This is a genomic window from Peribacillus sp. YIM B13481 (assembly GCF_042787985.1).
Lineage (GTDB): Bacteria > Bacillota > Bacilli > Bacillales > DSM-1321 > Peribacillus > Peribacillus simplex_A.
Genome location: NZ_JBHZPE010000018.1, coordinates 1 through 57,671, shown reverse-complemented (window position 1 = coordinate 57,671; position 57,671 = coordinate 1). Strand labels below are relative to the sequence as shown.

General features: G+C 40.6%; 59 protein-coding genes and 1 riboswitch (1 of these 60 running past the window's edge). Of the genes, 37 read left to right on the top strand and 22 right to left on the bottom strand.

The features are described from left to right. From ACFX4X_RS12635 to ACFX4X_RS12580, 12 genes are all read left to right on the top strand, one after another. A protein-coding gene (locus tag ACFX4X_RS12635) for a CamS family sex pheromone protein (protein ID WP_061461283.1) crosses the window boundary here: on the top strand, positions 1-78 show its 3' portion. Its footprint begins 1,092 nt before the window's first position; the window shows 78 of its 1,170 coding nt (coding positions 1,093-1,170); its start codon lies beyond the left edge, outside the window; its stop codon occupies positions 76-78. A 389-nt stretch (positions 79-467) separates the two neighbouring features. After that, a complete protein-coding gene (gene gatC / locus ACFX4X_RS12630) occupies positions 468-758 on the top strand; it encodes an Asp-tRNA(Asn)/Glu-tRNA(Gln) amidotransferase subunit GatC (protein WP_061461284.1) in 291 nt (96 codons plus the stop codon). Positions 759-770: 12 nt separating this feature from the next. Next, positions 771-2,231, top strand: coding sequence for an Asp-tRNA(Asn)/Glu-tRNA(Gln) amidotransferase subunit GatA (gene gatA, locus ACFX4X_RS12625; protein WP_061461285.1), 1,461 nt, complete (start codon positions 771-773; stop codon positions 2,229-2,231). A gap of 12 nt (positions 2,232-2,243) precedes the next feature. Further along, positions 2,244-3,671 (top strand): Asp-tRNA(Asn)/Glu-tRNA(Gln) amidotransferase subunit GatB, encoded by a 1,428-nt coding sequence (gene gatB, locus ACFX4X_RS12620; protein WP_061461286.1) that lies wholly within the window; start codon positions 2,244-2,246, stop codon positions 3,669-3,671. Positions 3,672-3,854: 183 nt separating this feature from the next. Beyond that, positions 3,855-4,397: a sigma-70 family RNA polymerase sigma factor gene (locus ACFX4X_RS12615; RefSeq protein ID WP_377383864.1), complete on the top strand. Its 543-nt coding sequence runs from the start codon at positions 3,855-3,857 to the stop codon at positions 4,395-4,397. Continuing rightward, complete coding sequence (locus ACFX4X_RS12610) at positions 4,394-4,861, top strand: hypothetical protein (protein ID WP_317778341.1); 468 nt, start codon at positions 4,394-4,396, stop codon at positions 4,859-4,861. Before ACFX4X_RS12615 ends, ACFX4X_RS12610 begins: the two co-directional genes overlap by 4 nt. Beyond that, positions 4,854-5,924, top strand: a complete 1,071-nt coding sequence (locus tag ACFX4X_RS12605) for a hypothetical protein (RefSeq protein ID WP_377383861.1) — start codon at positions 4,854-4,856, stop codon at positions 5,922-5,924. Before ACFX4X_RS12610 ends, ACFX4X_RS12605 begins: the two co-directional genes overlap by 8 nt. Continuing rightward, on the top strand, positions 5,921-6,850 hold the full coding sequence (locus ACFX4X_RS12600; RefSeq protein ID WP_284471953.1) for a LiaF transmembrane domain-containing protein: 930 nt from the start codon (positions 5,921-5,923) through the stop codon (positions 6,848-6,850). Before ACFX4X_RS12605 ends, ACFX4X_RS12600 begins: the two co-directional genes overlap by 4 nt. A 183-nt stretch (positions 6,851-7,033) precedes the next feature. Further along, complete coding sequence (locus ACFX4X_RS12595) at positions 7,034-7,945, top strand: diacylglycerol kinase (protein ID WP_061461288.1); 912 nt, start codon at positions 7,034-7,036, stop codon at positions 7,943-7,945. A gap of 64 nt (positions 7,946-8,009) precedes the next feature. Continuing rightward, positions 8,010-8,585: a GNAT family N-acetyltransferase gene (locus tag ACFX4X_RS12590; RefSeq protein ID WP_377383856.1), complete on the top strand. Its 576-nt coding sequence runs from the start codon at positions 8,010-8,012 to the stop codon at positions 8,583-8,585. Positions 8,586-9,038: 453 nt separating this feature from the next. After that, complete coding sequence (rlmD, locus tag ACFX4X_RS12585) at positions 9,039-10,409, top strand: 23S rRNA (uracil(1939)-C(5))-methyltransferase RlmD (protein ID WP_061465941.1); 1,371 nt, start codon at positions 9,039-9,041, stop codon at positions 10,407-10,409. 51 nt (positions 10,410-10,460) lie between these two features. Then, entirely contained in the window at positions 10,461-11,117 is a 657-nt protein-coding gene (locus ACFX4X_RS12580) for a YitT family protein (protein WP_377383853.1), read from the top strand. Here ACFX4X_RS12580 and ACFX4X_RS12575 read toward each other — a convergent pair whose 3' ends face one another. The 7 genes from ACFX4X_RS12575 to ACFX4X_RS12545 form a co-directional block, all read right to left on the bottom strand. Continuing rightward, positions 11,118-11,978, bottom strand: coding sequence for a DUF421 domain-containing protein (locus tag ACFX4X_RS12575; protein ID WP_061461291.1), 861 nt, complete (start codon positions 11,976-11,978; stop codon positions 11,118-11,120). A 30-nt stretch (positions 11,979-12,008) separates the two neighbouring features. Continuing rightward, entirely contained in the window at positions 12,009-12,215 is a 207-nt protein-coding gene (locus tag ACFX4X_RS12570) for a DUF1657 domain-containing protein (protein WP_061461292.1), read from the bottom strand. 12 nt (positions 12,216-12,227) lie between these two features. After that, positions 12,228-12,578 (bottom strand): stage V sporulation protein AE, encoded by a 351-nt coding sequence (gene spoVAE / locus ACFX4X_RS12565; protein ID WP_061461293.1) that lies wholly within the window; start codon positions 12,576-12,578, stop codon positions 12,228-12,230. Next, the gene (gene spoVAD / locus ACFX4X_RS12560) at positions 12,575-13,594 is read right to left on the bottom strand and encodes a stage V sporulation protein AD (protein WP_061461294.1); all 1,020 of its coding nucleotides are present in this window, start codon (positions 13,592-13,594) and stop codon (positions 12,575-12,577) included. Before spoVAD ends, spoVAE begins: the two co-directional genes overlap by 4 nt. After that, positions 13,594-14,073: a stage V sporulation protein AC gene (gene spoVAC, locus ACFX4X_RS12555; protein WP_317778335.1), complete on the bottom strand. Its 480-nt coding sequence runs from the start codon at positions 14,071-14,073 to the stop codon at positions 13,594-13,596. Before spoVAC ends, spoVAD begins: the two co-directional genes overlap by 1 nt. Positions 14,074-14,096: 23 nt before the next feature. Then, on the bottom strand, positions 14,097-14,570 hold the full coding sequence (locus ACFX4X_RS12550; RefSeq protein WP_377383848.1) for a YhcN/YlaJ family sporulation lipoprotein: 474 nt from the start codon (positions 14,568-14,570) through the stop codon (positions 14,097-14,099). A 75-nt stretch (positions 14,571-14,645) separates the two neighbouring features. Then, on the bottom strand, positions 14,646-14,849 hold the full coding sequence (locus ACFX4X_RS12545) for a DUF1657 domain-containing protein (protein WP_377383845.1): 204 nt from the start codon (positions 14,847-14,849) through the stop codon (positions 14,646-14,648). 441 nt (positions 14,850-15,290) lie between these two features. Between ACFX4X_RS12545 and ACFX4X_RS12540 the strand changes: the two genes are divergently transcribed. Next, the gene (locus ACFX4X_RS12540; protein ID WP_089362529.1) at positions 15,291-15,518 is read left to right on the top strand and encodes a group-specific protein; all 228 of its coding nucleotides are present in this window, start codon (positions 15,291-15,293) and stop codon (positions 15,516-15,518) included. Positions 15,519-16,409: 891 nt separating this feature from the next. Here the strand turns inward: ACFX4X_RS12540 and ACFX4X_RS12535 are convergent. Next, positions 16,410-16,847 (bottom strand): hypothetical protein, encoded by a 438-nt coding sequence (locus ACFX4X_RS12535; RefSeq protein WP_089362530.1) that lies wholly within the window; start codon positions 16,845-16,847, stop codon positions 16,410-16,412. A gap of 250 nt (positions 16,848-17,097) precedes the next feature. Here ACFX4X_RS12535 and ACFX4X_RS12530 point away from each other — a divergent pair, with 250 nt between their 5' ends. The 5 genes from ACFX4X_RS12530 to ACFX4X_RS12510 all read left to right on the top strand — a co-directional run bounded on the left by ACFX4X_RS12530 (position 17,098) and on the right by ACFX4X_RS12510 (position 21,548). Then, complete coding sequence (locus tag ACFX4X_RS12530; protein WP_061461298.1) at positions 17,098-17,754, top strand: 5-bromo-4-chloroindolyl phosphate hydrolysis family protein; 657 nt, start codon at positions 17,098-17,100, stop codon at positions 17,752-17,754. Further along, positions 17,751-18,923 (top strand): toxic anion resistance protein, encoded by a 1,173-nt coding sequence (locus ACFX4X_RS12525; protein ID WP_089362531.1) that lies wholly within the window; start codon positions 17,751-17,753, stop codon positions 18,921-18,923. Before ACFX4X_RS12530 ends, ACFX4X_RS12525 begins: the two co-directional genes overlap by 4 nt. 11 nt (positions 18,924-18,934) lie before the next feature. Continuing rightward, positions 18,935-19,504: a nitroreductase family protein gene (locus tag ACFX4X_RS12520; protein ID WP_284471944.1), complete on the top strand. Its 570-nt coding sequence runs from the start codon at positions 18,935-18,937 to the stop codon at positions 19,502-19,504. Between the two features lie 199 nt (positions 19,505-19,703). Beyond that, positions 19,704-20,210, top strand: coding sequence for an SEC-C metal-binding domain-containing protein (locus tag ACFX4X_RS12515; RefSeq protein WP_089362533.1), 507 nt, complete (start codon positions 19,704-19,706; stop codon positions 20,208-20,210). 339 nt (positions 20,211-20,549) lie between these two features. Then, positions 20,550-21,548 carry a S8 family peptidase gene (locus tag ACFX4X_RS12510; protein ID WP_061461302.1) on the top strand — a complete coding sequence of 333 codons (999 nt, stop codon included), beginning with the start codon at positions 20,550-20,552 and terminating at the stop codon, positions 21,546-21,548. Between the two features lie 47 nt (positions 21,549-21,595). Here the strand turns inward: ACFX4X_RS12510 and ACFX4X_RS12505 are convergent, their stop codons facing one another. From ACFX4X_RS12505 to ACFX4X_RS12485, 5 genes are all read right to left on the bottom strand, one after another. Next, entirely contained in the window at positions 21,596-22,258 is a 663-nt protein-coding gene (locus tag ACFX4X_RS12505; protein ID WP_284471941.1) for a YcnI family copper-binding membrane protein, read from the bottom strand. 18 nt (positions 22,259-22,276) lie between these two features. Continuing rightward, on the bottom strand, positions 22,277-23,905 hold the full coding sequence (locus tag ACFX4X_RS12500; protein ID WP_377383838.1) for a copper resistance CopC/CopD family protein: 1,629 nt from the start codon (positions 23,903-23,905) through the stop codon (positions 22,277-22,279). 612 nt (positions 23,906-24,517) lie between these two features. Then, a complete protein-coding gene (locus ACFX4X_RS12495) occupies positions 24,518-26,143 on the bottom strand; it encodes a PAS domain S-box protein (RefSeq protein ID WP_377383835.1) in 1,626 nt (541 codons plus the stop codon). A 115-nt stretch (positions 26,144-26,258) separates the two neighbouring features. Next, positions 26,259-26,915, bottom strand: coding sequence for a TVP38/TMEM64 family protein (locus tag ACFX4X_RS12490; RefSeq protein WP_377383832.1), 657 nt, complete (start codon positions 26,913-26,915; stop codon positions 26,259-26,261). A gap of 121 nt (positions 26,916-27,036) precedes the next feature. Further along, positions 27,037-27,522: a QueT transporter family protein gene (locus ACFX4X_RS12485; protein ID WP_377383829.1), complete on the bottom strand. Its 486-nt coding sequence runs from the start codon at positions 27,520-27,522 to the stop codon at positions 27,037-27,039. A 6-nt stretch (positions 27,523-27,528) separates the two neighbouring features. Further along, positions 27,529-27,573: riboswitch (PreQ1 riboswitch) on the bottom strand. A 159-nt stretch (positions 27,574-27,732) separates the two neighbouring features. Between ACFX4X_RS12485 and ACFX4X_RS12480 the strand changes: the two genes are divergently transcribed. Both ACFX4X_RS12480 and ACFX4X_RS12475 read left to right on the top strand, forming a co-directional pair. Beyond that, positions 27,733-28,254 (top strand): YbaK/EbsC family protein, encoded by a 522-nt coding sequence (locus ACFX4X_RS12480; protein ID WP_089362538.1) that lies wholly within the window; start codon positions 27,733-27,735, stop codon positions 28,252-28,254. Between the two features lie 213 nt (positions 28,255-28,467). Continuing rightward, entirely contained in the window at positions 28,468-29,280 is an 813-nt protein-coding gene (locus ACFX4X_RS12475) for a hypothetical protein (protein ID WP_377383826.1), read from the top strand. Positions 29,281-29,365: 85 nt separating this feature from the next. On the opposite strand, the gene ACFX4X_RS12470 is transcribed toward ACFX4X_RS12475, so the two are convergent. Further along, positions 29,366-29,662, bottom strand: a complete 297-nt coding sequence (locus ACFX4X_RS12470) for a DUF3892 domain-containing protein (RefSeq protein WP_061461310.1) — start codon at positions 29,660-29,662, stop codon at positions 29,366-29,368. A gap of 274 nt (positions 29,663-29,936) precedes the next feature. On the opposite strand from ACFX4X_RS12470, the gene adhP reads away from it, so the two are divergent. Further along, entirely contained in the window at positions 29,937-30,950 is a 1,014-nt protein-coding gene (adhP, locus tag ACFX4X_RS12465) for an alcohol dehydrogenase AdhP (RefSeq protein ID WP_377383892.1), read from the top strand. A 54-nt stretch (positions 30,951-31,004) separates the two neighbouring features. Here adhP and ACFX4X_RS12460 read toward each other — a convergent pair whose 3' ends face one another. From ACFX4X_RS12460 to ACFX4X_RS12450, 3 genes are read right to left on the bottom strand one after another with little or no spacing between them, the layout of a single operon-like run. Beyond that, the gene (locus tag ACFX4X_RS12460; RefSeq protein WP_284471936.1) at positions 31,005-32,435 is read right to left on the bottom strand and encodes a sigma-54-dependent transcriptional regulator; all 1,431 of its coding nucleotides are present in this window, start codon (positions 32,433-32,435) and stop codon (positions 31,005-31,007) included. 4 nt (positions 32,436-32,439) lie between these two features. Further along, positions 32,440-34,056, bottom strand: a complete 1,617-nt coding sequence (locus ACFX4X_RS12455; RefSeq protein ID WP_377383823.1) for a sensor histidine kinase — start codon at positions 34,054-34,056, stop codon at positions 32,440-32,442. A gap of 12 nt (positions 34,057-34,068) precedes the next feature. Further along, on the bottom strand, positions 34,069-35,217 hold the full coding sequence (locus tag ACFX4X_RS12450; protein WP_377383820.1) for an iron-containing alcohol dehydrogenase: 1,149 nt from the start codon (positions 35,215-35,217) through the stop codon (positions 34,069-34,071). A 275-nt stretch (positions 35,218-35,492) separates the two neighbouring features. Between ACFX4X_RS12450 and ACFX4X_RS12445 the strand changes: the two genes are divergently transcribed. Both ACFX4X_RS12445 and ACFX4X_RS12440 read left to right on the top strand, forming a co-directional pair. After that, positions 35,493-36,899: a M28 family peptidase gene (locus ACFX4X_RS12445; protein ID WP_377383817.1), complete on the top strand. Its 1,407-nt coding sequence runs from the start codon at positions 35,493-35,495 to the stop codon at positions 36,897-36,899. Positions 36,900-37,073: 174 nt separating this feature from the next. Next, entirely contained in the window at positions 37,074-37,247 is a 174-nt protein-coding gene (locus ACFX4X_RS12440) for a hypothetical protein (protein WP_377383814.1), read from the top strand. 134 nt (positions 37,248-37,381) lie between these two features. On the opposite strand, the gene ACFX4X_RS12435 is transcribed toward ACFX4X_RS12440, so the two are convergent. Both ACFX4X_RS12435 and ACFX4X_RS12430 read right to left on the bottom strand, forming a co-directional pair. Then, positions 37,382-38,638 (bottom strand): DUF445 domain-containing protein, encoded by a 1,257-nt coding sequence (locus tag ACFX4X_RS12435; protein WP_377383811.1) that lies wholly within the window; start codon positions 38,636-38,638, stop codon positions 37,382-37,384. Between the two features lie 301 nt (positions 38,639-38,939). Further along, on the bottom strand, positions 38,940-39,911 hold the full coding sequence (locus ACFX4X_RS12430) for a bile acid:sodium symporter family protein (RefSeq protein WP_377383808.1): 972 nt from the start codon (positions 39,909-39,911) through the stop codon (positions 38,940-38,942). 395 nt (positions 39,912-40,306) lie between these two features. On the opposite strand from ACFX4X_RS12430, the gene ACFX4X_RS12425 reads away from it, so the two are divergent. The 4 genes from ACFX4X_RS12425 (at position 40,307) to ACFX4X_RS12410 (ending at position 44,240) form a co-directional block, all read left to right on the top strand. Further along, positions 40,307-40,984, top strand: a complete 678-nt coding sequence (locus ACFX4X_RS12425) for a response regulator transcription factor (protein WP_377383805.1) — start codon at positions 40,307-40,309, stop codon at positions 40,982-40,984. Continuing rightward, positions 40,981-42,360 (top strand): sensor histidine kinase, encoded by a 1,380-nt coding sequence (locus ACFX4X_RS12420; RefSeq protein ID WP_377383802.1) that lies wholly within the window; start codon positions 40,981-40,983, stop codon positions 42,358-42,360. Before ACFX4X_RS12425 ends, ACFX4X_RS12420 begins: the two co-directional genes overlap by 4 nt. 99 nt (positions 42,361-42,459) lie before the next feature. Next, the gene (locus tag ACFX4X_RS12415; protein ID WP_377383799.1) at positions 42,460-43,566 is read left to right on the top strand and encodes an ABC transporter permease; all 1,107 of its coding nucleotides are present in this window, start codon (positions 42,460-42,462) and stop codon (positions 43,564-43,566) included. Beyond that, a complete protein-coding gene (locus ACFX4X_RS12410) occupies positions 43,563-44,240 on the top strand; it encodes an ABC transporter ATP-binding protein (protein WP_284471928.1) in 678 nt (225 codons plus the stop codon). Before ACFX4X_RS12415 ends, ACFX4X_RS12410 begins: the two co-directional genes overlap by 4 nt. Positions 44,241-44,473: 233 nt before the next feature. On the opposite strand, the gene bioC is transcribed toward ACFX4X_RS12410, so the two are convergent. Genes bioC through bioF form a run of 3 tightly spaced genes read right to left on the bottom strand, consistent with a single transcriptional unit; the run spans position 44,474 to position 47,228 of the window. Beyond that, positions 44,474-45,295, bottom strand: a complete 822-nt coding sequence (gene bioC / locus ACFX4X_RS12405) for a malonyl-ACP O-methyltransferase BioC (protein ID WP_284471927.1) — start codon at positions 45,293-45,295, stop codon at positions 44,474-44,476. Further along, complete coding sequence (locus tag ACFX4X_RS12400; RefSeq protein WP_377383795.1) at positions 45,292-46,035, bottom strand: alpha/beta fold hydrolase; 744 nt, start codon at positions 46,033-46,035, stop codon at positions 45,292-45,294. Before ACFX4X_RS12400 ends, bioC begins: the two co-directional genes overlap by 4 nt. Beyond that, entirely contained in the window at positions 46,032-47,228 is a 1,197-nt protein-coding gene (bioF, locus tag ACFX4X_RS12395; protein WP_377383792.1) for an 8-amino-7-oxononanoate synthase, read from the bottom strand. Before bioF ends, ACFX4X_RS12400 begins: the two co-directional genes overlap by 4 nt. A 493-nt stretch (positions 47,229-47,721) precedes the next feature. On the opposite strand from bioF, the gene ACFX4X_RS12390 reads away from it, so the two are divergent. From ACFX4X_RS12390 to ACFX4X_RS12345, 10 genes are all read left to right on the top strand, one after another. Next, on the top strand, positions 47,722-48,561 hold the full coding sequence (locus tag ACFX4X_RS12390; RefSeq protein WP_061461337.1) for a YitT family protein: 840 nt from the start codon (positions 47,722-47,724) through the stop codon (positions 48,559-48,561). A gap of 152 nt (positions 48,562-48,713) precedes the next feature. Further along, positions 48,714-48,899 carry a hypothetical protein gene (locus ACFX4X_RS12385; RefSeq protein WP_061461339.1) on the top strand — a complete coding sequence of 62 codons (186 nt, stop codon included), beginning with the start codon at positions 48,714-48,716 and terminating at the stop codon, positions 48,897-48,899. 368 nt (positions 48,900-49,267) lie between these two features. Beyond that, positions 49,268-50,557 carry an ABC transporter substrate-binding protein gene (locus ACFX4X_RS12380; RefSeq protein WP_377383788.1) on the top strand — a complete coding sequence of 430 codons (1,290 nt, stop codon included), beginning with the start codon at positions 49,268-49,270 and terminating at the stop codon, positions 50,555-50,557. Between the two features lie 188 nt (positions 50,558-50,745). Beyond that, positions 50,746-51,606, top strand: a complete 861-nt coding sequence (locus ACFX4X_RS12375) for a carbohydrate ABC transporter permease (protein ID WP_061461343.1) — start codon at positions 50,746-50,748, stop codon at positions 51,604-51,606. Beyond that, positions 51,606-52,424 (top strand): carbohydrate ABC transporter permease, encoded by an 819-nt coding sequence (locus ACFX4X_RS12370; protein WP_061461345.1) that lies wholly within the window; start codon positions 51,606-51,608, stop codon positions 52,422-52,424. Before ACFX4X_RS12375 ends, ACFX4X_RS12370 begins: the two co-directional genes overlap by 1 nt. A gap of 57 nt (positions 52,425-52,481) precedes the next feature. After that, the gene (locus ACFX4X_RS12365; protein WP_377383783.1) at positions 52,482-53,516 is read left to right on the top strand and encodes a LacI family DNA-binding transcriptional regulator; all 1,035 of its coding nucleotides are present in this window, start codon (positions 52,482-52,484) and stop codon (positions 53,514-53,516) included. Between the two features lie 223 nt (positions 53,517-53,739). Beyond that, on the top strand, positions 53,740-54,462 hold the full coding sequence (locus ACFX4X_RS12360) for a ThuA domain-containing protein (protein WP_284471923.1): 723 nt from the start codon (positions 53,740-53,742) through the stop codon (positions 54,460-54,462). 18 nt (positions 54,463-54,480) lie between these two features. Then, entirely contained in the window at positions 54,481-55,503 is a 1,023-nt protein-coding gene (locus ACFX4X_RS12355; protein ID WP_377383780.1) for a Gfo/Idh/MocA family protein, read from the top strand. 17 nt (positions 55,504-55,520) lie between these two features. Beyond that, the gene (locus ACFX4X_RS12350; protein WP_089362554.1) at positions 55,521-56,561 is read left to right on the top strand and encodes a Gfo/Idh/MocA family protein; all 1,041 of its coding nucleotides are present in this window, start codon (positions 55,521-55,523) and stop codon (positions 56,559-56,561) included. A 21-nt stretch (positions 56,562-56,582) separates the two neighbouring features. After that, the gene (locus tag ACFX4X_RS12345) at positions 56,583-57,551 is read left to right on the top strand and encodes a sugar phosphate isomerase/epimerase family protein (RefSeq protein ID WP_061461355.1); all 969 of its coding nucleotides are present in this window, start codon (positions 56,583-56,585) and stop codon (positions 57,549-57,551) included. Positions 57,552-57,671: the final 120 nt, after the last annotated feature.

Here is a 57,671-nt window from a genome sequence, read left to right as displayed (position 1 = left end):
ACCTCCGTAAATGGACCTGAAGCGCTCATTGTCCGTGAAGCAAATCAGGACGAACCAACCGTGCATATATATGAATGAAAAAAGATGAAGCTTAACGGCTTCATCTTTTTTTGCGGCAATCTCTGAAATCCACTCTTTCATTTAATTCCGGGAGGCGAATTTCAAAATAACCTTTAGCAAGGAACATAATAATAGTAAGTAAACCCTTCCATTTTAGGAAGCGAATACTTGAAAAAAGGAGAGCATTTGTCGAATTTTAAAGGTCTTCTTGTCATTTTCCCGGAAATTCCGGCAACTTCCCCATATTTCCCGGAAAATATCGCTTTTTCCTTGTGAAATAATTGAATTTCGACATTGTATCTCTTGTTGCTTTACTGTGTAATAGTTTGATATGATTTAAACGATGATTTTATGGAGAAAAGCGACGAATTTCAGTCGATTTGGATATTTTTTCGGAGGTGAAGAGAATGTCACGTATTTCTATGGAACAAGTTAAACACGTTGCCCATTTGGCTCGTTTGGCAATTACGGAAGAGGAAGCACAACAGTTTCAACATCAGCTTGACCAAATGATTTCATTTGCGGAGCAGTTGAATGAGCTTGATACGGATCAAGTAGACCCGACTTCTCACGTTTTGGATATGAAAAATGTAATGCGCGAAGATATTGCAAAACCAGGATTGCCAGTAGAAGAAGTAGTTAAAAATGCACCGGATAGCAAAGAAGGATATATCCGTGTACCATCTATAATTGAATAAGGAGGGACAATGATGTCGTTGTTCGAACAAAAGGTTTCTGAGCTTCATGAACGCTTACATAAGAAAGAGATCAGTGTCACTGATCTTGTTAACGAATCGTATGAGCGAATTGGACAGGTAGAGGACAAGGTAAAGGCATTTTTGACACTTGATGAAGAAAACGCCCGCAAGCAAGCAAGACGATTGGATGAACAATTGGTAAAAGGTGAGAACAAAGGCGCTTTGTTTGGTCTGCCAATCGGAGTGAAAGATAATATTGTCACTAAAAATTTACGGACGACTTGCGCGAGTAAAATCTTGGAGAACTTTGATCCGATTTATGATGCAACCGCCGTTCAAAAGTTGCAGCAGGCAGAAACGGTTACGATCGGGAAATTGAATATGGATGAATTTGCAATGGGTTCTTCTAATGAGAACTCCGCATTTCAGGCGACACGCAATCCCTGGAATACGGATTATGTACCAGGCGGTTCTTCGGGTGGTTCAGCTGCCTCTGTCGCTTCCGGTGAAGTCCTATTCTCTTTAGGTTCCGATACGGGTGGATCAATCCGCCAACCAGCGGCATATTGTGGAGTTGTCGGCTTAAAACCTACATATGGACGGGTTTCCCGATTCGGACTTGTGGCTTTTGCTTCTTCTCTTGACCAAATTGGACCGGTTACAAGAACGGTCGAAGATAACGCCTATTTGCTTGAAGCGATTTCAGGTGTAGATCCAATGGATTCGACCTCTGCTAATATTGACGTACCGAATTTTGTTAATTCATTAACAGGCGATGTAAGAGGATTGAAAATAGCGGTACCTAAAGAATATCTTGGTGAAGGCGTTGGCGAAGAAGCACGTAATTCCGTACTTGAAGCATTAAAGGTATTAGAAGGACTTGGGGCTGAATGGGAAGAGGTTTCCTTGCCACATTCCAAATATGCTTTAGCTGCATATTATCTGCTTTCTTCATCTGAAGCTTCAGCTAACCTTTCACGTTTTGATGGAGTGCGTTTCGGCCATCGTACAGATAATGCAGAAACTCTTATAGAAATGTATAAGCAAACTCGTGCAGAAGGATTCGGTGACGAAGTGAAACGCCGTATCATGCTTGGAACTTTCTCCTTAAGTTCCGGATATTATGATGCATATTATAAAAAGGCTCAAAAAGTACGTACTTTAATCAAAAAAGACTTTGAAGATGTCTTTGAAAAATATGATGTCATCGTTGGGCCGACGACACCTACGCCTGCATTTAAAATTGGTGAAAAAGTCGACGATCCATTAACGATGTATGCGAATGATATCCTAACGATTCCAGTCAATCTTGCTGGCGTACCGGGTATATCCGTGCCATGTGGATTCGCAGCGAATGGGCTTCCGCTTGGACTGCAAATGATTGGAAAGCATTTTGATGAAAGTACGATTTACCGCGCGGCTCACGCATTTGAGCAAGCAACAGATTTTCATAAACAATTTCCTAAGCTGTAAGGGGTGAAAAAAATGGACTTTGAAACGGTAATTGGTCTAGAAGTACACGTAGAATTAAAAACGGATTCTAAAATTTTCTCAGCGAGCCCGAATCATTTTGGTGCCGCTCCAAATAGTAACACGACTGTAATTGACCTAGGCTACCCAGGCGTATTGCCTGTCGTCAATAAAAAGGCTGTTGATTTTGCAATGAAGGCTGCAATTGCTCTGAATTGCGAAGTGGCGGAAATTACGAAATTCGACCGAAAAAACTATTTTTACCCGGACAATCCTAAAGCATACCAAATTTCACAGTTCGATCAACCGATCGGTGAGCATGGTTGGATTGAAATTGAAGTCGATGGCAAGAAAAAGAAAATCGGTATTACCCGCATTCATATGGAAGAGGATGCTGGAAAGCTGACACATAAAGGGAACTATTCACTTTGTGATTATAACCGCCAAGGTACCCCTCTTGTTGAAATCGTATCCGAACCGGATATCACTTCCCCTGAAGAAGCATATGCTTATTTGGAAAAGTTGAAATCCATCATTCAATACACAGGCGTTTCCGATTGTAAAATGGAAGAAGGCTCACTTCGCTGTGATGCTAATATTTCCTTGAAACCTGTCGGGCAAAAAGAATTCGGAACGAAAACTGAATTGAAAAACTTGAACTCATTCAACTTCGTCCGCAAAGGATTGGAGCATGAAGAGATCCGACAAGCGGAAATCTTGAATGAAGGCGGGATAATCGAACAGGAGACCCGCCGGTTTGACGATGCTACAGGCAGAACGGTACTAATGCGAATTAAGGAAGGTTCCGATGATTACCGTTACTTCCCGGAGCCAGACTTATTGACAATCCATATCGATGAAGAATGGAAAGCACGCATTGCTGCTGAGATTCCAGAACTTCCGGATGCCCGGAAAAAACGTTATGTCGAGGAATTTGGCTTACCGGAATATGATGCCGCCGTTTTAACGGTAACGAAAGAAAGTGCTGATTTCTTTGAAGCGACAGTAGCTTCAGGAGCGGATGCAAAACTAGCATCAAATTGGATCATGGGTGAGGTTTCTGCTTTCTTGAATGCAGAAGGAAAAGAGCTGCATGATGTCAAATTGACTGCTGAATCGTTGGCAGGAATGATTAAGCTGATTGAAGATGGTACAATTTCTTCTAAAATCGCTAAAAAAGTTTTCAAAGAATTGATTGAAAACGGTGGGGACGCTGAAACGATCGTCAAGGAGAAGGGACTAGTCCAAATTTCCGATGAAGGCGCGTTGCGTACGGCTGTTGAAGAAGCGTTGAATAATAACCCGCAATCAATTGAAGATTTTAAAGCCGGGAAACAAAAAGCAATCGGCTTCCTTGTCGGGCAAATTATGAAAGCGACAAAAGGACAGGCTAATCCACAGCTTGTTAATAAAATTTTGGTTGAAGAAATCAATAAACGTTAATATTGACCGTATCACTTTTTTAAGGTGGTACGGTTTTCTCATGATTAAGGAAAGCAAAAATGAGAAAAATAATCGGAATTTCAAGCGGGAAAAAAATTTTGATTTTTTCGGAGTTATCTGTAGGGGTAACTCCTTTTTGTGTCGTCTATTACATGGATGCTTAGCAGGAAAGGAGGAAGAGAAGTGACGGATGAGTTAGTTGAGAAGGTCAGGGCTGGGAATGATCATGCATTCCGGTTGTTGATTGAAACGTATAAACAGACGATTTATAGAACCGTCTATTCCGTCTTAAGAAATCAAAAGGATGCAGAAGATGTTACCCAGGAAGTCTTTATCAAAATCTATACTTCTCTTCCTCAATATAACAATCAAGGGTTCAAAACTTGGATTACCCGTATTGCGGTCAATCATGCAATAGATCTAAAGCGAAAAAGGGTACGTCAAAAGGAAGAACCGCATGAGGAACGTTCATCGGAAGCTAATTTGGGCTTAACTGATGATGTCGAGGCAGTATACTTTCGGAATGAAAGGCGAAAGCAAGTATTACGGAAGCTGAATGACCTTCCGGAGGGGTATCGGGACGTTGTATATGGCTATTACATAAAGGAAAAGACATTCAAGCAAATTGCGGAGGAACAGCAGATTCAAGTTAAATCCGTGGAGGTAAAGCTATATCGGGCAAGAAATTGGATGAGAAAACATTGGAAAGAGGAGGATTTTTCATGAATCATGTTCCTGAAACAGGATGGGTTGCATATTTGGCAGATGAAATACCAGAGTCTCTAAAAATAGAATATGAAAATCATCTATACTCCTGTGACAAGTGTTTGTCCGCCTATTTGGAGGCAATGGAAAAAGAAGAATCCAGTCTGGAAATTGAAGGATTTGATATTGCCGGTCCTGTCATGGACTCGATTAGCCGATTGAAAGGCGGGTATGTTGAAGAGGATAAGCAACTCCGAAAAGAGAATTCACTCCGGACGATCACAAGACATTACCTGATTGCGGCCGGGTTTACGATCCTATTAATGGCAGGTGGAGTATTTCAATCATTTACAGAATACGTGGATTCTATGGAATCCAGAAGTGTAAAGGAAACTCAGTCCTTAACCGATGGGATTATTGATAAAACATTTAATTGGATGGACTCTATTGAAAAGAAAAATAAGGAGGGGTTTAGGAATGAATAAAAGTCCAGTAATAGCTTTTTTATTATCGTTTCTGCCAGGTTTCGGACATTTTTACCTGGGAAGGAAATATAAAGGGTTATTTTATTTTCTTGCTACGGCCGGATTGGGGCTTGGAGGTCTTTTTCTTTCATTGATCAGTCATGCGGATGCATTTCTAGCTTTATCCATTATTGGAATGGTGTTTTATTTCATAAGTATATTTGATTTGGTGGTCACCTCACTAATGAACCCCAAAAATGAAGCGGACTTAGAGGGAATGGTAGAACAGCCGGAAGCGGAAAGATTCTATGTAATCATCCTTTCATTTGTTCCAGGATTAGGGCATTTTCAACTGGGCCTCATGAATCGGGGACTCATTTTTCTAATCGGCTTTTTAGGCATGGGCACTATGGTGATATTCATCAGTGTGATGACACAAATGGAAGGTTTGTTAATATTCATGGCTCTTTTGCCTGTTATCTGGATTTACAGCTTTTTTGATTCGGTTCAACAGCTGAATAAAAAGCAAAGAGGTGAGAAGCTTATTGATCGGTCCGTTTTGGAAGATTTCGAAGAGAGACGGGAATCCGGGAAGAAGAGTAAATCGGTCGCGACTTTATTCGCTATATTCCCTGGTGCGGGTCACTTATATTTGGGGCTGCAAAAACGGGGGATACAATTGATGGCCGGTTTTTTATTCGCCATTTACATACTGGATTTACTCCGTTTAGGTTTCTTCTTTTTCCTTATACCGATCATCTGGTTTTATAGTTTTTTTGATGGATTGCAAAAAGCCTCGAAAATGGAGGAGGGTCCTGTTGAAGATACGCCCATCATTTCGGGAATCGTAAATCACCAAAAATGGGTAGGGTTTGGGTTGGTGGGACTTGGAATCTATTTTTTTGCTAGTAATATAATCGTCCCGGCCCTTGCCCCTCATTTAGATGAATGGATTGGGAGAAACCTGGAATATTGGTTCAAAGATTATTTTCAAAAAGGACTGGTATGCATCCTTCTAATAGGTGGGGGAATCAAATTGCTGTCGGGAAGTAAAAAAGGGAGAGTTAAGGAGGGGACAAAATGAGAACATGGAGAGTCGGAACGATTTCAATGGGAATCTCTCTGGTTAGTCTAGGTTTGGTTTTACTGGTTTCTCAAATTGCGGATATGAATTTGACGACGATTTTGCTATCTTGGTGGCCGTTGCTGTTCATTATCTTGGGTATGGAGATTCTCTTCTATATTTATTTTTCCAGAAAAGAAAGTTCCTTTGTAAAGTATGATATTCTTAGTGTTTTTTTTGTGGGGCTGCTTGGAACGACGGGGATTGCTTTAATTCTGCTAACATCAAGCGGATTGATGGATCAAGTTAGGGCAGCCGTGAATAGTGAAGAAAAAACGGTCAATTTGCCTGGTTTCAATGAAAAGGCCGGGAAAGACATAGAGAGAGTTGTCCTGGATACCGGCTCATACCCATTGACGATCGAAAGTGGTGCGGATGAGGAAGTTTCCATTTTTGGAACTTATGATGAGCGGGTAATGGAAGATGGTGATTCTTTGTTGAAGAAAGCGGAAGACTATTTAATGATTGAGAGAAATGGTGATACGCTTTATATAAGCTTCAAGGATTTGCCGAAAAAAAATGGATTTTTGGACAATGGTACAATGAATCTTAAGGCCACTCTTATAATTCCTGCTGACTTGGCAGCAGAGATAGACGGACAAAGTACCGATCTTGTGGTGAAGCCTAGAAGGCTTTTGAATGATTGGAATGTGAAGGATAGCGGGAATCTTAGCGTATGCCTACAGGGCAATAGTGATATCAAGATAGATGCTAGAGGGGTTGAGGAACTTGAAGGACCTGAGGATATCTGGAAGGTGACGGAAGTGAATGAAGAAGAAACAGGTGAAGAAGGCATTGTAAAAAAGAATGGGATATTCAATACTGGAAAAGGGAAGCATACTTTGACGGTCACCGATACATTTAACGTAAATGTTCAATATCAATGATTGAAATCATTTACTAGAATAAAATTGTAAAAAGCATTATAATTTCCCTGATAAGATTTCTAGTAAAGTGGATATAAAGATATGGACCGAAAAAGCGGTCCTCTTTTTTTCGAATATTGCTTTTCATGTAATGAAGGATTAAGATGTAAATTATGGAATTAATATGTATAAGGATGATGGGAAATGAAGAGAGCAAGGTTGATTTACAACCCGACTTCGGGCCGGGAAGCCATTAAGAAGAGCCTGCCAGGTGTGCTAGCAAAACTTGAAGAAGCTGGTTATGAAGCTTCTGCACATGCGACTACCGGTGCTGGGGATGCGACGAAAGCGGCTAAAATTGCGATTGAACGAGGCTATGATATTGTCATTGCAGCAGGAGGCGACGGAACGATTTATGAGGTTGTTAATGGACTGGCCACTGCAGAGAAACGTCCGAAACTAGGAATCATTCCGACGGGAACGACAAATGATTTCGCGCGGGCACTGCATTTACCGAAGTCAATCGAAGGGGCAGCCGAAATTATTGCCGGAGGGCATACGATGCCGATCGATATTGGTAAAATGAACGATAGGTACTTCATCAATATTGCTGGTGGGGGCCGATTGACTGAATTGACTTACGACGTGCCGATCAAGCTGAAAACCATGCTTGGGCAGCTAGCGTACTATATTAAAGGAATTGAAATGCTTCCTTCAATTAAACCGACGGAAGTCTCAATTGAATATGATGGAAAGCTTTTTGAAGGAGAGATCATGCTTTTCTTGGTGGCTAACACGAATTCGGTCGGCGGCTTCGAGAAACTGGCTCCTGACGCCTCTCTGAATGATGGTATGTTCACGTTGCTCATTTTAAAAAAGGCCAACCTTGCTGATATTGTGCGTGTCGCAACATTGGCAATGCGCGGTGAACATATCCATGATAAAAACGTCATTTATGAAAAAGCCAATCGAATTAAAGTACAGGCCAAAAAGGACATGATGCTTAATTTGGATGGGGAATTTGGCGGGATGGCCCCAGCTGAATTCGTAAATCAGTACCGCCATTTTGATGTATTCATCCCACAAGGAATACTGCCGGACGATCCGGCAAAATAGGGTGAAAAGGCCACTGAATCTGGTGGCCTTTTCAACTTTAATTAAGCAAGGAGAATGTGAGAACATGTATATCAGGAAAGCGACACCGGAAGATGCGGACAAGGCAGCAATATTGACCCGGTTAGCGATTAAAGAAATTGCAGAGGTATTGACAGGTGAAACGGAAGAAGAAAGAATACTTTACGTTCTTGCCGATTTGTTCAGGAAAAGCGGAAATCGGATTAGCTATGAAAATACGTTCGTAAGTGAACATGATGGACAAGTATCGGGATTGATCATTGCCTACCATGGCAAGGATGCCGAGAGCTTGGATGAACCGATAGTGAAACGATTAAGGACGAAAATGAAAGATCCAAGCGTTACGCTTGATAAGGAAGCAGAAATGAAAGACTTTTATTTGGATACATTATGCGTTGACCCGAATTTTCAAGGAAAAGGGATTGGTAGTACACTGATTCAATATGTTGAGGGGTACGCTAAACAGAAGGGGTATCCAAGGGTTTCTTTAGTCGTTGAAAATGAAAATGAAGGGGCGAATCGTCTCTATAGCAGATTAGGATATAAAGAAATGAAAACCATTACGATTAGCGGCCATGAATTTGGCTATATGGTAAAAGAAATAGAAGAACCTCCTGTTTAACAGGGGGTCCTTTTTCGGTGTTTTTTAAAATTGGCGCTTGTTGCAACTACATTTGCTGGCCATTCATGGCGGCCCAATCGGCGTAAACTCCGGTACCATTACAGCCTGGACAGTCGTGTATATCGGAAAAATGATATTCCGTCGGTACGAAGGAGCTGTATCCTCGTCCGTAACAATCCGGACAGAAGCCTTTTTCCTCCATGCTTGCTCGATGTTTTTCTAGCCTTGTAGCGTTCCAGGCTGATATAGAGTTAAATAAACTCATTTCCTCACCTCGTTTATTTTTCCTTATTTTTCTTTTTTTGTTGAACTTTTATACATGGAACTATGAAAAATCGTAATTCCTTCCCCTATATTTTTATGAAAACTAAGGTAAATTGGTGAGTGGTTTTGTGGCAAGGGCTCGATTGTGGTAAAATACAGGCTAGCATAAAAAAGAAAAGAGAAGATGATATGAAAAAAACAGCACCTGTTGCTAAAAACGATATTATAGAGGTTTTATTTGAAGATTTAACACACGAAGGAGCTGGAGTGGCTAAAGTCGATGGCTATCCTATCTTTGTTCAGAACGCCCTTCCTGGTGAAAAGGCAAAAATTAAAGTGATGAAGGCTAATAAAGGTTATGGCTTCGGACGCTTAATGGAGATTATAGAAAATAGTCCATACCGGGTTGAGGTCACTACTGAAGACTTCCATAAATACGGTGGATGTCAGCTGCAACATATGAGCTATGAAGGACAGTTGGAATTCAAGGAAAAGCAAGTACGTGATGTGATGACACGCATCGGGAAACTTGAGGATGTGAAGGTTCACCCAATCATCGGGATGGAGAATCCAACTCATTATCGCAATAAAGCTCAAGTGCCTGTTGGTGAAAAGGATGGCAGGCTAATAGCTGGATTCTTCAAACCGCGGACACATGAAATTGTTGAAACGAAAGAAAGCATTATCCAAAATCAAGCGATCAGTGAAGCCGTTCAAGTTGTTAAAGAGATTTTCAGTAAACTTGGTATCCCTGCTTATAATGAGGAGGCACATAAAGGTGTATTGCGGCACATCATGGCCCGTTATGGCAAGCAAACAGGGGAATTGATGATTGTTCTTGTTACAAGAACAAATAGTATCCCTTTCATCGAAACTATCGTAAAGGAAGTCGTTGAACGTCTTCCACAAGTGAAATCCATCGTTCAAAATGTGAATTCCAAGAAAACGAATGTTATCTTAGGCGATAAAATGACTTTATTGTGGGGCGACGAAGTGATCCATGATATGATCGGTGATGTTAAATTTGCGATTTCAGCAAAATCATTTTACCAAATCAATCCAGATCAAACGAAAGTCCTTTATGATAAAGCCCTTGACTATGCAGGGCTAACGGGTGAAGAGACGGTGATAGATGCCTATTGCGGCATAGGAACCATTTCTTTATTCTTAGCTAAAAAAGCGAAAAAAGTAATCGGTGTCGAAGTAGTGGAAGAAGCGATAGAAGACGCACGCCGCAACGCTGAATTGAATGAAATCTCAAATGCCGAATTCATTGTCGGCGATGCAGGCAACGTTATTGCTGAATGGTATCAAAAGGGCAACACTGCTGATGTCATCGTAGTGGATCCTCCTCGCAAAGGTTGTGAAGAATCCCTTCTAAATACGATCATCGAGATGAAACCGAATAAAGTCGTATACGTGTCATGCAACCCAGGCACTTTGGCTCGTGATCTTCATATCTTGGAAGAAGGCGGATATAAAGCAATCGATATCCAACCTGTTGATATGTTCCCAATGACGACACATGTTGAAAATGTAGTGTTATTAGAGTTGAAATAATGAGAAAGAGTCCGGTCACTCATGACCGGGCTCCTTTTTATAGTGGAGGATATGGTTTTTTTTTACATGTATATTCTTGACTCCCTAACTTGGACATATATTAGGATTATCAAAAGGGCGGCAGGTGATTTTATTAATTTTCAAAAAGCGGTGGCTGTAAGTGTTGGAAGCTTTATGATGGGTATTGGAATCAATGGTTTTTTAGTTCCTCATCATTTAATAGATGGCGGAGTTATTGGAATTGCACTCATCCTTCATTATTTCTATGGTTTTCAAACGGGGATATCGATGTTGATCCTTAGCATTCCCCTATTTTTATATGCCTGGCATTATGAACGGCCCTTTTTCTACAGCAGCATTCACGGATTATTATTGACATCCCTTTTTATGGATTGGCTCAATCCATTGAAAAAGGTCTTTTCCATTTCGATACTAGCTAGCTCTTTGATTGGCGGTGCCATCATCGGGGTGGCCATAGGGCTCATGCTTCGATATGAGACTAGCAGCGGAGGAACGGATATGTTAGCCAAAATCATTTCCAAATCTACCTCTATAAACATTGCTTTAGCCATTATCCTCATAGATACATTAATCATTTCCGCCGCCGCCTTCACCTTAGATATAGAAATTTTCCTTTTTTCATGTGTGACGATCTTCACCATTGGGCTAATCACCTCTCTTATGAAAGTGAGGAAATCAATACGGTAATCAGTTTCTTAAAATATGGGCTACGTTATCTATTGCCTTTTGCAGTTTTTCGCTATTTTTGCTATACATCTCTTTAGCTTCGTTTGATTCAGTTCCTAGGGCAAATAATTCTAAGTCTGCTTGGCATTTTTTCAAGGTTGCGAGCATTAAAGGTTTTTCTAGAGGAGATGGCACTTTAATTTTATCATCAAAAAGGTCCACGTTTAATTCTCCATTAGAGTTTGCTTGTCCGAGAAAGACATTCTCGATGGTTACACCTAACTTATCCAGTTCAGTTTTCAGCCAATTTCGGTTTAGGCCAATCGTGGATAGGGGTTCATCTAGAATTTGACCATCCATTATAACAGTCTGAGCCTCCTTGACAGAAGCAACTGTCATTTTTAAATCTTTTGCCGTTAGAGGTTGGTCTTCTTTCTTTAACAGTACGGAAAAATCACCGTTAGCCTCTAATAAGGCAAACTCGACTGTTGATATATCAAAGACATCCTTACTTCGGAGTAACCACAATAATTCATCGGTTGTATACTTTTCCTTTTTTAAATTGTCCTCCATGACTTTTCCATCTTTAATAAAAATTGTTGCTTTCCCTTCGACTAAATCACGAACAATTTTGCTTTTCATGGAAAGTAATCCTGCAATGAAAGGAGCAAATGCAAAAACGAGAATGGAAAGAACACCGTGAACAATATTTCCTTCAACCTTTGTGGCTAACTCTGCGCCAACGTTCCCGATGGTTATGCCAGTGACGTACTCAAAAAAGGAAAGCTGAGATATTTGTTTTTTACCTAACCATTTTGTGATTAAAAAAAGAACAATTAAGAAAAATAGTGACCGTAAAACGATTTCTAACCATTCAGGCATTACTTAGCACCCCCTGCAATTCATAGGTATTTAAAACCCCTTATATTGTGGTTCTTCCCGTTCTAACTCACCCACTCGCTTTTGTACATCCTTCAGTATTTCATTCACCACCAGCATCGTTTCATGCAAGGTGCGTTTAGATTCATCATCTTGAGTCCGGAGTGCTAGGCTGGATAAGCCTGCCTCAACTCCTTTTAGGCTAGAGACACATTGTTTTACATCAGAAGCTATCGTCATGGAGCATCCTCCTTATCCTTTAGGTCTAAAAATAATGGCTCCGATCATACCAAAAATGATGGCAGCTGATATCCCGGCACTGGTTACTTCGAACATGCCAGATACAACACCGATCAAGCCATGCTTTTCCGCTTCGGCTAACGCTCCGTGTACAAGGGAATTTCCAAAACTGGTAATGGGCACCGTCGCTCCTGCACCCGCAAAATCAATGAAAGGTTCATATAATCCAAAACCATCCAAAAGCGCTCCCGTAACAACAAAAGTACATAAAGTATGGGCAGGCGTGAGTTTAAATACATCAAACATTATCTGCCCGATTACACAAATGGAGCCCCCGACTACAAAAGCCCAAAAGTAAATCATAATTGTGGTTCACCGCCATATTCAATTGATACGGCATGGGCAATGCATGGAATCGTCTCACTTTGTTGAAAGGAAAGGGGAGATAACAAGGCACCGGTAGCCACGACGAGCATTCGTTTTATTTCACCCTTTTTCATGCGATTTAATAAATGACCATACACAACGGTTGCGGAACATCCAGGTCCGCTCGCTCCAGATAGGACCGGTTGATCATTCTTGTATATCATTAAACCGCAATCTTTATATTGATTTTCCTCAATGGGAGTTCCATGTTTTTTAAATAATTCCAATGAAACTTCATGTCCAATTTTTCCTAAATCCCCCGTCACTATTAAATCATAATAAGATGGGGAGAGGTTCCGTTCTCTTAAATGGGCTTCAATCGTATCCACAGCGGCCGGGGCCATGGCACCTCCCATATTGAAAGGATCAGTCAATCCCATGTCGATGACACGGCCTATCGTAGCTGAAGTGACTCTTGGGCCTTCCCCGGCACTGCTTAATAAAGCCACACCTGCCCCCGTAACGGTCCATTGGGCTGTTGGAGGTTTTTGCCCACCGTATTCAGTTGGGTAGCGAAATTGCTTTTCAACTGCTGTGTTATGACTTGATGCTCCTGTCAATAAGTAATCTGCCCCTTTGGTATTGACAAGGTATGCTCCGAGAGCCAGTCCTTCCATAGAGGTTGAGCAAGCTCCAAATAAGCCGAGATAAGGTGTTCCCAATGTTCGACAGGCAAAACTCGTAGGGGTTATTTGATTGATAAGGTCGCCTCCGAGGAAAAATTGGATTTGTTCCTTTTGAAGACCCGCCTTTTCGATTGCTTTTGTACTCGCTTCTTCTATGAGGACTTTGTGAGCCTTTTCATAGGAATCTTGATTTAGCCATAAATCCGAATGAAGTAGATCGAAATCATCAGCAAGCAAACCGTTTGCTTCAAATGGACCACCAACGGTTCCGGTTGAGATGATGACAGGCTTTTGATCAAACACCCATGTGCGATGTCCCGTAAGCATTATAAACCACCCCATTGTATGAGTATTGTTTTTATCATTGCTACGATAAAAGCGGAAAATACACCGAATAAGATAACGGATCCAGCCAATTTGAACATATTGCCGCCGACTCCTAAAACGAAACCTTCCGTCCGGTGTTCAATCGCTGCCGATATAACGGCATTACCGAATCCCGTAAGCGGCACAGCAGAACCAGCACCGCCAAATTGGGCGATTCTGTCATACACCCCAAATCCGGTGAGAAGCATGGCGACGAAAATTAATGTGCCTGCAGTTGGGTTTCCAGCTGTCTGGTCCGTGAAGTCAAAGTAATGGATATAAAAGTTCGAAATGACCTGTCCGATCAGGCAAATTATACCGCCAGTCATAAATGCTTTTACGCAATTCAGTAGTATTGGCCTTTTGGTTTCCAGTTGGTTTTGAAGTTGCTGATATTCCTGTTGGACAGGTGTCAGTTTTTTCTTTTTATTATTTGACATCCTCGTATCACTTCTTTCATTTGTTACGTTTTTTCATTCAATAAGGCTTTTATCCTTTTGAATTCCCTATTTAAGGAGTCCATTTTAGTATGGTCTTTCTCAAGTTCCTGCTCCAGCTGCTCCAGTTCTATAAACATCTTTTGATCTGTCGAGATCAGGATTTTATAATCAGGAAACATGTCTTCCAGTTCTGTTTGCGATTTCTTTTCAATCTTTTTTAAGCGTAGTCGATCGAAGTTTTCCACTTTAATGGCCACTAGCAGTTCCTTATTGGAATTCACGGCTTTTACATCCGCGACTTCGTCCTGGTTCATTAGCTTATTTTTAGCTTGATTGGCTGCCGTTTGGTCAATTGGCTTGTTGGTATGTACTTTGGATATATTCAAGTCCCGATCCTTATTACTATCTTTTTGACTGGAATTTGCCGAACATCCTGTCATAAGCAAAACGATTAATATGAAAAAAAAAGGAATGAAACAGTTTAGCTTGTATGGCAAGGTACCGTCTCCTTATAGATGGATTAAAGATATAAAAAAGGTTGGTTGCCTCAACCAACCTTTTTATATCATTTCTTATTGCTTATATTGTGGTTCTTCTTGCTCAATCTGATCAATTCGGGGAGAAACGCTGTCAACAATCGATTGTGTTTGTTGAGCAGCTTGTTGATAAAGTTGTTTTGCTTGCTCGTTGTCTGTTGAAAGGGCAAAGGTCTCAAAGCTTGCTTGAGCACTTTTTAGTCCAGCTAAAGTCGTCTTAACATTACTAATTACTGTCATGGTGTCACCTCCTTGGTTTTCCACTGCCTTTTTAGAGTAAGGAAAAAATGATTAAATATACCTTCCAAATTTCTCAGGGTTTTTTTAATACCTTCTTTTCATTAATCAAACGTTTGATTAATGAAAAGAAGGCATATGGGGTACGATAGCGGTAGGTTTTTTCTCTACTGAAAATGGATTGTTTACAGGAGGGAGATGGCATTTGCTCGGAGTTCAATCATTTGGATTAGTGGTGCTGTGCATATGGGGCTTTTCATTGACAAGGTTTCATCTTTAAAGTTGTAAATGTTTGGGTGCCTATAAGATCAACTGTTGAAGAAGAAGAAACATACCTCACCGGAGTTCATCAAGGTGGATGGCTACTTTGAGCAGGACGAAGAATTGACAAGGTAAGGTCTATAATTATATTAATGGTAGAATCAATTAAGAGGTGAATTTTAAATGGGAGCATGTAATCTTAACCATTCGCAGCAAGATGTCAGGCAGAAATTTGAGAGTCAAAAGGCATTTTTACCAACCGCATTGAGTCAAGCAATAGATTGTTATCTGGAAAAAGGGAATTCACAGGAAACATTGAATGAACTTTTTCATCTATTGAAGAAGTATGACTTGTCTACTCAAGAGGAACAGGAATCAAGAAACGAAAAATTGAAACAGGTCATGTTGTAATCGAGAAAGAACGGGAGCGCAAGGGATGGCTCACGTTCTTTTTTTGTTTTTTCATTATGGAATATATTTTTTTTAACTTTAGGAGGGCTTACATTATTTAAGGGATTTTTGTGATACTATCGCATGAACTATTGTTGTGGGCCACTACTTAGATAACATTGAAGGATTTGAGGGTAGGAAAGCAGCCGCAGGGATGTAGCTGACTCCTATTTTTTTTATTGGGAGCATCAATTTAAAGAAGAGAGCAGGGCTCAGCCATTTAATATGGCGGTCATCAATTGAAGATTCTTGGAAACAAGGCTCGTCGTTGACAGCTTACAGATAGTCCACATTTAAATGGGTTCCTGACAACGCTGGAGGTCGGCCAAAAAGAGGCTGAAAAGGGCTTATCAGGCGGTATGAAACGGAAACTTAATATCGCGTTAGGTACGTACCCCTGATATCCTTTTGATGGACGAACCAACCGAGGGCATCGATCTTCAATCCAAACTCGAAATTAATCAATATGTAAAAATACTGGCAAGGCAAGGGAAAACAATTGTGTATATTTCACATGATATGAGTGAAATCGTAAAGCTCTGTGAACGATGGTGTTCTTCAAAATGGTGTGTTTAAATTCAGGGACACTTAAGGGCACAGCCGAAAGTTTTTCGGGAAAAATGGATATTATAACATATGTATGTAGAAATTGGCATAGGGACTGCTAAGGGTGACCGAGGATGGTTTTAAGGCTTGATTAATCAGTTAAAGTACGCCAGACAAGGGTTTGGTGGTCCTTTAAAAATTTAATCAATCGTTTGATTAAATTCATTTATTGGAATTACTGATTATCAAACCCTTCCGATAAAAGATACAAAAAGCAGGGCCCATAATGAGCTCCTGCTTTTTGTATTAAAAGCCATCCTCTGTTGCGGTGAAGGGAATGTTTAGGTTTCTTTCGACGGCACGAAGTCTTTGATTTAGTCGGTTCAGCCTATTCGAATGGCGTTGATCAGTTTGACTTAGCCTGGTTATTTCCTGGTTAACACGGTTCAATTCTCGATTTATCCGTGTGATTTCTTGGTTCTGCCGAGTGAGTTCCCTCGTTTGACGCTCATTTTGACGCTCAAGTTCTCGGACTCTTCGTTCAAGTTGTTGAGGCTCCCTTTCAAAATCGAACTGTTCGGGCACGTGGCTATATGAATTTTCTTGAATCTGCTGAAGGTTCCAATCTTGCTGTGGTGCATATTCAAATCTTTCTGGCTGTTGGAAATAGGGGTTAAAATTAGACTGATAGTACTGTTGATTTCCATTTTGTTGTGGATAAGGATAAAATCCGTATGAATTCATAGTCAACTCTCCTTTTTAAAATCAGGATGGATACGTAATAACTTATGTAAGTTCCGGTGAAGTGTCTAGGCGTTTGCCCATAATAGTGGGAAGAAGAGATAATTTTACCGAAAAAATTTCAATAAATTTGCAGAAACCATGCTGTTCCTATATCGTTTAGTATAGGAGAAAATCTTTCATCCATCTTGAAACCAATCTTAAAGATAATCCGTATATATAGAAAAGAGTGTAAGTCAGGAGTGTAAAGATAATGAATCGATTTCTTGCTGGTTTTGTTCCGATATTGATTGCATTTCCAATGGTTTTGCCGTTTTGGATGATTAGCTATTTTGGATTGAATCAACCGTTTGTCCTATCTGTTGTCATATCCTTAGCAGGAGGGGCGCTTTCCTATTGGTTAAGTTCCGTTTATTTTTCATCAAGATTCCTGAAAAAGCATGAATTGACGAGAAAAGAATACCAATATATAAAGAAAAATTTAATTGAAGCAAAACCGAAAATATGGCGGGTGCAAAAGGCACTAATCTCGGTCAGGCATATCTCTTCTTTTAAACAGAGGAAGGATATGATTAAAATGATCAGGAAAATATATAGTCTCACGAAAAAAGAACCGAAGCGCTTTTACCAGGCGGAGCAATTTTATTACTCGCATCTGGATTCAGCTACGGAGCTCGCCGAGAAATATGTTTTTTTATCACAGCAGCCAAAAAAGAATAAGGAACTTGAACTTTCCTTAACAGAAACTCGTAAAACCTTAAAGGAACTCACTAAAACGATAGAAAAGGATTTATATAAAGTGATTGCCGATGATATCGATAACCTTAACTTCGAATTGGACGTTGCTAAACAATCCATTAAAACTAGAAAAGAGTCACAAGTAATTGATGAAAGCAGGAGGTTAAAATGAATAACAATGATCCAAACCTGTTGAATAAAACGAATAACGCCAGTTTGATCGATGATCTTTTAGCCAATCCATTCGATGGGGTGCAGGAACTTGAGAAAGTATCTTCCCAGGAAGCGAAACCGGTTAAACTGATTGATGTCATTCCTGAAGAGAACAGGGCAAAGGCTTATCAGCTCGCCGAACAAATCGATCCAACGAATCATCAAGCGATGATATCCTATGGTACACCCGCCCAATCAAAGCTCCTGACCTTTTCAAACTCGATGCTTGAGCATGTCCAGAAAAAAGATGTAGGTGAAGTGGGCAACATTATCAGTGATTTAATGAAGAAGTTAAACGAGCTGAGCCCGGATGAGCTTAAACCGGATAAGCCCTCATTTTTTGCACGCATGTTCGGGAAGCTCTCGGGATCTGTACAGGAGGTGCTCTCCAAGTATCAAAAAACAGGGGCCCAAATTGATCGAATTAGTGTAAAACTCGACCGGAGCAAGAATATCCTGTTATCGGATATTGTAATCCTTGAAAAGCTATATGAAACGAATAAAGAATATTTCCAGGCTTTGAATGTTTATATTGCAGCAGGGGAAATCAAACTCGAAGAAATCCATGAGAAAACGATTCCGGAACTAAGGAAGTCCGCTGAATTAAGCAATGATCAAATGAAATTTCAAGAAGTCAATGATATGCGGCAATTTGCTGAACGGTTGGATAAAAGGCTTCATGATTTGAAATTGAGTCGTGAAATCACGATTCAAAGCGCACCACAAATCAGGCTGATCCAAAACACGAATCAGGCACTAGTCGAGAAAATACAGTCGTCGATCATGACGGCCATTCCACTTTGGAAAAATCAGGTTGCGATTGCATTGACCTTAATCAGGCAGAGGCATGCTGTAGAAGCGCAAAAGCAGGTTTCCAAGACTACAAATGACTTGTTATTGAAGAATTCTGAAATGCTGAAAACGAATACCATTGAAACGGCTAAGGAAAATGAGCGGGGACTTGTCGATATCGAAACATTAAAGAATACGCAAGCTAACTTGATTTCTACGCTTGAGGAGACCATGCGGATTCAAGAAGAAGGCAGGCATAAACGCCGACAAGCCGAACAGGAATTGGCGTCAATGGAAAATGAACTGAAACAGAAACTATTAGAAATAAAGGGATAAGGGGAGATAAAATGGAAACTATTGAAGCTATAAAAACGAGAAGAAGCATTGGAATCGTCAAGCAAGATCCGGTACCTAAAGAAATGATCGAGCAAATCATAGAAGCTGGAACATATGCACCTAATCATCACCGAACGGAGCCCTGGCGTTTTTTTGTATTGACAGGAGAAGGAAGAAATGAACTTGGGCAGGTATTCGAAGAAATAACAAGAATTGAAAATTCTGATGATACCCCTGAAAATTTAATCAGTAAGCTTGAAAGGCAAAAAAAGAATCCCTTAAGGGCTCCTGTCATTATCGCAGTGGGCATAGAGCCTAGTGATAAGAAAAATGTCCTCGTTTCCGAGGAATATGCGGCAGTGAACAGTGCCATCCAAAACATGCTTCTTGCTGCACATTCCCTAGGTCTGGGAGCAGTATGGAGAACGGGGAAAATAACTTATCATGAAAAGGTCCGGGAATATTTCAAGCTATCCTCAAAGGGGGAAATACTGGCTTTCATATACTTGGGTTATCCTGACATGGAGCCGAAACCTGCTAAGAAAACACCGATTAATGAATTGACCACTTGGATCGGATGAAAGATTAAGGATTAGGGGCAGCTGCAGCAGTGCAAAATCACTGCTGCAGCTGTTTTTTTGCCTTCAATAAGGCTTCCATATATCTGCTTTAACGAAATGGATTTGGCCTCATCAGGCTTCGTTTCAAGTGACGATTGATGAATTAGGTTGTACAATACATAGGAAGAATAAACTTTGATGAATTAGGATGTGTCTATAGATGAGAACGATTGATCCATTTGAGATCCTCGATGGAAAAGCGATTAAATATTTGGATGTTTTTGGCGTTGAGGATGGCATTGCTTTAAAGAGTAAGTATGAAGATAAAACGTATTGGATATATGATTATTATTGCATGCATCAGACTTGTGATTGCCAGGAAGTATACCTTGAATTCGTTGAGGAGCGCAAGACCAATAAACAGGCTGGACAGCATTTTGGAGTTAGGGTTTCTTTCAGGGATAATCAATTTGCCCTGGAGGATTATAATATATCCAAGCAAAAGGCGATGGATATCGCGGAAGATACGTTAAAGTACAGTAAAGATGTAATGGAGTTATTTAAACAGCGGTATCAGCAAATGAAGGAAAAAGGCACGCAAATTATCATGGAAAGTGCCAAGGCAGCTAAAATGCCGCACGTCCATGAAAATCCAGTAATTGGAAGAAATGAACCTTGTCCATGCGGAAGCGGGAAAAAATACAAAAAATGCTGTGGCGCAGCTTAACATCCATGGAAGCTGACTCGATTCGGGGTCGCTTCTTTTTTAGTTGCGAAAAGCGCTTAGCTTTAAAATGAAATTTGATAATTGATAAAAAACATGTAGAATAAACAGAACATTTGTTCTATAATATGAATTACCAGATAATAAAAGAAAAAGAAATAAAAAGTAGTTATTTAGACGGAATTTTCCGAAAACTTCTTTTTTATTTTTAAAAATCTGGTATATATAAGGGAGAAGAGTTTTTTGATCTCATCTCTTTCAACGGTAGACGGCAACCAGACGGGATGAAAATCCCCACACTGTTGGCAGTTTAACTTATTGAACGAAGGAAGGGGTAATCAAATGACAAGAGAAAAAAGATTAATACCTTACAAAGTACTTGAAGTAATGGACACGGTTAAAGAGAAGATTCCTGAGGGTGTCGAGCTTGTGAAGGCCCCGGCAATTTGGGAAAAAGGCAATTATGGTGAGGGTGTGGTAGTTGCCGTCATCGATACAGGCATTGATAAAGGACATCCAGATCTTAAAGAAAGAATCATCGGAGGGAAGGATTTTACCAATACCGGGGATTATCAAGATGATAACGGACATGGGACACATGTGAGCGGTACAATTTTGGCCGCCGTTAATAATGCTGGTGTAGTTGGAGTGGCTCCTAAAGCAAGCGTATTAGCGTTAAAGGCCTTAAATGGTCAAGGGCAAGGCGAAATAGATTGGATTAATGGAGCTTTAGAGTATGCAATCAATTGGCGGGGACCTAATGAAGAAAAGGTTTCTGTTATTTCACTTTCACTAGGCGGCCCAGCGGATGAAGCTGAACACAAACTCATTCAAAAGGCTCTTCAGAACGATATCCTTGTTGTTTGCGCCGCTGGAAATAGTGGCGATGGGCGTCATGAAACGGATGAAATGGATTATCCAGGAGCATATCCCGAGGTAGTGGAAGTAGGAGCTGTGGATTTAAATAGAAATTTAGCTGATTTTTCAAATACAAATGATGAAATTGACTTGGTGGCGCCAGGGGTTGGTATTCTTTCTACGTATCCAGGAAATAAATTTGCAAGGCTGAGCGGAACGTCGATGGCTACGCCTCATGTAAGCGGTGCAGCAGCCCTCTTGAAAGTGATTGCGGAAAAGGAATTTGACCGCGAATTAACTGAATCGGAATTATATGCACAGTTAGTGAAAAGTACGGAAGACCTGGGAATAAGCAAAAAGGCACAGGGCAATGGAATGCTTAACCTAACGATAACGGAACAAAGAGTGGAAAATTCCATTAATACTACCATAAAATCAGAAAACCTTCAGTTTCCGAGTAAATCGGTAGTCATGGAAAATTAGAAGTGAAAAAAGGTGCCCCATGATTCTTGGGGCACCTTCCATAATGATTATTTTTTATTTTTCCTAAGAGCTGCAAAAAGCGCTACAATGGAAAGAATTAGTGATATGACAGCCAGAGTGATGATCAGCGTTTGATTGCTATCACCTTCTGTTGTTACGGAATCCTTTGCATTGTCAGTAGTCTTGGAATTATTAGTGTCTGCTTCATTTTTGTGACCATGGTCCGTAGATCCGGCAGCATCCTTGGGAGCTACCGAAATTTCCGTTACAGAATGCGGTAGGTCTGAGCCTTCATCACCGCTCCATTCAACAATTTCACCATCTTCGTAATATTGAAATGCATCCCAGGCCACTTTCGTTTCTTCTTTAGGATTTTGGGCAACGAATGAGAATTGCTGGAATTGTCCAGCGGTTATTCCTTCTTCAGTTGCTGCCCAAGTTACCGTTTTTACATGCCCATCTTTGTCAGCCTTGGTTGTCACTTTCCATCCTGGTACAGGCTGATAGCTTTCAAAAGTAACCCCTTCAGGTACTTTTAAAGTCACCTTTGTGGTGGCAGTCTCTTTTTCAACGGGCACTTTGAGTGTATAAGTTTCCCACGCCTCAGGTGCAGATGAGGTTGGCTTGACCGTAACGTGTGCATACGCAGAACTAGAGAAAATGAATAATGCAGCAAATGTGGAAATAAGAAGCTTTGAAATGTTTTTCATTTGTATTTATCCCTCCTGTTATGAATTCCCTATGAAAATTGTAAAATCAGCATTGATTGAATCCAGGCTATCAGTTAATCCGTGAATATGGATATTCCACTTTCCTGGCATGGTTAATATAGACTTTGATGCAAATGTACCTGTGCTTTTTTCCTTCATTTGCAGCTTTATCTCACCGCCTGGGGTATCTACGGGCTGCATAGTGATTGTAAGCTGTTCTATTTCAGCTATCGGCTTGCCTCCATTGGATAGATCTACTTGAATCAGGTTATCCCCGACTTTATTCGGAGTCACCATTAATGTGACCTCATTATTTTCTTCAGTCAGTAACGTTTTCTCTATTGGACCGGGAGAAGACATGGCAGTTTGGACATTTGTCAATAGAGCCGCAACAATGAGTACGACGATTCCTAAACCAAACTCCATTCCCACACTATAACCAAGTTTTTTAACCCGCTTTTTCCCCCTGAAATAATGAAAGGCCCCTAAAACGATCATGACTAACATGAGACCAATTTTCGCAAGTAACAATTGTCCATATGTTGTATTTATCAATGAATGGATAGTCGGTACATGCTGTAAACTGCTATAGATCCCGCTAATGATCAGTATGATTACAAACAGAAACGACCATCTGGAAAACCTTTGAATGATTGACCAGTAAAAGGTTTTCTTATCGTCTGCCTGCCGATTAGCAAGTCCAGGCAAAATAACCAATAAGGCCAAAAGGCCGCCAAGCCATAAAGCCATGGACAATAAGTGGAGGAAATCCATCAAAACGGCCAGAACCTGATTAGGAACAGCTGCCGTATGTCCAGTTAAAGCCTTACAAACCATCAAGATTGCTATTATGATGAAAGAAAGGAAGGGTAGTGATTTAATCAGTGTGTTCTCGAGCATGAAATAAATAACTAAAAACAGAAGGAGCAACAATAGAATTTCTATGATCCAGATGGTACCGAAGCTTGTAGCATTCAATACTTCTTTTATAAAAGTCCCATTAAACGCATCCGCCCAACCTACACCAGCGTCAATCGTCACTTTTAAAGGCAGACTGCAGAAGATGGAAAATGCTAGACCTGCATATGAAAGCCAAAGGTATAGACGAGCCCTGCTGCTGGCTTCAAAAAGACGAGAACCCTTCATTAAAGATAATTGGAAAAAAAGGATTCCGGTAAGGGCCGCGAAGCATATGTATTGAAGACTTTGCAGGAAAACGGTGATGGAATCCGGAAAACCTGCGTTCACTTTGGAAATTTCTTGATTTGGTAGGACCGTTGAATCTCCAAATTGAAAGGGGATTGTCCCTTCAATGGGATGGCCATCGCTGGAAACCACTCTCCATTTTATGTAGTAAATCCCCTCATCAATAGTGCCTTTCCACTTAGCTTCCAGTACTTTTTCACTTTGTTCCGAGATTGCACTATCTTGAATTTGAATTTTGTCCCCATCTTGGCTGAATACCTCAAGCGAATGGAAAGCTGGTTGTATATTCTCACTGAATTGAATGCTGATCTTTTCAGGAAGAGTATCCATCACTTCATTCGGGCTAGGATTAGAGCTTATTACTGTAGCATGACCAGAAGCCATTGCCGGGTATAAAAGCAAACTGAATAGGCTGACTACCAGCCATAAATAATTCTTCATCTTGGTGTGCCATCATCCTTTCATCAGATTATGTAAGCTTATTATAAAAGGAAAATGTGAAAAAACAGTGAAAATAAATTAGTTATCTAAAGGCAGTTTGAGAGGTTCACTAAAAAAGTGATAACAATAAGGTTAGATTTGCCTAGCTTCCACCATTATAGCCAATAAAACATCGGATGGGAAATATTGGTGGTAATTCCCCTGCGTATAAATCAAAAGGCCTGTGGCGCAAACCCGATTAAGAAGTAATTTTTCAAGGATAAAGCAAAGACGGCTATTTCAGTTACAGTTTCAAAGGATCGGGAGCGACGTAGTCCTTGTTTTTCTGAAAGGATATGGATGTGGAAAAGGATAAGGAAGAGACCGTGGATGATGTCAAAAAAAAGAGGCGGTAATTGAGGCAACGCAAATGGGTACAGCTGGCAAAACAGAGACCGTTACATCCAATAACGCAGGAGGGCAAAGGATACTTAAAGGGGAACCAACCTGATGAGGCTGTGTCATTCTTGAGGGAAATCAAGGATTTCTTTACCTCCCTATTTTAATTTTATCAAGTATGGTTCCGAAACCTGCAAAAAAGGACAAGATAAAGGCTTGTCCTCCGATTTATACTTATATGGGCAAAATGATTTGGACCTCGGTTCCATGGTTTAGTTCGCTGTTAAAACGGACCTTCCCCCGGTGCGCTTCAATGATTCGGCAGCTGACTGTCAATCCTAACCCTGTTCCTTTTTCTTTAGAAGAATAGAAAGGTTCACCAAGATGCTTTAACCGTTTTTTTTCTATCCCGCTTCCATTATCTTTGATGGTAATGGAAAGGTTATTGTCCATGCGCTCGAAATCAATCAAAATGTGATCGGCGGATGCCTCCATTGAATTCTTGAGCATGTTTATGAATACTTGTTTTAATTGGTTTGCCTCACATAACAGAAGCGGTATTTCGTTTTTAACAGATATTGATATTTGGGTGGGGTACGAGTCCGCCTCTGGTTTCAACAATGTTTTGACATCATTCATCAGTTCGATGATTTGATGTTTGCTGAATGGAAGTTCCTGTGGTTTTGCCAGAACGAGTAACTCGCTTACAATTAGATTGATCCGGTCCAATTCACTTAACATAATCGTGTAGTATTGTTCATAGGGATGGTCGCTCTTTTTAAGCAGCTGGACGAAGCCCTTTAAAGAAGTCAACGGGTTTCGTACTTCGTGGGCTACACTTGCGGCTAGCTCGCCAACTATCGACAATTTTTCGGTTCTTCTCAAGCGTGCTTCGGTTTCTCGAATTTGAGTGACCTCTTTAGCATAAGTGATGATCCCGACCAAATCTTCGCCAACCATCATCGGGACAAACGTACATGAAAGTAAGATGGACTTCCCGTACTTCGTTATGAATTCTATATCTTTCCCTTTTTTGATCCCCTTATGGTTTTCCATGACATATTGGCAAGATGTACGGATTAAATCCGCATCTTCTGCTGAAAATTTCAAATTAATGAATGAGGCACCATGTATTTCTTCTTTTTGAAAGCCTGTTACCGTTTCAAACCTTGGATTTACGGTCGTGATCAATCCGTTTAAATCAAGCATCAGCATCGGATAAGGATTGTGTTCAAACAATGATTTATAGCGTTGTTCACTATCGAATAATTGTTTCTCCGCGACAACCCTTTCAGAAATATCCCTGCCAATGACGACTAAGCCTTTTCGTGAACCATCCTCATTGAACAGAGGAACTTTGATTGTATCAAAGGTCTTGTGATTGCCGTCGGGAAGAGGGATGATTTCCTCACATCTTGTGATTTCCCCTTTTACCCACGTTTCTTCATCGGAACCTTCACAGTATATCAACGCCTCTTTATAAAATTCGGAGTATTCTGCGAGTTCTCTGTCTTTTTTTCCTTTATAGTCTACATGCTCCAATTGAAATAATTGCAGCCCGAAGGCATTGGATTCAAGCCATCGGCCATCACCATCCTTGAAGTTAACGAAATCCACCATTGAATTGATGAGGGTACGCCGACGTTGTTCCGCTTCTTTTAATTGTTTGAATTCTTCCCTTTTAGCTAAGTAAAGGTATAAGATCAAGCCTATAGATAAAAGGAAAAAAATGCCTTCCGCTCTTTGAAGTTGAATGAAGAACTCTTTGTTATGGATATTTGTAGTTAAAAAATAGTCGAACACGACTAGTGTAAGAATCCCGGATAGGATATAAATTGCTAAAATGGAGCGTTTGGACATGGAGATTCTCCCTGATTTTAAGACATTTCAAAGGTAAAATTACATACACATTTTAACAAACTATCGAAAAAAAATATATGCAGAATCCTAAATAAAAAAACAGGGGCCAATGCGGTCACCTGTTTTTTCTGAATAAGGATAGTTTCTTTTTCTTTTTTGCACGCTTATAGATAATGAAAAATAGTAAGAAAAGGAGTGCAAGTGCAGCTAGCGTATATTGGTTCATTTCAACGGATAGGAATCCATATGGGATTAGAGATAGGAAGAAAAAGTATATAAGGTTGCCTAGTGCCGTAGCAAATAAAAAATCCTTGAAAGTGACGGTGCTGACTCCAGCTGCCAAGTTAATTAAACTTGTTGGGATAAGCGGGAAAATCCTGCCGGTAAAAACGTACATGAAACCATGCTCTACAACAGTTTCTTGCCACTTTTTGCCCATCTTCTTTAAAAGAAGTTCCTGAAACCAGTTTCTTGCTGCATAAAAAATAAACCCTGACGCAACAACACTTGTAAACCAACTCCATAGGTAGCCATATATGAATCCGAATATCGTGACATTGATAGTCAGGAGCAATATTAAGGGGATGATTGTAAATGAATTTTGGACAAACATCAATACGAATGTCACAATAAATGTAAGCAATAAGTTTTCCATCAATATGCCAATAACTGAATCCAAGTCACTTTTCCAAATCAAAGTAAATAATTCTGCATTTAAAAAAATAAATAATACCATTACCAATAGACCGGTTAAAGTCAGGACTTTTTTCAAAGGGTCACCACCATTCTGACTAATAGTTTATCATTTTCAAGTTCATTGGTGAAAAAAGAGCTGTCGCATGATGCAGACAGCTCTGTTTACATTATAGTGGGTTAACGACGCGAAGATTCCTTTATAGCCACTTTTCAAACTGAATTCTTTTGTTCATTCCATAAATAATTGGCGCACCAATCAAGAGGACAACGAACTCACCAACAGCCGTGGTCATCCAACTTAACCAGAATGGTAAGCCAAAGGCAAGGTTCAGTTCAATTGCAATTAAGAACATTGTGAATGTGAAAAAGATAATCGTGGCGATCATTCGTCCTTTAATGCTTTTTATGGACCGAGATACAAAAATGACAAGCAATAAGGCGAGTACGGATTGCCCTACCCCGAAAATCAAATCAAATGGCACCATCGGCGAAAAAAGCAGATTAGATATGAAGACGCCGCCCACGATACCGTAGATATACTTTTTATTGAATACAATCAGATGATTCAACATTTCCGGTACACGAAATTGGAACATCTCAAAAGCAATTGGTTTAAACACCAATGAGACCGCCACATACAAGGGAGCCAATAACCCGTTTATCACGAGTGTACGAACATTCATTTTACTCTCTCCCTAGTTTTTTATCGTGGGATGGTTACGAACCACGTTAAGGCTTTTGCCCGAAGATTAATAGTATCTCATGTAAGCTTGTTTGGTCAATTTGTAAAGAATGGTTGTATTTATAAGGCAGGGGAAGTCCAAAAGGATTTTGATTTATTGTAATGAAGGATGATATTATTTTTGTATGAACTTCAAAGGAGTGAAAATTATATGTGTATCGAGAGTGTCAAAAGCCATTTTAAACAATGGGACCGGGAAGGCGATGTAATGGAGTTCGAAACATCGAGTGCTACGGTGATTGAGGCAGCAGTTACCATCGGCGTTATCCCAGCACGGATCGCTAAGACTCTTTCCTTTAGGGGGGAAGGTGAACATGCTATTTTGGTTGTAGCGGCAGGGGACGCAAAAGTGGATAATAAGAAATTTCGTCAGGTGTTCGGATTCAAAGCACGAATGTTATCACCTGAGGAAGTGCTCGAACAAACGGGCCATGCCATCGGAGGAGTTTGCCCATTTGGACTTGCAAACGATCTAGATGTTTTTCTTGATGTATCAATGAAGCGCTTTGAGTCATTGTTCCCGGCATGCGGCAGTACGAACTCTGCAATAGAACTTACACTCGCGGAATTATTTGAATATTCAGGAGCAAAGGGTTGGGTGGATGTTTGTAAGGCTTGGGAAGGAGAGGGGAATGAGGAAACGGCGGTAGGCAATGCTGTTGATGGCATTTGATTTATGGTGCCAAAAAGATCCAGATGAATGGGATTGAGTCCACTTAGTGGACTTTATTTATTGATGACATGGACATTTTATTATTCAGTTAGCGGTTAAAGCCTTATAAACTTGTTCGAATGCGATTGCTCCAAAACTTTGAAGAGGCAATCGCTCTTAAAGCGGTTCGTGATTGGTAAAACGTGCAGAAAGTTCATAAGCGGAGGATGAAAGATGTTAATTGGAAGCCATGGAAAAAGCAATAGCAGCTATCTTAGTCTTAAAACTCTTTATGAAGAAAATATTACGGTAAAGAGCATAGCCCAGGAGCTTGAGTTTTGCCATAAAAACGATCTGGCGCTGGATATCCAGAAAGCTCTGGAAAAAAAGAATTTTGATATATTGGCAGTGCAAGATCAAGGAGAAATCATCGGATATATAGATAGGGAAGAACTAGGTGAAGGGAGCGTTTCGGAATATTTAAGAAATTTTTCACCAAGGGAAATGGTTTCGGATTCAACCCCTTTGATCCAGCTTCTCCATATTTTTAAGAATAAAACAAGGGTGTTCGTATTGGAGAATAATTCAATTAAAAAGTTGATCACCCATGCCGACCTTCAAAAGCCTCCAATCAGGATGCTCATATTCGGATATATTACCTTATTGGAAATGAGGATGAGCGATATCATCATGGATAGATTTGGCGATGGCACCTGGCATCCAATGATCAGCGAAGACCGTTTAGAAAAAGCAACCGAATTATATAGGAGGAGAATCGATAAAAATGAAGATATCAATTTAATAGAGTGCCTGCAAATCAGTGATAAATTCGACATCCTACATAAGGATAAACAACTGAGGTGTTTCTTCCAAATCCCTTCAAAAAGTAAAGGGAAAAAGGATGCAAATGCCATCCGGAAATTACGTGATAAGATTTCCCATGCTAATGAACTGGGTCTGGACATGTCGTGGATGGAAATCATTGAGGTTGTCGAGTCCTGTGGCCAACTGCTCGAAATCTCTGAATCCTATCAGTATGAAAAATAAGGATCCGGCTATCATGCTGGTTCTTTTTTATCGTTTAGATCCAGACAGAAAAAAACTGCCCATATCAGGCAGTTTCCCCGTAAACTCAAAACTCCGGTAGTTGATCCAGGTTATTTTCTTTTATCCCATCGGGCTCACTCCGCAATATGTCACGGCCATATTTATGAAAGACGTCAACATTGGCCAGGTTGCCTGCTTTGGCTTCCGAAAGGGCAGTGGGGTAGTCGAGCTCGCGGCCGGAGTCCGTCTTGATGGCGATAATATTGTCCTCTTCATTTTTCCTTACGGCGATGATTTCTTCTTTTCCAGCTGAATCAAGTTGGTTTGCTTGCGGTGTTCCTTGCTGTTTATAGGATTCATAGGCTTTTTCAAATTGGTCCATGTTTTAGACACCTCCTATTTATAGGGTGAGCTATTTGGTCTGCAATATACAAACCGGATTTCGTCCGACTTGAGCCGTTAATTCGTCCAGAAGTGCCGACTTTTCGGCACTTTTTTTTAGTGAATGCTGTTGTCTTGGCCTTTTGAAGTGGCATGGCACTTGCATCTTGTATGTGTGGTAGTAAAAAAATATCCACTTAATTAAGGGAGGAATATGAATCATGAATGTAAAACAAGGGGAAAGCACTTTCAATGCAAAACAACAGATTAGGACAATGAAGGCAGCAGTCGTCAATGAATTTAACCAAGAACTTGAGATTAAAGAAGTACCCATCCCAGACTTGGTTTATGGTGAGATATTAGTGAAAATTAAAGCATGTGGCGTGTGTCATACCGATTTACATGCGGTACATGGCGATTGGCCAGTTAAACCTAAACTTCCGCTTATCCCTGGACATGAGGGTGTAGGCATTATAGAAAAGGTGGCAGAAGGCGTAACTTCCTTGAAAGTAGGTGACCGTGTTGGGATCCCATGGCTTTACTCGGCCTGTGGCGATTGTGAGTATTGTCTGACTGGAAGGGAGACGCTTTGCTTGGATCAACTGAATGCAGGCTATTCCGTGGACGGGGGATATGCGGAATACTGTAAAGCACCTGCCAAGTATGTGGTGAAGGTTCCTGATGGGCTAGACTTTGCGGAAGTTTCACCGATTTTCTGTGCGGGTGTAACGACTTATAAAGCACTTAAAGTATCAGAAGCGAAATCTGGTGATTGGGTAGCGATCTATGGAATTGGCGGATTGGGACATGTTGCCCTTCAATATGCGAAAGCGATGGGCTTTAATGTCATTGCTGTCGATATTCAAGATGATAAGCTTGATCTGGCAACGGAGCTGGGGGCGGATTTCACTGTTAATGGGCTTAAGACTGATCCTGTACAAGCCATAAAGGATAAAGTTGGTGGTGTGCAGGCAGCCATTTCTGTAGCAGTTACGAAAAAGGCATTCGAACAGGCATACAGTTCAGTCAAGAGGGGCGGGACACTGGTCGTAGTTGGACTGCCGAATGATGAACTTCCAATCCCGATTTTTGATACAGTACTAAATGGGGTAACTGTAAAAGGGTCAATCGTAGGCACGAGAAAAGACTTACAGGAAGCTGTTCAATTTGCTGCAGAGGGAAAAGTAAGAACAAATATTGAAACAAGAACACTTGATGAAATCAACGACGTGTTTTCGATGATGGAAAAAGGAGAAATCAACGGGCGCATCGTATTGACTTTAGAATAAGAACAAAAGGAGGATGCCATAGAAAAGGGCATCCTCCTTTTTTGTATTTTTGTCTTATGTCTGGTTCTTCTCATTTAATATATAGCGCAGTTTCCTTATGGATATCTGCAAGCGTTTGGCAGCTTCATTCCGGTTGCCGTATGTTTTTTTCAGCGCCTGCAAGACGAGTTCCTTTCCAATTGTGGATTGAAGCTGTTTGATTTCTGTAAGGATTTCTTCAAGCATCAGTTCATCTTTCTCATTAAAGTCAGCCACCAGCTTTTTTCGCCACTCTTCAAGAAGGTTTTCAGTTGCCTCAGTCTCATTCGGAGGCTCTTTCTTGTTCGGAGTAATCTGGCTGTTAGTTAGTGAGATATCATTGGCGGTTATTTCTGACTTATGGTCTGCGAGAGTCAGCGTCCGCATGACCACATTAGATAGTTCGCGTATGTTGCCTGGCCAGTTGTGTTGCTGTAACTTTTCAATGGCTACATTGGAAAAAGAGATATCTCCCTGACCATTTCTCTCAATCAAATGCCGGACAAGCAGGGGAATATCCTCTTTACGTTTCCTTAAAGGCGGGATTTCTAGAGTCACAACGTTCAGTCGATAAAATAGATCTTCCCGGAATGTTTTTTTGTCAACTGCCTGCTGCAGGTTTTCATTGGAGGCCGCCACTAAACGGGCGTTCGTCCGTAATGTCCCGCTACTACCAACCCGCATGAATTCCCGCGTTTCCAAAACTCGAAGTAATTTGACTTGAATGGCCGGACTTGCATCAGCAATTTCATCAAGGAAAAGCGTCCCGTTCCCTGCAATTTCGAAAAAACCCTTTCTCAGTTGGGTCGCTCCGGTGAAAGCCCCCTTTTCATGACCGAATAATTCGCTTTCAAGCAGGGATTCAGAGATCGCTCCACAATTGATGCCGATAAAAGGACCATGGTTACGGGGGCTGGCTAAGTGGATGAAGCGTGAAAGCACTTCTTTGCCGCTTCCGGTTTCTCCTTCGATTAATACATTGACTGATTTTTGGGCAACCTTGAAAGCCGTTTCAATCAAACTCTTCATTAAAGTACTTTCACCGACAATTAGTCCTGATTCCTCGGCTAGCTTATGGATGAAATGTTGATTCAAATCTTCATTTTCATTCAATAGGTTGTCAATCTGCCTTTCCAATACTTCAATATCCGCAAAGGGTTTTTCCATAAAATCACTCGCGCCAAGTTTCATTGCATCAACAGCGGTCTTTACGGTGCTGTATCCGGTCATGATCAGTACCTTGCAACGCGGCTGTTGTTGTTTTAAATGCTGCAGGAGGGAAAGGCCATCACAATCCGGAAGCTTCAGGTCTATCATTGCTACATCAAAACGCTGCTGATTCCAATCGATTTCATGAAAATCCTTCCCGCTGTTCACAACTTGTACGAGGTAACCTTTCATCGTAAAAAGGCGGGAAAGAAAAGTCCCAACTTCTTTCTCATCGTCTACCACAAGTAACTGAATCACCTTATCATCCCCTTTCCTCTTCTGCTTGTAAGGGAAGCCTCAGGAAAAAAGTGCTTCCTTTTCCTGGCGTGCTCGAAACGTCGATCTTGCCTCCGTGGTCTTTGGCGATGCCAAGGCTTACAGACAGCCCCAAACCTGTACCTTTTTCCCGATCTTTAGTCGTATGAAAGGGATGGAATATGAAGGGCAGGCGGTCTTTTTCAATCCCTGTTCCGTTATCAATCACCTGAATCACCATGAACTCGTCTTCTGAATAGGTAGTGATCGCAATCGATTTTTCAGATAGAGCGGACTCATCCAATGCGTCCTTTGCATTCAATAGCAAGTTGATGATGATCTGTTCTATCTGAGGCTGGCTGCCCTTTATGAACGGAAGGTCTTCCTGAAGGGAAAGATGGAGGGAAATTTGTTTCTTCCCAAGTTGAAACTTCAAAAGGTTCAGAACCTGGTGAATTGCTTCGTTAACAGAGTAATAGTGGAATCTATACTCATCCTGCCTTGAAAAGGTAAGCAGGCTTTTCACTATTTGCCTGCATCGGTCACCACAAATCTTAATATCGTTCAATAGCATATAGTCCAGATTGTCCTGTGGGGTTTTCCGTAATAAAATCTGCGAGTTACCAAGAATGGCCGTTAATGGGCTATTCAATTCATGGGCAATCCCTGCTGCCATTTCACCAATCGCCCCAAGTTTACCGGCATGTAATAGCTGGACTTCCATTTGTCTTCTTTCAGTGACATTTTTATAATAAGCAATGACCCCATATACTTGATGCTCCTTATTCTGAATCGGGTAGGCATGCATTTCCAAGATGGTATCATGCTGAAGGAGAATTTCCTGAAATCCTGGTATATTAAATGAAAAGGTATCTTGAATAAGAGATTGGGATGCTTCAATTAAAGGAACCAAGTCGGAAAAGTCCCGGGCAGAATCATTGGATTGATAGACAGATCCTTTGTGATCAAAGACGATGATCATATCTTCAACTGCCTTGAACGTATCCTCCCACTCCTGTTTGGAATGAAGAACTTCCTTATAAAGCTGGGCATTCTCCAAAGTCAGTGCAAGCTGATTGGATAGTTGCTCAAGAAAATCCAGTTCATCTTTATGCCATGTTTTCTTTTTCTTCCTGCCGAAAGTCCAGATTCCGATTTTTTTACTTTTTCCGTACAAAGGGACTAATAGAAGTGTTTCAATTTCAAGGGATATTAGACGTTCTTTTTCTGGGAAGTCCGGTAACCGTGTAACTTCCACCTGAATGGGCTGCTTGTCTTTCAAGACGGACGAGAAATCCTGAAAAGGGTGTAACAGGTTATTGGAATCCATTTCAAGTTCGCAGTGACCATTGGGGCAGATATGAAGCAGGGCAGGTTCTTCCTCATACAATATGACAAAATGACTGTCATCGAATGTAATGAGCTGCTTGAGTTTCGCAATGACATTTCGGAGAATTTCCTGGATGTCGATTTCAATATTCATATTTTTAGTGATGTCATTCATAATTTCAAGCTGCATATTTTTCTTCTTCAACTGATCCACGGTTTTCTTAAGTTCCGTGTAATACGTTTTTTTTGAAGATTTCACACCTGTCATTAAATCTATCAATTCAAGTTTATTCATGCCTTTCACCTCTTAAAGGGCTGTAAGAAGCAGCTGATTAATCTGTTCTAATGACATATCACGAGGATTTGTGATCATGCAGGCATCCTCAAGTGCGGTCATCCCTATGGGTTCTATCATTTCTTTCGTAATGCCGACATCACTTAAACTCTTGGGAGCTCCTATATCCTGGGATAATTCCCTTACGAAGTGAACGGCTGCCATTCCAGCTTGCTGCTCGGTCAATGCCCGTGTATCGATGCCCATGATGTCTGCCATCTCGCTGAATCGCCTTGGTGAGGCAATTCGATTGAAATCCATGACATGGGGAAGCAGTATCGCATTGATTTCACCATGCGGAAGAAGGTATTTTCCGCCAATTGCATGTGAAATGGCATGGGCCGCTCCCAAAATGGCATTGGAAAAAGCTAGTCCAGCTTGCAGACTCGCCATTGCCATCGCTTTTTTTGCTTCCTCATTATGCCTGGATGCTACAGAGGGGCGTAAGTGACGGGAAACGATGGACAACGCGTTTTTAGCTTGTACATCGGTCAACGGTGTCGCAGCGATAGAAACGTAGGATTCAATGGCGTGGGTTAAAACATCCATTCCAGTAGCCGCGGTCAAATCCGGTCCCAAGGTGGTTAAGGTACCAGGATCGACTATTGCAATATCGGGGACGAGTGATTTTGAAATGATCGTCATTTTTTTCTCGCGGAATGAATCGACGATCACCGAAAACTGAGAGACCTCTGATCCTGATCCTGCCGTAGTCATAATCATCACCATGGGTGGAAGGGGAGAGTGGACTTTATCAACACCTTCATAATCACTGATGATGCCACCATTCGTAGCTAAAAGGGCTACCCCTTTGGCGACATCCAAAGCACTGCCTCCTCCCAAACCAATGATGGCATCGCATTCTTGGTCATTAAATGCCAAACAGCCGGCTTCAATCTCCGTGTCTTTCGGGTTGGTCGTCATTTCAATGAAGGTAGCAAAGGCAAGACCCACTTCTTGGCAGGATTCAATGACTTTATCTAACCAGCCAGCATTGGCAACACCGGAGTCGCTGACTATCAACGCCTTTTTGGCACCCAACCGCAAGCAGGCCTCGCCAGCTTGTTCTATCGAACCTTTTCCAAAAATTACTTCCGGCATCACAAATTTAGTTATCGACATCTTTGCGCCTTCTCCCTATAAAAATTCAATTTCTCTTGTATTATTTTCCCGAAAAAGAACGAAAATCCTGTTTGGATACCAGGTTTTTTATATAATATGACAAAATATCAAATGATTGAGGACTTTTGTTATGCGTCAAATCACCTAATCATTTCTTTTGTTTGTAGATTCGTTACTTTAGACATGGATGAATAGGGATAAACCTACCTAGTTAGAATTTTCCGTATATTGTAAAATAATGGAGGGGATCTATTAAAATAGGAGGCAGGCAATCTATGAAAAAACAATTTCTATCCGTATCATTAGTTGCGGCATTAACATTCGGAGCAACCGGGACCACTACTACCGCTTTAGCAACACCGAGTTCTTCTCCAGTACATCATGCGCCATCCACAGACAAGCAAATCGTTAAAAGGATCGATGTCGACAAAATCTACAAGAATATTGAATACCTCTCACAAACACCTCGAGTTGCCGGTACTGATTCGGAGTATAAGGCCGTCCAATTCATCAAAAAGCAGTTCGAATCTTATGGCTATAAAGCCGATATTGACGAGTTCAGTTTTTTATCCTATACAGATCCAAATCTGGTCGAGCTGTCCGTTGACGGGTTTGACAGGGAAATCCAAGCGAACCATTTAACTTATTCAGTAAATGGTGATCTATCCGGTGAAATGGTATACGCCGGCTTAGGAACGAAGGAAGAGCTTGAAAAAGCGGGTGTTACAGGTAAGATCGCCCTTATACAAAGAGGCAGCTTCACTTTTGCAGAGAAAGTATTGAATGCAGCAGAAAAAGGGGCAGCAGGTGTCATCCTATTCAATAATGCAGATGGGGAATTAAATGGGACCCTTGGAGGAGCTAATGATCAGTATATTCCATCTGTCACGATAACGAAAAAGGATGGAGAAGCACTGCTTGAAAAATTGAATGCTGGAGTTAAACTGACAGCATCATTAAAGATTGAAGGAGCTTATACCGGAGAGAAAAGCTCTTATAACGTGGTGGCAACAAAAAAAGCAACAAAGACCATTAAAGCTAAGAAGAGCGATATCATCTATATCACTGGACATCATGATTCCGTCGCTGGGGCACCTGGAGCGAATGATGATGCATCAGGCACGTCCGTCACACTTGAACTTGCACGTGCACTGAAGAATCTTCCTACAGATACGGAACTTCGCTTCGTCACCTTTGGGGCCGAGGAAAATGGATTGCTTGGTTCACAGAATTATGTGGAGAACCTCTCTGATGATGAGATTAAGCGGACGATTGCAAACTTCAACCTGGATATGGTGGGAAGCAAGGACGCTGGAGATTTGGTCATTTTGACTAATGATGGAGAGTTGAATCTTGTGACCGAGCTGGCTCAGGCATCAAGTACAAGGCTGAATGGCGAGCCTACTCCATATGGACAAGGCGGACGTAGTGACCATGTATCTTTCGCTGAGGCTGGGATTCCCGCTGCTTTATTCATCCACAGTCCATCAGAACCTTGGTATCATACTCCTGATGATTCCATTGATAAAATCTCAAAAGAAAAGCTTCAAGATGTTGCTGGAATTGTCGGAACCGCTGTCTATGACCAAGCTAAAATCGAAGCTAAAGAGCCAAATCCAAATCATAAAAAAGGGAAAAAGGTGAAAGCTCCGCATTTATTTGACGAAAAGGAAACCAGATAATGCATTAAAAAAGTATGAATTTCAGAGGGTGCAGCTGCACTCTTTTTTTTATGTTAAAAAATGAAAAAACGGGGGAAGTCTAATTCATAATCCTTCCAAATGGGATGGATTCCCTATGTAAATGAAGTTAATGTATTATTTTCTATTAATCCCTATGCTGAATATAAGGGAGAGTTGTTTCCAGTATCAGAAGAAAGAACAACAGGAAAAGTATTGTTGGATACAACCAACACTGAACTTGCCAAAAGGATGGGGTTTGAACGAACAGATAAATATATGTACTCCAAATCTGTGGAATGGGATGAAGTGGAGATAATCGAGGAGAGGAAGCCCTATACATTAGATTAATTTCCCCGTTAAAAAGCCCTTGAGGTTAAGGGCCTTTTTTATGAGGGGTATCAAACTAAAGGCAACGAATCAGCCCCAGATGATTTAGTAATGACAGTATTCTTCCGTTACAATAACAGCCGAATGTGCCTTGATTATAACAGCTTAAGTAGAGCCTGTGCACCTGTTAGGATAAGCCCTATTATAAAACCACAGACCGCCCCGTTCACACGAATCCATTGTAAGTCTTTTCCTACACCATTTTCCATCATATCAATCAGTGTTTCATTGTCTAGTTTATCTAAATTTTCCTGTACAAGATTGCCGATCTGCGTATGATTTTTTTCAATGAGAACAGTAATTTGTTTCTGTATCCATTGATCGATGTGCGTGCTATTTTCTTTTATGTTGTCCAGTACGTGCTGAATCAGTGGAGTCAGGTAAGTATCCATGAAATGTTCATCATCTACGAAATCTAACGCATCTTGTTGAATTTGTTGTAGACTCCCCTTTATTGTCGCCTCAGGCTCCCATTTTGTCAGAAGTTGATTTTTCCATTTTTCAACTCCTTCTAACAGTTCCCGGTTATGGTTAATGCCTTGTATCTCATTTCGGATATATAGGATTAAAGCCTCTCTATTTGGTTCTTTCTCGTTTTGTAAATTATTTACGACACTTAATAAAAGGTTTTGTATGATATTCCCAAGTTTCTCTTCGTTAAGTAGACTTTGAATGGATTTGACGGCAAACTGAAGCATACCTTCCAGTTCAATCTTGCTGAGTACATCCATGGAAACAGTGCCAAGTCGATGACTGGTTTGTTTTTTTCTTAACCAATCTTCCGCTTTTTTCAAAACATGATCCAAGGCCTTCTTATCGAATTGTTCATTGAGTAACTGTGAACTTACTAAATGAAGAATCTTGCCCATGTCTATGTTAGAAAGTGATGCTTCAATCTTTTTTGCAACGAAAGGTGTAACCTTTTCTATATCTATATAACAAATCATTTGCTTGATAAGTTTAATCAGGACTTTTCTAAAAGTATCACTTTGTATCTCTTTTACTAAAATTGGGATCAATTTTTCTGTAAAAGGAATATGTTTTACTTTGTCTTGAATACTTTCCTTAGAAAGCCAGTCATTTTTTAGCATCGAAACAAGTGCATTGGTCATTCTTTTACGATTGTTGGGCAAAAGCGCTGTATGGGGGATCGGTAATCCCAGCGGGTGCCGGAATAATGCAGTGACTGCAAACCAATCTGCCAGACCACCGACTAATCCTGCCTCAAACCCTCCATGTAATAAATCCAGCGGCAACGTACCTTGAAATGGAGTGGTTGCAATATAACCCGCTCCCATGATCATTAGTGAATATTTAGCAATTTTTCTTGACGATTTTATTTTTGGTGACATTATATTCCTCATCCTTAAAATGATATCAATTACTATAACCCGAATCATTAGCAATTTCCATAACTTACTTTTTATCTAGTAGTATAGCAGGTAGTTCAAAAAAATACTCCCAACAAGGGCAGTCAGTTCATCTATCGGGGAATGAGAAAATCGCCTATTAAGTATGAAAGCTTAAAATATGCAATATGAATCGAACCCACAATCATTGATATTTTCCTTTGAATTTCAATGATAAGGATGGTTGATTCACAATAAAAAAAGCCGATTTATTCAATCGGCTTTTTTTATTCATCCAACAATATTATGATATGTCTGTTTTTATCGAATTATTTGTCCCTGCATTTTTTTTATCTTTCATGCGACTGAAAATAAAGGCTAGAACGGAACCTGATATATTATGCCAAACACTGAAAATGGCACTAGGTACAGCGGCCAAAGGCGAGAAGTGGGCTGTTGCTATAGCTACACCTAAACCAGAGTTCTGCATACCAACCTCCATTGCGACAGCTTTCTGTTTAGCTAAATCCATCCCGCATAAACGAGCAAAGAAAAAGCCGAGAAGAAAACCAAGAACATTATGAAGAACGACGACTGCAAAAATGAGCAAACCTGTTTTAGCCAGCTGAGCTTGGCTGCCTGCCACTACGGCAGATACGATCAGAACGATAGAAATGACAGATACTAGAGGCAAAGCCTTTGCCCCAGCTTCTGCCTGTTTACCGAAAAACTTTTTAACAATGAATCCAAGCATCAGTGGGATGATCACCACCTGAATGATGGAAATGAATAGTGATCCAATACTGATATCCACCCATTTACTTGCAAAGAGCAAAATAAGCAGGGGAGTTACGATAGGCGCTAGAATAGTGGAAACAGAAGCAATGGCAACTGCAAGCGCAACGTTTCCTCTCGCAAGAAACACCATGACATTGGAAGCTGTTCCACTAGGGCAACATCCTACCAAAATAACCCCAACAGCCACTTCTTTGGGCAAATCGTACCCTAATGCTAATACAAATGCCAATAATGGCATAATGATAAAATGTCCTACTACTCCTAGTGCCACTTCTTTCGGACGTCGGAAAACTTCTTTAAAATCCGCTGTTGATAATGTAAGTCCCATGCCAAACATGACAATTCCTAATAATGGGACAATATAGGCTCCAATCCATATAAATTTATTAGGTAAGATATACGCAATAACTGCAAATATAATGACCCATAAGGTAAACGTTTTACCAGCAAATCCGCTGATTTTCTCTACTACTCCCATAGTGACCCTCCTAGATGTTTTAAAATAAAACAATTATAGTTTATATTCAGAATATTTTAAACCTTTTTAAAAAATCAATACATCTTTAAACAGCCTTTTGGGTATTTTCATTATGGACAGTCATATTGAAAACGATGATTTTTGGAACTATAATTCTCTTCCGCTGAACTAGTGTGAATATGGATTTACTCTAGGAAAAAAGCGGACAGGGTTTTTAGAGATTCTATTCGCTTTTTTACTTTATCTTTTAATAAAAAATAAGAGGGTGCTGTATATTAGTGGCAAACCAATTTATAAGGAACTGGAGTTGGAATGAGTATTTGTTGTTTTACAGGTTTAATTATTGCTATTGTATGTGTAGCTAGAGCTATAAAAGAAGTGGAGATGTGGTTTCTTTGATACATATATTAATTGCGGATGATGATCGGCATATTCGGGAGTTGCTTAAATTTCATTTGGAAAAGGAAGGATACATGGTATCGGAAGCGAAGGACGGGAATGAGGCTTCCTTGATACTGGAGAAGGAACGGATCCATCTGGCGGTTGTCGATATTATGATGCCGTTTAAAAACGGACTGGATCTTTGTAAGGAAATCCGGGATCAATATGATCTGCCTGTCATTTTATTGACAGCTAAAGATCAACTTATCGATAAGGAAAAGGGGTATTTTGCGGGTACTGATGATTACCTCGTCAAGCCATTTGAGCCACGGGAACTTCTATTTCGGATAAAAGCGCTATTGCGAAGGTACCGTATGGTGAATTCTGAATCCATATCATTGAATCAAACGGTCATTGACCGTAAAAGTTATGAGGTTCGAATAATGGGGAATACGCTGCTCCTGCCGCTTAAGGAATTTGAGCTGCTGGCTCAGCTTGGGAGTTTTCCTGATCAGGTCTTTACGCGTGAACAGCTTATTGAACTGGTGTGGGGTGCTGATTTTGAAGGGGATGATCGGACGGTTGATGTCCATATTAAACGGTTAAGGGAACGTTTTGCCGGGCGTACCGATGATTTTGTTATAACGACTGTCCGTGGCTTAGGTTATAAACTGGAGGTCAATAGGAAGTGAAAACACTCTATTTCAGGATAGTTATTCAAACCATTTTGATCATGGTGCTTGCCAGTGTCATCGCTTTTTTGATTTCCAATATCTATTATCATAAGGTTCAGAAACCTTACAATGGCGAGAAGATAAGCAAAGTGGCAAGTGAGATTGTCTCCTTATATGAGGAAAACCCAGATCAGGATATTGATGACTATTTAAATCATATAGCAGGATTGCACTATCAAATGTATCTATTTAATGAGCAGGGTGAAGGAACTTTATATGGGGAGCCGTTTCGGGAAACGGCTTTAGATCCAGACACAATTTCCGGAGTTTTGAACGGAAAAACGTATCAAGGGATCGCCAATTATAATAATGGGCTATTTATTACCGGTTTTTTTGAGGATGTATTAATCAATAGCATTGGCGTTCCCATGAACGTGAATGGGGAAAGGCATGCATTGTTTGTAAGGCCGAATATAGAACTTCAGTTTGGAGAGTTCCGCTTTTACCTTTCTGTTTTGCTCGTACTTACGCTCCTACTCAGTTTTTTATTTGTTATTATAAACACGCGTTTCATCGTTAAGCCAATTACGAAATTAACGGAAGCTACAAAGAGAATCGCTGATGGGGATTATAGTAGTGAATTAAATGTCAGCCGAAGCGATGAGATAGGGGATTTGGCACAGCATTTTTCGAAAATGACCCATAGTATCCAACGGTTGGATGATATGAGGCAGGAGTTCGTATCGAATGTATCTCATGAAATTCAATCTCCGCTCGCATCCATCCAAGGTTTTTCTCAAACCCTTCAATCGGAGGAATTAACAAAAGATCAAAGAAATAATTACTTGTCCATTATTGAAAAAGAAAGCAGGCGCATGTCATTGTTAAGCAAACAGCTGCTAATGCTTGCTTCCTTGGATAAAGAGGATGACCCGCTGCAACGTTCCAATTTCGATTTAGCGCAACAAATACGGCAAGTGTTGTTCATGCTGGAATGGAATTGGCGGGAAAAAGATATGGTGATCGAAATGGATTTGCCTTCAACCGTCATTTCTGCAGATGAGAAACTTTTAAATCAAGTATGGACGAATTTGATAACCAATAGCATTAAATACTCGGAAAGCGGCAGTTCAATCAATATTTGGATTAAAAAAATAGGCAGTGCTGTTGAAGTGATGATTGCTGATACGGGCATGGGAATTCCAGAAGAAGACCTCCCTTATATCTTTGATCGCTTTTATAAAGTCGACAAAGTGAGGAACAGGAGTGAAACAGGCAGCGGATTAGGACTTTCGATTACGAAGAAGACGGTTGAACTTCATGGCGGAACGATCGAGGTTCAAAGCGAACTCAGTAAAGGGACCACTTTTTATATACGGCTGCCCCTTATGTAATCATTTGTTCATCTTCCATTCATATTGATTGTTTACAATCGGGTCATACCGAATCAAGTAGGAATTGATCGGTAAACAAAAGGAATGGGGGATGAAATGATGTTTTTGGCAATACGTGAACTAAAGCATTCAAAGTTACGTTATCTGCTGATTGGACTGATCATGGTATTGGTCGCTTTGCTTGTCTTTATCATTTCAGGATTAGCTAATGGACTTTCTTCAGATAATGCTTCATCCATACAAAATATGAAGGCCGACTATTTTGTCATGGAGCATGACTCTAAAAATAAATTGAACCGATCGATCATATCCATGGAAAAACTAGATGAAATCCGTGCTTCCTCGGATGTTAAAGCAGCCGAGGGTCTTGGGCAAACGATGACCACATTGAATAAAATCGGGTCAACGGAAAAAACGGATGTCACGATTTTTGCGACCAATGCTAATGGTATTTTAGCACCGAAGGTCATAGAAGGAAGGAACTATGACAATAAGAAACAAGGTGAAGTAGTTGCTGATCGTTCTTTAAAAGAGGTTGGCTATAAATTAGGTGATTCACTCAAAGATGACCTATCAGGTAAGGTTTTCACCATTGTTGGTTTTACAGAAAAGCAGTCTTACAGCCATTCACCTGTTGTTTACATGAATGTTAAGGGATGGCAGGAGATTAATCCTGCATTGAAAAACCAAGGGGAAGATTCAATCAGCACCATAGCAGTGCAAATGGATTCGAAGGCAGAAGAGAATGTACGTGAATCATTGCCTGAGGATGTAACGCTCATTTCTAAAGAAGAATCACTTCAGAGTATACCAGGGTTCAAAGAGGAACAAGGTACATTGACGATGATGATTGCTTTCTTGTTTGTCATAGCAGCATTCGTTTTGGCTGTATTCTTTTATGTGATTACCTTGCAAAAAACGAATCAATTCGGAGTTCTTAAAGCACTCGGGGCCAATACGGGCTACCTGGCAAAAAGTATTATTGGTCAAGTAATGCTGCTTGCAGTGACATGCATAGCCATCAGTGTTGCCCTGACATATGTCGTCACGTTAATCATGCCAGAGGGAATGCCATTCGTATTGAGTACCGATTTGGTCATTAAATATTCCGTGTTACTTTTGGTTGTATCCGTATTGGGTTCGCTGCTATCACTATACCGAGTAGCGAAGATAGACGCGATCGAAGCAATAGGGAGGGTATCATGATGAGGGATAAACTATTATTTGAAAACGTCAGTAAGATTTATGGGGAAGGCGTTAATAAGGTGACAGCCCTTGATAATATTTCCCTGAATGTGAAAGCGGGGGAATTCGTCGCGATCGTGGGTCCTTCAGGCTCAGGAAAAAGTACTTTTCTTTCAATAGCGGGTGCGTTACTATCTCCGAGCGAAGGTCGCTTACTGCTGAATGATGAGGATATTACATCACTATCCTCAAAGGAATTGACTCGGGTGCGCCTTGAAAAGATCGGGTTTGTATTCCAGTCATCGAATCTTGTTCCATATTTAACTGTACGAGATCAGCTTCTGCTACTTTCTGAACTGATTGGCAAGCGGGATAAAAAAACTGTGAAAAAAGCGGACGAATTGCTTAGCCATCTTGGACTTGGAAATCGGGCAGATCACCTGCCTGAAGCACTATCGGGCGGAGAGCGGCAGCGTGTAGCCATCGCCCGTTCGCTGATGAATGATCCTGAAATCATTTTAGCGGATGAACCAACGGCAAGTCTTGATTCCAAAAGAGGCAGGGATGTTGTTGAAATGCTTGCACATGAGGTGAAGTCAAGAAATAAAGCGGCCATCATGGTAACGCACGATGAAAGAATGCTAGATTTATGTGATCGAGTGGTCAATATTACAGATGGCAAGGTATTTGGATGAGTTATACTTAAAACACACGCCCCCTTGAGTTGAATCAAGGGGTAACTAGGCCGCCGCCTCTCCAAAGGAATTAGGAGAGGCGGCGGCCTGAATTCTCTGAAATACTAGATGGAACCGTTATAAATAATTTTATAGGAACGGGCTGCAAATATGTAAGCAAAGGCAAAGGCATATTTTATAAACGGCTATAAGAAAAGGATATTATACTGGTATCCCAGACCGTTCTCTTCGGATTAATTATGTTTTTTAATTTTAAAGAACAAACAGTGATAAGTTGCTTTCACACCTGATTCTTCTCGGTATTCTGTGTCGTATATGTTGATTAACTCTCGAAAAAAAGCGGGGCGTTGGCAGTAGTTTTCTTTGTTGCTGTTAGCTGCACCAATCTTTTTGATTGAAGTGAAAAATTCACGTACTGTCTGAAAGTACTCTGGTTCAAGCGTTTCCATTTTTGTCATCTCTATTGGAAATGCTGATGAAAAAGGGATTGCTTCTTCACAAACTTGCGATAATTCTTCTAGAGTATAAAACATTTGGCCAGGTGAACTATCAATGGTAAGTTGAAGCTTTTCTTTCGCATGTTCATATGACATATGAAGCTCTTGAAAGGTTTTAGTTCCGAACGTTGAAAATATCAGGCTTCCTTCAGGCGTTAAACGCGAAGACAATTTTTCAAGGGTTGCAGGAAGGTTATTCAGCCATTGAAACGTTGCATTGGAAATAACTAAGTCATAGTTTTCATTAAGTTCCATTTCTTCGATGTCAGCACATAAAACAGTAACACGGTCTTCCTTTGTCAGTCCTTTCGCCACTTCAACCATTCCTGGTGCTAAATCAACAGCCGTAATAACAGCATTAGGAAATGTTTTAACGAGTAACCTGGTCAAGTAACCAGTGCCGCAGCCAATTTCAAGAATATTAATTCTTTGACTGGGGTTTTTTTGAGGAAGTAGATCAACCAATTGTCTCGCCATATTTTTTTGAACATTGGCATACGCATCATATGTTTTCGCATGTTCACTGAACCGCTTACTTAACAATCGTTTATCAATCATGAATGTACTCCTTTTTGAATGAATGTTTTCATGAGCTGCACACATTCCTGTGGTTTTGTGAAAAATGGAATATGACCAGTACCTTCCATAATGTGGAGTTCAGCTTCCCCACCCAGATTTTCTTTAATGAAAGATGAGGCTTCGAGTGGGCAAATTTTGTCTTCCATTCCATGAATCAATAAAAAGGGGGTTTTAACCTGAGCGAGCTTTACTCTTACGTCTTTCTGAAGTAAATAATCCAAACCTATAAGAAGCGAAAACACATCATCTCCTTGAAACTCGCGTTGAATTGTCGCATTGAATTGATGATAAAAACCTTCTTTTTTTTCTGCTTCGGAAAACATTGCTTCATAAAATGAAATCAAAGTCTTCTCTTTATTACGCTGTAGTTGTTTCTTCATGCGCTCGACAATAAGTGGATTCCAACCAAATGAATAGTTTTCATCCGTGGTAAACCGACTCGTTGCACCAATTAGTATAAAACCTTTTATTTTTTCTCGATATGAGCTTATAAGTTCAAGTGATACGAGTGCCCCTAATGACCAGCCAAGTAAAAAAATAGGACCATCGATGGAAGCGATTGTGTCGATGACTCGTTCTTCAAAGTCATTTAGTGTTTTCGTATCTCTCCATTCTATAAATGAAAGGTTAAATGCTTCAGACAGCGGTTTGATTAACGGTTTAAATGCTCCTTCTTCCATTCCCCAGCCAGGAAGCATGATTAAATTCGGCTTTTTCATTCAATAACACCCATTTCTTTTCCAATAATAGAAACCTTTTTAACTGCCCAATCAAGATCTTCTTTATTGTGGAGAGCTGTCACGGTAAACCGGATTCTCGCCTCATTTTCAGGAACGGTCGGCGGTCTGACAGCAATTGCTGCAATTCCTTCTTTCTGCAAACGTTTGGCAAATTTCATCGTTTTTTCGTTTTCTCCGATGACAATAGGAACAATATGTGATTGACTCCCACAAATATTAAACCCGTAATATGTGAGTTCTTTTCTAAAGTATTCCGAATGTGTTTGGAGCAGTGCACGGCGCTCTGGTTCTTCTTGCACAAGGTCAATCGCTGTCTTTATAGCACCGAGTATGGCAGGGGGGAGTGCAGTTGAATAAATGAATCCGCGCATGCGATTTTTTAAATAGTCAATAAGCCATTTTTTTCCGACAACATAGGCTCCGAATGAACCAAGCGCTTTACTGAATGTTCCCATTTGGATATCAATTTTATTTTGAAGATGGAGATGACAGGCATAACCTTCACCGTTTTTACCGTAGATGCCGCTTCCGTGTGCTTCATCTGTCATTAAAATTGCGTTATAACGTTCTTTTAATCGAACAAGGTCTTCAAGATAAGCAAAGTCACCGTCCATGCTGAAGACCGTATCCGTCACGATTAATTTACGTGCTTCAATTGATGATTTTTTCAATAATGCTTCTAAATGATCTAAATCATTATGCCGATATCGCATATGCTTCGCACGGCTCAAAAGAGCTCCATCGACAATGCTTGCATGATTCAATTTATCACTATAAATAAAATCGTTACGAGACAGCATAGTGGATATAATTCCTAAGTTTGCGTTATATCCACTGTTGATAATGAGACCTGCTTCTGCTTTCTTCCAATTGACAAGAGCTTGTTCTGCTTGGTCGTAAAGAGGATGATTGCCAATGATTAAACGTGAAGCCGTTGCTCCTGCACCATATGTATGTACTGCATCAACCATAGCCTTTTTCAACCGTTCATCTCCTGCATATCCTAAATAGTTATTGGAAGCAAGGTTTAGCATTCTATGGCCGTTGATCAAAAGCCATGGCTTCTCGGCAAATACAGTTGTGACGAGTTCACGTTTTTGCGATATCTCTTCTAAATAAGCCAGTTCTTTCTTTATTTTATCTTCCCAAGGTAATTGCTTTTCACTGTGCATGGACATTCTCCTTTTGTTATATGTTAACTTAAATTAATTTTAGTTAACATATAAAACATTCTAATCATGACCCTATAAAACTGTCAAGCTTTGAAAAGGAACCCGATTATAAAATAATTATTCATAGATCAGGGAGATAACGAGGGGTGAAAGAGGAGAACTATTATCAGCATTCTGATTAGAATTTGTCCTTTGAACCATGTAGTGGAGCAGTAGAGTTTTACCATAACAATAAGTTGTAAGGGGGATTATGATGGCTGCTGTTTTCCATGGGCAGCAGCTTTGTTAAGCTAATGTCTAAAAGAGCTTAGAAAAAATTAGTGCCTTTTACGTATTAAGCTTATTCATTGAAGATAGTCTAACTACCAAGGTAGTCTTTTTGTTAAACCTTCAAATCTTTGAAGGATTAAATGGAATTCCATGTTACTATAGAGCAGTGAAATTAACCTATTTCTTTTCACATTAACAATTACATAAAGGAAGGTAATTAAATATGAAAAAGATTTCTTTAGATGTTTTATTTATATTAATAGGAGCTTTTATTTTCGCTTTGGCAATAAATCTTTTCGTTATTCCCAATGAACTTGGTGAGGGAGGAGTCACGGGGATAACCATCATTTTATTTTATCTTTTTGAGTGGTCACCAGGGCTGTTAAGTTTGATCATTAATGCTTTCCTGCTCATTGTCGGTTATAAATATCTGTCGAAAATGACAACGATTTATACCATCATCGCCGTTGCATTCAACTCGCTTTTCCTTCATTTAACCGAAAGTTGGAATATATCTTCCGATGAAATTGTCATCAATGCGATATTTGGCGGGGTTTTTGCCGGAGCAGGGATTGGAATAATCATTCGAGTTGGAGGTACGACTGCCGGTACAACGATCCTAGCCCGAATTACGAATAAATATTTGGGATGGAGCTTAAGTTATGGACTTCTGTTTTTCGATTTAATCGTTGCGTTCTCATCTTATTTCATCATTGGCGCAGAAGGTCTGATGCTTACTATCCTAATGCTTTATATTGGAACAAAAACGATGGAATTCATCATTGAGGGATTGAACCCGAAAAAAGCGATTACCATCATATCAAATGAAGCGGACCAGATTGCAAAACAAGTGACGGTATTGATGGACCGAGGGGTAACCGTTTTTAGCGGTCATGGATACTATACAAAAGCATCCAAGGATATTTTATATATCGTTATAAGTAAGCAAGAGGTGCTCAAGTTAAAGAGAATTGTGCAGTCAACGGATAGCAATGCTTTCATAGCCATACATGACGTTCGGGATGTATTTGGTGAAGGATTCCTGGATATCTCGAAGTCCTGAAGCGATTGGTTAGTTAGAAATGAAAAGGCCTAATAGGCTTTTTTATTTTGCAATGTAAAAAAATCTGTAAATTCCGAATAATTTGTTATATTATGTAAGTAAGAATCCACACACCCTGAGGAATGCAGCCATTAAATATGGAGGTGTCTAAAATGATCCTTTTAAAAGTGGATGACAGAAAGTTTGGGAAAAGCAATATCAAGTACAGTGTAGTTGATAAGGAAACGAATGAATTGATCATTAGTGGTGTGTTTAAAGAATTTGGACAGGCAAGCGATAAATATTATGAACTGAAAGATGAATATGGTTCATCCAATGTACAGATGGTATTGAAGTGAAAAGAGGGGGACCGTTGGGTTTCCCTTTTTGGGTACTAATGTCAGAGGTGAAAATGGCCCGTACAAAAAAAGTTTTTATAATCGTTTAAAGGAATAATCAATGGTTTCTGAATCATATAATTAGATTGAGAAGGTTTTAAACATCCTTTTTTTACAATATACTACAATTTAATTGTAAAGTATGGAATTTGGTGGTAATATAAAGCGCATAAATGTAAACGTTTGCAAAAGAGTTTGTGAGGAGGTGATGTAAAAGAAGTACGTTAGACTATTCATATCGTAGAACGAAAGGTTTTTATTTTACTATTTTATGCAAACGTTTTCTTAAAATTGCATGAATATTATGAAAAAAGGGAGAGTCGGTAGGCATGAATCGTAAAAAATGGTACGGGGGAATCTTTTCTGTTTTATTAATTTTTAGTGTGATTTTGGCTGGATGCTCTTCTTCTACTGGTGGAAACAGCGACTCTAAGGATAAAGTGACTCTGGATATTTTTCAATTCAAGGTAGAATTCAAGTCGCAATTCGAGGCATTGGTGAAACAATATGAAAAAGAAAATCCAGATGTGAAGATCAAGATATCGACAGTTGGCGGTGGAAATGATTATAAATCAGCCATTACGGCAAAGTTCGCTTCAGGTGAGGAGCCAGCGGTTTTTAACATTGGCGGACCGGTAGATGTCAAACAATATAAAGATAGATTATTAGATTTAAAGGACACGAAGGCAGCGGCAGCAGCACTTGATGGCACTTTGGATGGCGTGGAAGAGGACGGGCAAGTTCTTGGACTTCCATTTAACCAGGAAGGATACGGCTTGATTTATAACAAACGGATATTTAAGGAAGCCGGAATCAATCCTAAAGAAATTACAAGTTATGCAGCATTAGAGGCGGCAGTTAAGAAAATGGATTCACAGAAAGACAAATTGAAAATCGATGCAGTTTTCGCTTACCCGGTTAAAGAGAAGTGGGTGACAGGAAACCATTTATCCAATGTATTCTTAGCGCCGGAGTTTGATGGGAATGTGTTAAAAGCAAGCAAGTCTCCAACTGTTAAATTCACGGATGGTGACAAGTTTAAACAAATGGTCGATATCCAAAATAAATATTCCGTCCAGCCGACAACAAGTCTTGATTACTCCCAACAAGTGGAAGAGTTGTTCTCCCTTGAAAAGGTTGCAATCATTCAGCAAGGTAACTGGGTGTATAACACAGTATATGATATGGACCCGGAATTAGCGGAAAAAGGCATTGGTATCATTCCGATTCCTAATGGAGACAAAGCAGGAATGCCGGTCGGGGTACCGAACTATTGGGCAGTGAACAAGAAATCGGATGAAAAGGTACAGGAAGAAGCGAAGAAGTTCCTCGACTGGATGTATACATCTGAAGAAGGGAAAAAAGCCGTTTTGGAAGATTTTAAATTCATTCCTGCTTATGAAGGATATGATGTAGAAAAAATAGCCGATCCAATTTCAAAAGAAATTTATAAATACTCCCAAGATGGAAACACGATTGGTTGGGTGTTTAATGGATATCCGGTTGGTTGGAATGATGATCTTGGTGCAAGTGTCCAAAAGTACGTAACTGGTAAATTGACGTGGGATGAACTTGTCCAACAGAACATTGAAAATTGGGAGAAGATTCATAGCAAGTAAGTGTTCGGAATGGCAAATGACCAATCGGCATGAAAAGGGTGTCGATTGGTTGTTCCTGTTACAAGAAAGTAGCTAAGGGAAATTGCGTAAATAAGGTATACATCATTTACTAACTAGTCATGATCGATGATTTTTAATATATTTTGAAATCCGTTATCTATTAAATCATTTCAAGGAGGTCGGTTTCGTTGAGGAATCGGGATGCCGCATATTGGCTGTTTTTGACACCTGTTCTTGCTGCACTCATTTTGGTGGTGATCGTGCCACTCATCTACGGATTTTATTATTCCTTTACGAATTGGAACGGTCTAGGGACGCCAGCTTTCATCGGTCTTAAGAATTATATGGATTTGTTTACGGATAGAGGGTTTCTGGATACATTTTGGTTCACCATTAAATTTTCCGTAGCGGCAATTGTTGTAATCAATGTCATCGGTTTAAGTTTGGCTCTTATCGTGACATCGAAAATCAAATCAAGCAACATACTGCGGACAGTTTTCTTTATGCCCAATTTAATTGGCGGCTTGATCCTAGGTTTTATTTGGCAGTTCATTTTCATTAAGGTCTTTGGTGCGATTGGTGACTTGACTGGGATCGAGGCATTTAATGGATGGTTATCAACGACAGAAACAGGTTTTTGGGGATTGATCATATTAACGTCTTGGCAAATGGCCGGGTATATCATGATCATTTATATTGCATATCTGCAGGCTGTTCCTGAAGACTTGATCGAAGCGGCAAAAATTGATGGGGCTAACAGCTTCCAGCGCTTTCGCCATATCACCTTCCCGCTTGTGGCACCTGCTTTTACCGTCAGTTTGTTTTTGACGCTGTCCCACTCGTTCAAGATTTATGATCAAAATCTTTCTTTGACGAACGGAGCTCCCTATAATTCAACCGAAATGGTCGCGATGAACATTGTAAAATCCGCTTTCACCGAAAATGATATGGCATATGCACAGGCAAAAGCCGTAATCTTTTTCGTAATTGTGGCAGCAGTTTCTTTAACACAAGTGTATATCAATAAGAAAAGGGAGGTTGAGCTGTAATGAGAAAAAAATGGAAGCTATGGCTGGTTGGATTCATCGGTTTCATTTTAGCCGTAATATGGCTCACTCCGTTTTATTTAATGATTGTCAATGCTTTTAAAATGAAGCGGGATATATTTGCCGATACACTGGGACTGCCTGAAACCTGGACATTCGAAAACTTCATTCAAGCTTTCGAGCAATTGGATTTCCTCCGGACTTTATTCAATTCTTTATTGATATCGGGCGTCAGTGTAGTCATTATTATCATCTTTTCTGCGATGGCCGCATATGCACTTTCCCGAAACAAAAGTAAAATAAGTTCCTTGCTTTTCTTTGTGTTTGTAGCAGCCATGTTGATTCCGTTTCAGTCTGTGATGATACCGCTTGTTGCCCAATTTGGTCAGCTGGGGATGTTGAACAAGGCCGGACTGATTTTCATGTATTTAGGTTTTGGTTGCAGTCTTTCCATATTCCTATACCATGGTACATTAAAAGGGATTCCCATCTCTCTTGATGAAGCAGCTAAAATTGATGGTGCTAACCGGTTTCAAGTATTTTGGCATATCATCTTTCCATTATTAAAACCGATGTCCATTACAGTTGGGATCTTAAATGTCATTTGGATATGGAATGACTATTTGTTGCCATCCCTTGTTATTGGTGGCGAGGGATCGGAGACCATTCCGCTTAAATTGTTCTTCTTTTTCGGGCAATATACGAAACAATGGCATCTTGCCTTGGCTGGACTTACTTTATCCATCATTCCAGTCATCATTGCGTATTTTTTTGCTCAAAGGCAAATTATCAAAGGAATTGCAGATGGAGCCGTTAAATAACTATTTAAATATAGGGAATATTAAACCATATGCGGTGAACGGGAAGTGGTGATGAATATGTCTGTTACAATAAAGGACGTTGCCAAAAAAGCGAATGTCGCTCCATCAACGGTATCGCGTGTAATTCATAACAGCCCGACAATAAGTGAAAAGACAAAGCGTAAGGTACGCAAGGTATTAAAAGAAATGGGCTATCATATGAATGAAAATGCCCGCAACTTAGTCACGAAGTCCACAAAAGCCATTGGAATCGTCATGAAAAGTTCCGCAAGGGAATCACTTTATAATCCCTTTTTTCCAGAAGTGATCCGAGGCATCGGGGATTTCTGCAATAAAGAGGGGTACAGCCTTTCTCTGACAACCGGCGAGACGGAAGATGCCATCTTTGAGGATGTCGTGAAAATGGTTCAGGGCAGAAGAGTGGATGGCATGATTGTTTTATACTCTAAAAAGGACGATAAAGTAGTGCCGTATTTAATAAAGCAAGGCTTTCCGTTTGTTTTGATAGGGAAGCCAAGTACGAACGTCGGCGGCATCACATTCATTGATAACGATAATGTTCAAGCGGCCAGGGAAGTATCGGAGTTTGTAATCAGCCTTGGACATGAGCGAATCGCCTTTTTAGGAGGCAGTCCAGAGTTTGAAGTGATTCAAGCCCGCTTGACAGGGTTTCAACAAGCGATGGAGCAGGCTGGATTAGATGTGCCACAGGAATATATCAAATTGATCCCTTTAAATCGAACAGATGGAATAAAGGCGATTGATGAATTGCTGGAATTAAGTAAGGCTCCAACCGCTTTTTTGGTTATGGATCTTTTATTGGGAGTTCTTTTGCTTGGAGTTTTAGCTGAAAAGAACTTGAAAGTGCCGGAGCAAATTAGTGTCGTCTGTTTTAATCACTCAGAATTCATAGAATTTTTAAGTACGCCGCTTACAACGGTTGATATCCATACGTATCAGTTAGGGTATGAGGCGGCAAAATGCGTGTTCGATCTCATTGCAAATCCTGAAATGATGGAAAAAAGTATAAGTATCCCTACCAAAATCATAAAGCGGGAGTCGCATTTTGTTGCCGAAAAGGAAATTAAATGAAAAATGTAGAAATGTTTTACTAATTAAAGCTTGATTTTTGCTAACATAAATTTACAATATAGATTATCACTATTATTTTTGAAATAAGCCAATAAGTATGATCTGATAATCGACTAAGGTTTGATCACGTTTAACGCAAACGTTTGCGTTACGAATAAAGAGGTAATAGTTAACATACGAGCAGGAGCAAGATGCCGACAAATTGATATGGAGGAGATTGTTCATGAGAGTCCTAGTATGGAATGAGTTTCGCCACGAGAAAACCAAGCCTGAAGTAGCCGAAGTATATCCAGATGGAATCCATGGGGCAATTTCCGGCTTTTTACAAAGCGAGCAGGTCGAAGTGAGGACGGCCACTCTCGATGAAGAAGAGCATGGATTAACCGAAGAAGCACTGAAACGAACGGATGTACTTCTATGGTGGGGACATGTAGCACATGATGAAGTTCAGGATGAAATTGTTACGAGGGTTCAGAAGCGGGTTCTCGAGGGAATGGGTCTCATCGTCCTTCATTCTGGTCATTTCTCTAAAATCTTCAAACAGTTAATGGGCACGACTTGCGATTTGAAATGGCGGGTGGCGGATGAGAGGGAAAGGCTCTGGGTTGTCGATCCCAGTCATCCGATCGTTGATGGAATCGGGGAATATATAGAGCTTGAGAAGGAAGAGATGTATGGGGAACATTTTGATATTCCTGCACCAGATCAATTAATATTCGTCAGTTGGTTTGAAGGCGGGGAGATCTTCAGAAGCGGTTGCACGTATCAGCGGGGAAAAGGAAGGATTTTCTATTTCCGTCCAGGTCATGAAACATATCCGACTTTCCATAATCCAGAGATTCAACGGGTAATTAAGAATGCCGTTGATTGGGTCAAGCCAGAATTTGGAATGGTAACGAACTATGGGAAAGCCGAACCGTTGGAATCCATATCAACAAAGAGCTGAAGTGAAGGAGAGAACAGAATGGGCAAAGTGAAGGTAGGAGTCATTGGATGCGGGAGTATCGCAAAAAATAGGCATTTTCCGGAGTATGATGCACATAAGGAAACTGAAATCATTGCCGTTTGTGATATTGTGCCAGACCGGGCGAATGCAGCAGCACAAAGGTATGGCGCCCAAGCATATACTAATTATATAGAACTTTTGAAAAATGAGGAGATTGAAGCGATCAGTGTATGTACACCGAATTACCTGCATGCAGGCATCACAGTTGCGGCCTTGGAAGCAGGTAAGCATGTCCTTTGTGAAAAACCAATGGCCACTTCTTTAGATGAAGCTGAAAAAATGAATGAAGCATCAGCGAAAAGCGGAAAAATACTAATGATTGGTCATAATCAGCGTTTTGTTCCTTCGCATCAAAAAGCGAAACAGCTTATTGAGAGTGGGAAGCTAGGAAAAGTCTATAGCTTCCGGACGGCCTTTGGACATTCCGGGCCAGAAACCTGGAGCGTGGACGGACGGGAAAGCTGGTTTTTTAAAAAGGATCAGGCAGTCATTGGTGCAATGGGCGACTTAGGCGTCCATAAAGCTGATTTATTAAGGTATCTCCTTGGAGAGGAATTTGTTGAAGTGGGAGCCTTTGTGGAAACGACTGCCAAGAAGAACACAGACGTTGATGACAGTGCGGCCTGTATTCTCCGGACGGAGAGCGGTATCATCGGTACTCTTACCGCCAGCTGGTCTTATGCAAAAGAAGACAATGCGACGGTCATTTATACGGAAAAAGCGGTATTGCGCCTTGAAGACGATCCGAAATACTCACTGATCATCCATCATGATGATGGAAAGACAGAAACCATCCAATTAGGAAGCATCCAGACAAATGATTCTGATGGACAGCATGATTCCGAAGTGATCAGCCACTTTGTAAAATGTGTGGTGAACAATGAGGAGCCTCTTGTCTCCGGAGTTGAAGGGTTAAAATCATTAAAAGTCATTCTTGGCGCGATGGAATCAAATACATCCCGAAAAATCATCCGCTTATAAAGGGGTTTATAGTCATCATGTACAAATTAAAAATGGGTATTATCGGTGCTGGCGGAATTGCCCAAAAAAGGCATATCCCAGCTTTTCAAAAATTTCAAGATAAGGTAGTTTTATACGCCATCCAGGATATAGATGAAATGAAGGCGCGAGAAGTGGCACGTGAATTTCATATCGAAAAGGTTTTCACCAATTATGAAGAAATGTTTGCTGAAGTGGATGCTGTTACGATTGCAACGCCAAATAAGTTCCATGCGGAGATTTCAATTGCTGCCCTGCAAGCGGGTGTACATGTGTTATGCGAAAAGCCGATGGCCATTACAACTGAGGAATGTAAGGCAATAACCGAGGCTGCAAACATATCGGGTAAAGTGTTATCGACTGCTTATCATTACCGCTTCATGAAGGAAGCCCAAGCTGCAAAGAAAATGATTCAGGCCGGTGAAATCGGTGAGCCATATGTAGCGCGTGTACAGGCAATCAGACGCCGAAAAGTCCCTGGCTGGGGAGTATTTACAAGCAAAGAATTGCAAGGCGGGGGAAGCGTAATCGACTACGGCTGCCATTTGCTTGATTTGGCTTTATGGCTGATGGATGACCCAGAACCGATTGAAATCGTAGGTTCGACATATAATTATGTCAGTAAGGGTGTCGATCAGGTCAATCTATGGGGGAATTTCGATGCATCGGTATTTGAAGTGGATGACCATGCCACGGCTTATATCAAATTTGCCAACGGAGCATCTTTATTATTCGAAACTTCTTGGGCCGCGAATATCCGTGAAGAAGCAACTGTTTTGAGTTTATCCGGAACACAGGGCGGACTTGATGTGTTCCCATTAGTCTTGAATCAGGCTAAGCACGGCATGCTATTAAATAGTGAGGCAGTATGGATGCCTGGGGAGGATACACCAGACCTGCAGCAGGCAGAGAACTTTATTGACAGCTGCCTAGGATTGGTGGAACCATTGGTAAAACCATCGGAAGCCATGAAAGTTTCAAAAATAATCGAAGCCATTTATCAAAGCTCGGCAAGTGGGAAGGTCATGAGCATAAACTAAAGAAAAGGTGAGGTGGGGCTTGTGAAATTAGGGGTTTTTACCGTGCTATTTGCTCAAAAATCATTCGAGGATATGCTTGATTATGTTGCGGATTCCGGATTAAAAACAGTTGAAATCGGTACAGGCGGGTATCCAGGCAATATCCATTGTCCACTCGATGAACTGCTGGATAGTGAAGAAAAGCGCCAAAAATACCTGGAATCCGTTCAAACGAGAGGATTAACGATCAGTGCATTCAGCTGCCACGGCAATCCGATCTCTCCAGATAAAGCGTTCGCCAAAGAAAGTGATGAAACATTGATTAAAACAATCAAGCTTGCATCCTTACTAAATGTCCCGGTCGTCAATACTTTTTCTGGTACAGCTGGTGATCACGAAGGAGCTAAATATCCAAACTGGCCTGTCGCCCCATGGCCCAATGAGTATACAGATGTGCTGAAATGGCAATGGGAAGAAAAATTGATCCCCTATTGGAAAAAAGTAGCTGCCATTGCCGATGAACACAATATAAAAATTGGACTTGAACTGCACGGTGGTTTTCTCGTTCACACACCCTACACCTTGTTAAAACTGCGGGAAGCTACATCGGATGCAATAGGAGCCAACCTTGATCCAAGCCATCTTTGGTGGCAGGGCATCGAGCCAGTCGGAGCCATCAAAATTCTAGGGAAAGCGGGGGCAATCTACCACTTCCACGCAAAAGACACATACTTGGATCAGGATAATATCAATATGTATGGATTAACCGACATGCAGCCATATGGAAATGTCCAAAGCCGCGCCTGGAACTTTCGCTCAGTAGGATGCGGACACAGCCTGCAAGATTGGTCCGACATCATGAGCGCCCTTCGCACATACGGTTACGATTACGTCGTCAGCATCGAACACGAAGATCCGCTGATGTCAGTCGAAGAAGGATTTCAACGGGCGGTAACCAATTTAAAAACTGTCCTCATCAACGAAAGTCCAACTGATTTATGGTGGGTATAATTTTATAGCCGATTACGAGCAGCCTATTAGAGGTTGCTTTTTATTGTGTGCCAGGCATGGCAACTATCTAGGTGGTGAAAGTCCACTGTGGGGGTACACATCGACCAACCACTAAGGAAG

Excerpts from the sequence above, each read along its gene's own strand:
- gatC (WP_061461284.1), top strand. The coding sequence starts at position 468 with ATGTCACGTATTTCTATGGAACAAGTTAAACACGTTGCCCATTTGGCT.
- gatA (WP_061461285.1), top strand. The coding sequence starts at position 771 with ATGTCGTTGTTCGAACAAAAGGTTTCTGAGCTTCATGAACGCTTACAT.
- gatB (WP_061461286.1), top strand. The coding sequence starts at position 2,244 with ATGGACTTTGAAACGGTAATTGGTCTAGAAGTACACGTAGAATTAAAA.
- ACFX4X_RS12610 (WP_317778341.1), top strand. The coding sequence starts at position 4,394 with ATGAATCATGTTCCTGAAACAGGATGGGTTGCATATTTGGCAGATGAA.
- ACFX4X_RS12605 (WP_377383861.1), top strand. The coding sequence starts at position 4,854 with ATGAATAAAAGTCCAGTAATAGCTTTTTTATTATCGTTTCTGCCAGGT.
- ACFX4X_RS12600 (WP_284471953.1), top strand. The coding sequence starts at position 5,921 with ATGAGAACATGGAGAGTCGGAACGATTTCAATGGGAATCTCTCTGGTT.
- ACFX4X_RS12595 (WP_061461288.1), top strand. The coding sequence starts at position 7,034 with ATGAAGAGAGCAAGGTTGATTTACAACCCGACTTCGGGCCGGGAAGCC.
- ACFX4X_RS12590 (WP_377383856.1), top strand. The coding sequence starts at position 8,010 with ATGTATATCAGGAAAGCGACACCGGAAGATGCGGACAAGGCAGCAATA.
- rlmD (WP_061465941.1), top strand. The coding sequence starts at position 9,039 with ATGAAAAAAACAGCACCTGTTGCTAAAAACGATATTATAGAGGTTTTA.
- ACFX4X_RS12580 (WP_377383853.1), top strand. The coding sequence starts at position 10,461 with ATGGTTTTTTTTTACATGTATATTCTTGACTCCCTAACTTGGACATAT.
- ACFX4X_RS12575 (WP_061461291.1), bottom strand. The coding sequence starts at position 11,978 with ATGCCTGAATGGTTAGAAATCGTTTTACGGTCACTATTTTTCTTAATT.
- ACFX4X_RS12570 (WP_061461292.1), bottom strand. The coding sequence starts at position 12,215 with ATGACGATAGCTTCTGATGTAAAACAATGTGTCTCTAGCCTAAAAGGA.
- spoVAE (WP_061461293.1), bottom strand. The coding sequence starts at position 12,578 with ATGATTTACTTTTGGGCTTTTGTAGTCGGGGGCTCCATTTGTGTAATC.
- spoVAD (WP_061461294.1), bottom strand. The coding sequence starts at position 13,594 with ATGCTTACGGGACATCGCACATGGGTGTTTGATCAAAAGCCTGTCATC.
- spoVAC (WP_317778335.1), bottom strand. The coding sequence starts at position 14,073 with ATGTCAAATAATAAAAAGAAAAAACTGACACCTGTCCAACAGGAATAT.
- ACFX4X_RS12545 (WP_377383845.1), bottom strand. The coding sequence starts at position 14,849 with ATGACAGTAATTAGTAATGTTAAGACGACTTTAGCTGGACTAAAAAGT.
- ACFX4X_RS12540 (WP_089362529.1), top strand. The coding sequence starts at position 15,291 with ATGGGAGCATGTAATCTTAACCATTCGCAGCAAGATGTCAGGCAGAAA.
- ACFX4X_RS12535 (WP_089362530.1), bottom strand. The coding sequence starts at position 16,847 with ATGAATTCATACGGATTTTATCCTTATCCACAACAAAATGGAAATCAA.
- ACFX4X_RS12530 (WP_061461298.1), top strand. The coding sequence starts at position 17,098 with ATGAATCGATTTCTTGCTGGTTTTGTTCCGATATTGATTGCATTTCCA.
- ACFX4X_RS12525 (WP_089362531.1), top strand. The coding sequence starts at position 17,751 with ATGAATAACAATGATCCAAACCTGTTGAATAAAACGAATAACGCCAGT.
- ACFX4X_RS12520 (WP_284471944.1), top strand. The coding sequence starts at position 18,935 with ATGGAAACTATTGAAGCTATAAAAACGAGAAGAAGCATTGGAATCGTC.
- ACFX4X_RS12515 (WP_089362533.1), top strand. The coding sequence starts at position 19,704 with ATGAGAACGATTGATCCATTTGAGATCCTCGATGGAAAAGCGATTAAA.
- ACFX4X_RS12510 (WP_061461302.1), top strand. The coding sequence starts at position 20,550 with ATGACAAGAGAAAAAAGATTAATACCTTACAAAGTACTTGAAGTAATG.
- ACFX4X_RS12505 (WP_284471941.1), bottom strand. The coding sequence starts at position 22,258 with ATGAAAAACATTTCAAAGCTTCTTATTTCCACATTTGCTGCATTATTC.
- ACFX4X_RS12500 (WP_377383838.1), bottom strand. The coding sequence starts at position 23,905 with ATGAAGAATTATTTATGGCTGGTAGTCAGCCTATTCAGTTTGCTTTTA.
- ACFX4X_RS12495 (WP_377383835.1), bottom strand. The coding sequence starts at position 26,143 with ATGTCCAAACGCTCCATTTTAGCAATTTATATCCTATCCGGGATTCTT.
- ACFX4X_RS12485 (WP_377383829.1), bottom strand. The coding sequence starts at position 27,522 with ATGAATGTTCGTACACTCGTGATAAACGGGTTATTGGCTCCCTTGTAT.
- ACFX4X_RS12480 (WP_089362538.1), top strand. The coding sequence starts at position 27,733 with ATGTGTATCGAGAGTGTCAAAAGCCATTTTAAACAATGGGACCGGGAA.
- ACFX4X_RS12475 (WP_377383826.1), top strand. The coding sequence starts at position 28,468 with ATGTTAATTGGAAGCCATGGAAAAAGCAATAGCAGCTATCTTAGTCTT.
- ACFX4X_RS12470 (WP_061461310.1), bottom strand. The coding sequence starts at position 29,662 with ATGGACCAATTTGAAAAAGCCTATGAATCCTATAAACAGCAAGGAACA.
- adhP (WP_377383892.1), top strand. The coding sequence starts at position 29,937 with ATGAAGGCAGCAGTCGTCAATGAATTTAACCAAGAACTTGAGATTAAA.
- ACFX4X_RS12455 (WP_377383823.1), bottom strand. The coding sequence starts at position 34,056 with ATGAATAAACTTGAATTGATAGATTTAATGACAGGTGTGAAATCTTCA.
- ACFX4X_RS12450 (WP_377383820.1), bottom strand. The coding sequence starts at position 35,217 with ATGTCGATAACTAAATTTGTGATGCCGGAAGTAATTTTTGGAAAAGGT.
- ACFX4X_RS12445 (WP_377383817.1), top strand. The coding sequence starts at position 35,493 with ATGAAAAAACAATTTCTATCCGTATCATTAGTTGCGGCATTAACATTC.
- ACFX4X_RS12435 (WP_377383811.1), bottom strand. The coding sequence starts at position 38,638 with ATGTCACCAAAAATAAAATCGTCAAGAAAAATTGCTAAATATTCACTA.
- ACFX4X_RS12430 (WP_377383808.1), bottom strand. The coding sequence starts at position 39,911 with ATGGGAGTAGTAGAGAAAATCAGCGGATTTGCTGGTAAAACGTTTACC.
- ACFX4X_RS12415 (WP_377383799.1), top strand. The coding sequence starts at position 42,460 with ATGTTTTTGGCAATACGTGAACTAAAGCATTCAAAGTTACGTTATCTG.
- ACFX4X_RS12410 (WP_284471928.1), top strand. The coding sequence starts at position 43,563 with ATGATGAGGGATAAACTATTATTTGAAAACGTCAGTAAGATTTATGGG.
- bioC (WP_284471927.1), bottom strand. The coding sequence starts at position 45,295 with ATGATTGATAAACGATTGTTAAGTAAGCGGTTCAGTGAACATGCGAAA.
- ACFX4X_RS12400 (WP_377383795.1), bottom strand. The coding sequence starts at position 46,035 with ATGAAAAAGCCGAATTTAATCATGCTTCCTGGCTGGGGAATGGAAGAA.
- bioF (WP_377383792.1), bottom strand. The coding sequence starts at position 47,228 with ATGCACAGTGAAAAGCAATTACCTTGGGAAGATAAAATAAAGAAAGAA.
- ACFX4X_RS12390 (WP_061461337.1), top strand. The coding sequence starts at position 47,722 with ATGAAAAAGATTTCTTTAGATGTTTTATTTATATTAATAGGAGCTTTT.
- ACFX4X_RS12385 (WP_061461339.1), top strand. The coding sequence starts at position 48,714 with ATGATCCTTTTAAAAGTGGATGACAGAAAGTTTGGGAAAAGCAATATC.
- ACFX4X_RS12380 (WP_377383788.1), top strand. The coding sequence starts at position 49,268 with ATGAATCGTAAAAAATGGTACGGGGGAATCTTTTCTGTTTTATTAATT.
- ACFX4X_RS12370 (WP_061461345.1), top strand. The coding sequence starts at position 51,606 with ATGAGAAAAAAATGGAAGCTATGGCTGGTTGGATTCATCGGTTTCATT.
- ACFX4X_RS12365 (WP_377383783.1), top strand. The coding sequence starts at position 52,482 with ATGTCTGTTACAATAAAGGACGTTGCCAAAAAAGCGAATGTCGCTCCA.
- ACFX4X_RS12360 (WP_284471923.1), top strand. The coding sequence starts at position 53,740 with ATGAGAGTCCTAGTATGGAATGAGTTTCGCCACGAGAAAACCAAGCCT.
- ACFX4X_RS12355 (WP_377383780.1), top strand. The coding sequence starts at position 54,481 with ATGGGCAAAGTGAAGGTAGGAGTCATTGGATGCGGGAGTATCGCAAAA.
- ACFX4X_RS12350 (WP_089362554.1), top strand. The coding sequence starts at position 55,521 with ATGTACAAATTAAAAATGGGTATTATCGGTGCTGGCGGAATTGCCCAA.